A 55,969-nucleotide genomic window follows, 5' to 3' on the forward strand; every position below is an offset into this window, starting at 1 on the left:
ATGGAAACACTGCGCACGGCCAAGACGGTAACCGGCATCGACCTTGGCGTACCAAGCCAGACGTTCCAGGCCTGGTACGACGCAACACACGGGGAAGGCCGGTTCAACACCCTGTCCAAAATCCCCAAGGAAGACTGGGCCGCCTATCTGGTCTGGCTGCAGCAGGTCCACAAGCTGCCAGTGCGCAATGGCTGGGACCTGCGCGACGTGACGGAAAAAAAAGGCTACCTGTCGCTGTCATTCGACACCCCCGATGGCCCGCGCGGCGTCCTTGCGCGCAAGATGGTGCTGGCCAACGGGATCGAGGGCAGCGGCCAGTGGATGATGCCCGATGTCATAAGGGCTCTTCCCGCGCCGCTGCGCGCCCATACGGCGGACCCCATCGATTTTGCCGCCCTGCGCGGCAGGCGCGTGGTGGTGATCGGGGCTGGCGCCTCGGCCTTTGACAACGCGGCAACCGCGCTGGAAGCCGGAGCGGGCACGGTCACGCTGCTGTGCCGCCGCCCCGAGATCCAGCGCGTCCAGCCCTACAAGATCATTGCATTCCCCGGCTTCCTCGACCATTTCGGCACGTTGCCCGACAGCCAGCGCTGGGGCATGATGCGCTACCTGCTCAACGTGCGTGAAGCCCTGACGCTGGAGACATGGAACCGCGCCACCATCCATGACAATTTCACCCTGCTCACCGGCGCACCGGTCACGCAGGCGCGCGCCTGTGGCGATGAAGCCGTGCTGACCACGCCACGCGGCGACATCATGGCGGATTTCGTCATTACCGGCACGGGGCTGGACATCAACCTGCATGCACGGCCCGAACTGCACCACGTCGCCCCGCATGTGGCGCTGTGGCGCGACCGTTACCCCGCACCGCCGGGTGAGCACGATGCCAGGCTGGAACGCTACCCCTACCTGGGTAACGGCATGGAATTCCTGGAGCGCACACCCGGCGCCACGCCCTGGATCAACCGGATCCACTGCTTCAATTTCGGCACCACGGTCAGCATGGGTCCATGCGGGTCATCGATCAGCGCCATGAAATATTCCGTGCCCCGCCTGGCACGCGCCATTGGCCGCGACCTGTTCGCCGAGGATTTCCTTGAACACGAGGCCCGGATCCGATCCTATCAGACACCCGAATTCCCCCTGACCTTTGCCCGTGACCTGCCTCAGGCCGGCCACCGGCCGGTCGCCACAGTGGAGAACCCGTAATGGACCTGGGACTGACAGGACGCAGGGCGCTGGTGACGGGCGCCAGCCGTGGGCTGGGGCGCGCCGTGGCGCGGGCACTGCTGGCGGAAGGGGCCACCGTCGTGGCGACGGCGCGCGATGTCGCGGCCATCGCGGCATGGATCGGTGAACTGCCCGAAGACATGCGCGGCCGTGCCTCCGCAGCACGGCTGGACCTGTCGCAGCGTTCGGACATCGATGCCGTGGTGGAAAAAATGGAAGCCACCGGTGGCGTTGACATCATCGTAAACAACAGCGGCGGGCCACCGCCCTGCGCCGCCGCCGCCGTGCAGCCCGAGACATGGGCCGCGCAGTTTGAGATGATGGCGAACAATATCTTCTACCTCGACACGCGGCTGCTGCCGGGCATGGTGGAACGCGGCTGGGGGCGGATCATCACGATTGCCTCCAGCGGCGTCACGCAGCCCATCCCTGGCCTTGCCCTGTCAAACGGCATCCGCGCCGCCGTGATCGGCTGGTCCAAGACACTGAGTGCCGAAGTCGCCGCCAGCGGGGTGACGGTGAACGTGGTCATTCCCGGCCGCATCCATACCGACCGGGTCGACACGCTGGACAACGTGGCGGCACAGCGGCGCGGTGTCAGCGTGGCGGACGTGGTGCGGGCCTCGCACAGCACCATTCCCGCCGGGCGGTATGGCCGCCCGGAGGAATTTGCCGATACGGTCGCCTTTATCGCCAGTGACAGGGCCTCCTACATCACGGGCACGCAGATCCGTGTCGATGGCGGCCTGATCCGGAGTATCTGACACCATGATCACCACCACCAGACGGCGCCTGTTCATGCTGGCGGCAGGCAGTGCGTTCTACCGGGCCGCCCCCGCATGGGCGGGTGAAACGGAACTCGCCGCCCTGCGCAGCCGTGGGGTCATCCGGATCGGGACCTCCGGCACGTCGCCCCCCCTATACCGGCATCGACTTCGCCAACAACCTGACCGGCTACGACATCGACTGGGGCAACCTGATCGGCAAGGGGCTGGGCCTGCGGGTCGAATGGGCCAAGATCGATTTCCGTGGCCTGATGATCGCCTTGCAGAGCGGTCAGGTCGATGCCCTGATGTCGGGCATCCGCATCACGCCCGAACGCACGCAGTCCTTCACCTTTTCACGCCCCTACGCCTATGACGAGACCGTGGCCGTCGTGGGCAGCGCGGACACCTCCATCCATGATTTCGCCGGGATCGCGGGGCACCAGATCGCCGTGGTCGCCGGTTCCTACCAGGAACAGGTCGCCCGCGCCATTCCCGGTGCCACATCGGTCATGGCGCTGCCTTCGGCGGGCGATGTGTTCATGTCCCTGCGCACGGGCCATGCCGATGTGGCCGTGCTGGGGATGAGTGCCATTTCCTATTACCGCAAGTCCGGACACGATGATTTCAAGGTGGTCGCGACCGGGGCGCAGGCCACGCCGCAGGGGGTCGTCTTCCGCAAGGGGGCGGACGACCTGAAGGCGGCGGTGGATGCGATTATCGATGAAAAAATCAGGGACGGCACCTATGCACGGCTTTACACGCAGTATTTCGGCATCGCCCCGCCGCCCGTCGACGGGATGCAACACTAGGTACCAGCCGCGACACCGAACGGCACCCGGAAAACCACACGACATGAACGGATGACCGCCAGGCGGCTGGATCAGGCGGGGCGATCCGCCCGGCCTGCCACGCAATAGGCGCCATCAGGACCACCGTGCCGCATGCCATGAAACGAAAGCCTTGATATGAACTGGGCCCTTGTCTGGAATTACCTTCCCTACCTGCTGCATGCCGCGGGAATGACATTGCTGATTTCGGCAATGGCCATCGCGGGGGGCACCGTGCTGGGCCTTGTGCTGGCCCTGGCGCGCAGCGAACTTGGCAGGTGGGCCGGTTTCACGGTGGCGGCCTATACCTGGCTGGTACGGGGCACGCCACTGCTGCTGCAGATTTTCGTCGTCTATTACTGGCTGCCCGGCCTGGGCATCAGGCTGGCGGCGTTTCCCGCGGGCGTGATGGTGCTGGCGCTCAACGCCACCGCCTATTACGCCGACATCTTCCGTTCCGCGCTGCAAACGGTGCCCCCCGGCCAGATCGAGGCGGCCCTTGCCGTGGGGCTGCCGTGGCTGCCCACCATGCGCCGGATCGTCATCCCGCAGGCTTTCGTGCCCGCGCTGCCACCCTATATCGGGCAGTCGATCACGGTGGTGAAGAACACGTCACTCGTATCCGTCATTTCCGTGCAGGAACTGATGTTCACCAGTGAGTCCATCTACAGTTCGACCTATCGCGTGGTCGAGACGATCGGCGTCGCCGGTGTGCTGTACCTGGGCATCACCTCCATCCTCCAGGTCTTCCAGATCTGGATGGAACATCGCATCCATGCCAGCAAGACGAGGGTTCGATGACCGGCTCACTCATCCACCTCCACAACGTCCAGAAGAAATTCGGCCACACCACCGTACTCGACGGCATCTCCCTCGATGTCCGGGCCGGTGATGTCATGGCGGTGATCGGGCCATCCGGCTCGGGCAAGAGCACCCTGCTGCGGATCGTGAACCAGCTTGAACAGCATGATGCGGGCCTTGTGGCCATCAATGGCGAAAAAATCGACGCCGCGACACCACGCCGCCAGCTTGCCCGCATCCGCACGCAGGTCGGCATGGTTTTCCAGGGGTTTCACCTGTGGCCCAACATGAGCGTGCTCGACAACATCACGCTGGCCCCGCGCACGATACGTGGGCTGTCGCGCGAACAGGCCGACGCACAGGCCGAACAGCTTCTGGCGCGTGTCGGCCTGTCGGCGCAGAGGGACCGGCGGCCCGAAAACCTGTCCGGCGGCCAGAAGCAGCGCGTGGCGATCGCGCGCGCCCTGGCCATGGAGCCGCTGGCCATCCTGTTTGATGAACCGACCTCGGCGCTGGACCCGCACCTGTCCAACGAAGTGCTGGAAGTCATGGCCGACCTTGCGACGACGGCAGGGGTGACCATGATGGTGGTCACCCATGAAATCGGCTTTGCCCGCCGGATCGCCAACCGGACCGTGTACATGCAGGGCGGGCGGATCGTGCAGGATGCCCCGACCGACACCTTTTTCGAACACCAGCAGGACCCCGATATCCTGAAATTCCTCAGCCATACCTGATACATACCGGCCCGCATGACCTGATACCGGTCCCCTCGGCCAAGGAGAAAATGCATCATGACATACCAGCAGGTCATCCGTGGCCAGATCGTCACCCCCGAGCGGGTCATCCGCGATGGCTGGCTTGCCATCCGTGACGGGCGCATCGCCGCGCTGGGCGATGGCCCCCACCCCGATGCGCATGACGTGCATGACGCCGGACAGGCCTACATCATGCCCGGCGTGGTGGACGGGCAGACCCATGCCGGCAGTTACGGTGGCCTGCCGGGGCTGGAGGCCACGACACGGTCGGCCGTTGCCGGCGGTGTCACAACCATTGTCGACATGCCCTATGACAGCCCTGCCCCGCTATGCGACCTCGAGACCCTGGATGCCAAGGTCGCGGCGGTGGGGCGTTTCGCCCATTGCGACTGCGCGCTGTATGCGACCCTCCTGCCCGGGCAGTCGGTGGAAATGATCCCGCTGCTGATCGCGGGCGGGGTGGCGGCGTTCAAGATCTCGGCCTTCGAGGCGAACCCCACCCGTTTCCCCCGTATTCCCGCCGACATGGTGCTGGACATGTTCAATGCCCTGAGTGGCACGGCGGTGCCGCTGGGGCTGCATAACGAGGACCAGGAAATCGTGCGCACCACCATCGCGCGCATGAAGGCCGAGGGGCGGGACGGGATTGCCAGCCATTCCCCCAGCCGCCCGGTCGCGGCGGAGATGGCATCCTCCGCGCATTTCCTGGAACTTGGCTTCAATGCCGAGGCCCATGCGCACCTGGTCCATATCTCGCACGCCAGGGGCTTTGACATGGTGGCCCATTACAAGGCGGATGGCGGGCGCGCCACGGGTGAAACCTGTGTCCATTACCTGTGGTTCGACCCCGATGAGGACGGCCCCGCACTGGGCGCGCGCATGAAGGTCAACCCGCCCATCCGCCCGGGCGAGCGGGAACGGCTGTGGGCGCAGCTGCTTGCGGACCGGATCGATTTTGTCAGTTCGGACCATGCAAGCTGGCCACTTTCATCAAAGGAAACCGGCTCGATCTTTACCGCGGGCGCGGGTGTGCCGGGGCTGGAAACCCTGCTGCCCGCCTTCTTTACCGCCGCCGCCGCACGTGGGCTGGATGCGCCGCTGCTGGCCGCGAAATACCTGTGCGAGCGTCCTGCCCGCTTCTTCGGGTTATGGCCGCGCAAGGGCAGCATCCGGATCGGCGCCGATGCCGACGTGGTGGTGCTGGAACGCAAGGACCATAAATGGGACAGCGCCGCCGCCCATGATGGCCTGTGCTGGAGCCCCTATGACGGGGCGGTTTTCACGGGCAAGGTCACGAAGGTCTGGCTGCGCGGCCAGCTTGCATGGGATGGCGCCGAGATCATGAACGCCCCGGGCGACGGGCAGTATGTGCGCCGCGAAGCAGCCCCCATGCCTGCCTGAGCATCTGTATCCGCAGTGCCCTCCGGCCATGCCGGGGGGAAACTGCTGGGGGGAACTGCTACGGAATTCCAGATCGTCAGCCCAAAACAAAGCTTCAGGAAACGCCGCCTTTGTGGAACAGGGCGGCCTCCCGGAAAGTTTTACCTATACGACGACATGGCGCGGCGTCTCCCCCGCCTGCCATTGCAGGATCTGCCGGGCGCAACAGGAGGCGGTCGCCCGCAGGGCTTCATCGGATGTGCCGGCAAGGTGCGGTGACAGGACCAGCCGTGGCGCATCAAGGAGCGGGCTGTCCGCCGGAAGCGGTTCGACCGCGAAGACATCCAGCGCCGCCGCCCCCAGTTTCCCCGCCTTCAGCGCCGCCGCCAGGGCCGCATCATCAACCAGGCCGCCCCTGCCGGTATTGAGCATGATTGCATCGGGCTTCATCAGCGCCAGTGTTGCCGCATTGATCATGCGTTCCGTATCGGGGCGCAGCGGCCGGTGCAGCGAAACGATATCCGCGCGGCGCAGCAGCCTGTCCAGCGTGGACACGCGTTGCACACCGGCCGTGGCAAAGACATCATCAGGGGTGTTGGGTGACCATGCGATCACCTCCATCCCCAGCCCCTTGTGGCACATATCCGCCACCATGCGCCCGATGGCGCCAAACCCCGCAAGGCCCAGCACACACCCCGAAAGCTGGCGCATCCCGCCGGCGTAGCGAAAATCCCACGCGCCCTGCCGCACGGCCCCGTCCGCCTCGACCAGGCGGCGGGCGGCCGCGATCATGAGACCCAGCGTATATTCCGCGACAGCGCGTGTATTGGTGCCCGGCGTATTGACCACACGGATGCCGTGATGGCGGGCATGTTCCAGATCAATACGGTTGGTGCCCACGCCATGGCTGGCCACGATCCGCAAGCCGGGGGCTGCCCGCATCGCTGCCGCATCAAGCCCCAGGTCGCGTGTGATGACAGCCGTGGCATCACCGATTTCGCGCACGACCGTCGCCATTGTCGGGCTGGAGGCCACCCTGACGCGCCAGCCCGCGGCACACAGGACCTGCCGCGCGGCGTCATCGACGGGCTGGGTGATGAAACACAGCGGGGCCACGCCGCCCACGGCAGGGGCGTTCATGTCCTTCCCCCATTGCGGGCGATGCGCCCTGCGCCCTGCCGCCGCCCCATCAGGCCGCGTTCCAGAACAGCCGTCCATCCCTGCGGGTGAAAGCCATCCTGTAAGGCGTGCACAGCGTCTCGAATTTATCAAGGATGCTTTCGGCCTCCGCCCCGGTGGCCAGAACCGGGCAGCCACGTGCATGGGCCGATTCACCATGCCCGAGCGACACCGGCAGGATCTCGATGCCCCTGAGGGCGCCATCCGCGAAATCGCAGATCGGCACGATGGTTTCCCAGAAGCGGACATCGGCGGGAAAGCCCTTGCGATCGTTGTTGCTGCGTTTCTTGTACACCTGGTGGGGGGTCAGGTTCAGCGGTACGCGGTTGGCGGCATGGGATTCCGCGGGCAGGCGTTCGACCAGTTCATTCTGGCCGATGAAATTGCCAAGGCTGTAGAAAATCGGCCGCCCGGCATAAATCTCCATGCCGCGCAGCAGGTGCGGGCCATGACACACGATGATGTCGGCACCCGCGTCAATCGCGCGCACGGCGAACTGGCGCATGAAATCCGCCGGGACCTCGACATCCAGCACACCTTCGGCGTTATAGCCGCTTTCGTGCCCGTGCAGGCTGACCACCACGATATCCGAAACCAGGCGGGCCTCCTGCACCCAGCGTTCGATATCCGCGATGTCGCGCTCGTTCGCGGTCGTGGCGATGCGGGTCCTGTCGGAACGGACAAACTGCATGTTCCCCATGGCCAGCGTGTTTTCAGGCGGCGGGAAGGCAAACCCAAGCTGGATTTTCTGTTCCCGGTCACGTGCCAGGCCCAGCCGGTCATAAACCGCATGCAGTTGCTGCATTTCCTCGGGTGTGACGTGATAGCTCGTCTGGACATGCAGGGGGCTGACGCCCGGTCGCCCCTGCATCAGGCTGGTCTGCTCCGCCGCTTCCTGCCCGCGTGCGAAGGTGGAAACGCATGACAGCATGCCCACCGTGCCCCGTTCATGCGTGAAATAGACGGGGCGGCGGGCTTCCTCCAGGTTCGTGCCCACACCCGCGTAGAGCAACTGCCGCGCCTTCATTTCCGCAATGGCCTTGCGCAGGCCGGAAATACTGTAATCCAGGCTATGGTTCGTTGCCGCGGCAAACAGGTCGAAGCCCGCATCCTTCAGTTCATCCAGCACCCAGGCCTGCGCGCCGAAATGCGTGCCGCCGTGATCCAGCGCCGGGTCACCCTCAAAATCATTGGGCACCAGTTCAAGGTTGGTAAAAGACGCGTCACAGCCACGGATGATGTCAAACAGCGGCCTGAGCTTTGCATTCGTCTTGCTGTTCAGGCGACGGAACAGGATGCTGTCACCGGTCAGGGAAATTTTCATGAAAACCGTTTCCAGTTAATGGGATGGGACACAACGGGGGCGGCCATCCAGGCCCGCCTGCCGGTGCAGCAGGCGCCCCAGCAGGGCGGTGGCCGCCGCGAAATCATCAAATTCCATGGCTTCATCCGGGTTATGGCTGCCATTGGCATTGCGGACAAAGATCATGGCGGTGGGGATGCCCTGATTGGCGAAAAGGGCGGTATCATGGCCCGCGCCACTGGGCATGGCCGTGGCCGAAAGGCCCATGGCGGGCGCAAGCGTATCCAGCAATGCGGTGCACATGCCTTCATCCATCCGGGCCGGGGTGCTGCCTGTCCGCGGGCCAAGGTCGATGCTCACGCCTTCCTGCGCCTCGACCGCGCGCGCGACCTGTTCGATTTCATCACCCATCTGGCGCAGCAGTTGCGGATCACGCGAGCGGACATCGATCGACAGTTCGACATCGCCTGCAATCGTGCTGAAATCAGCCTGGTCGGGATCGGTGCGGAAAACACCGAATGTCAGCGTCATTTCATCGCCCTGGCTTTCATGCTCCAGCCAGCGTTCATGCAGCCGCCGCGTCAACGCCACCGCCCCCATGACCGCATCGCGGCGGAAGGCGCGCGGCGTTGCACCGGAATGGGCATAGGTACCGCGCACATGGACATTGCGGTAGCGCAGGCTGCCGCAGATCCCGCTTACGATGCCCACGACCGTCCCGGTCTGTATCAGCACCGGCCCCTGTTCGATATGGAGTTCAATGAAACAGGCGATCCGGCCCGCATCCAGGCCGCCCGCGGCATGGGCGGAGGGGTCGCCGCCCGCCTGGGCCATATGGTCGGCCAGTGAGCGGCCCGTATCACGCCGCACCACGGCCAGGTCGGCCGGGGTCAGCAGGCAGAACGCTGCCTTGCTACCGATATAGGAGACAGGGAACCAGGCACTTTCCTCCGCCCGGATGGCCATGACCGTGACATCGCAGGCAGGCCGGTATCCGGCACGGCACCAGCCGGCCAGTACGCTCAGGCCCGCGACAACGCCCGCCGCGCCGTCAAAATTACCGCCGACCGGTACGGAATCGAGGTGTGAGCCGGTCATGACCACCGGTGCCGTCCGGTCCTGGCCCGGCATCGTCATGTACAGGTTGGCCGCCCAGTCCCGGCGGACCTCAAGCCCCAGTTGCCGCGCGGTTTCGGCAAAAAGGAGATGGGCACGGTTCTCCCCATCCCCATAGGAGGCGCGGGTGATACCCCTGCCGTCAAAGCCGATCTGATGCAACGCCACGAACAGCGTGCGGGCCAGATCCAGGTCCGGTCCCGGGCTTTCCTGATCAGGTAAAACCGAAGGAGAAGGCATGATGGTCCTCGCAAAACAGGATGTCGCGCCAGCAGGGCGGCAGGATGGCAGGTAGCCGAGGCGCGGCCCGGTTTTCCCGCCATCGCGTTCAGCAGCCGGCATCCGCAACGGAACCGGCACGACAGCCCCGATACATTACGATATCAATATGACATATTGACATGCTGGTTGTATACCATAAGAATTCCAATCAGGGAGACGGAGGAAACCCCAAGGCATAACCAGGCCCACAAGGCACATGGACAGGCCCCATGGGCCAAAACCCCTGCCCGCGCCGTTGCGTGGCCGCCACCAGGCTTCAGCGCATCACGCTGTCACAATGCGGCGTCTTGCCCCGAAGGACGGCCCCACACCGCGCGGCAACATTGACGGCTGCATGCGCCGGGCCGATTGTTCAGGAACGGTTCACCATCGCTGCACATGCCGGCATGTCAGGAGTGAAATGGACACGCGATTTCTGGAAACATTTCTTGTGGTTATCGAACGCGGTTCGCTGGCCGAGGCCGCGCGCCACCTTAATGTGACACCTGCCGCCATTGCCCAGCGTATCCATGCGATCGAGGAAGAAATCGGCCTTGAACTCCTGCAGCGCAATGGCCGCACCGTACAGCCAACCGATCACGCCGCCGCCATTATCGAACAGGCGCGCAACATCCTGCAGCAGGTCCGGGAGCTGCGCACGATCGCCGCGCTGGACAAGCCAAGCGGCAAACTGAGGGTCGGCGCGATCTCGACCGCGCTGACCGGCATCCTGCCACAGGCGCTTGGCCGTTTTTTCCACCTGTTTCCCGACATCGAACTACACGTCATTCCCGGTTCCTCCTCCTCGCTGTACGAGCAGTTGCGTAACGGTGCCATCGATGCCGCGTTTATCGTGTGCCCTCCCTTCGAACTTCCCAAGATGTATGAATGGCACAACATCCGTTCCGAACCGCTGATCGTGATTGCCCCGCCCGACGAGAAGCGCAAGGACCCGTTCCGGATCCTGAAAACCCATCGCTTCATCCGCTACGACCGCAATCACTGGGGCGGGCGGCAGGCCGACACCTACATGATCCAGCACAACATATGCCCCCGTGAACAACTGGAACTGGATTCACTCGAGGCCATCGCGCTGATGGTGAATGAGGGAATTGGCGCCTCGCTGGTGCCGGACTGGGCGCCGCCATGGCCTGAAGGGATCAGGGTGCGCAAGATCAGCCTGCCCGCATCCGCCCCCGCCCCCCAGCGCCATGTCGGGCTGATATGGCCTTCCACTTCATCGCGCACGCGCCTGATCAACCGGCTCCTGCAGATGTTCAAATAAGGCGGGCTATGGAAAATTGCCTATCATAATAATTGCTTTCGTTTGAAATTATTATAATCACGCTTTGAAAAACGCGGGTCTGGCCCTAGATTCAAGTCCCGCTGTTTTTTCATTAAGTAACAGGGCAGGTTCCGCAATATGTCAAAACCCTTCCATCTGGCGTTCCCGGTCAATGACCTTGATGCGGCCAGGAATTTTTACGGCAGTATTCTGCAGTGCCCGGAAGGACGCAGTAGCGATACATGGATCGACTTCGACCTGTATGGCAACCAGATTGTCGCGCACCAGGTGCTGTCCGCCGCCCACCCCACGAACGGCGCGGGCGCGGTTGATGGACATAACGTGCCGATCCCCCATTTCGGCATCGTGCTGGATATGGCAAGCTGGAAGGCACTGGCCGCAAGGCTTCAGGCAGCCAATGTCCGCTTTGGCATGGAACCGCAGGTGCGTTTTGCCGGCCTGCCCGGCGAACAGGCGACCATGTTTGTTTATGATCCGGCGGGCAATGCACTGGAATTCAAGGCATTCAATGACATGAGCCTTCTGTTTGCGCCCAATCCCTAGCACTACAGTTGCATTTTATGGTGCGTTCTGACTCTATGGATCACCCTGATTCAGGATTTCATGAATGGCGGGTCGTCAGTTGAAGAAACGCTGGAACTGTGGGCGTCTGGGCTTCGGGCAGCAAAGAAGCGGATTGTCCCGCTGTTTACGCAAAAGCGTGTAGCGGCTTCTGCGTGTGCCTTCCTTGATGTCCTGATTGGCAACGAACCACGCAAGACGGGATGGATGCATGCATAAGCAGCAGGCGATCCTGGTCCGTGGCGGCAACAGGCGCTTCTGGGTCGCGGGCAATGGGATGCCGATGCCCTTCGTGACGTCGTCAGGGACCATGTGATCGGGCAGTTGGGCACTGAAGATGGCGTACTGGTTATTGACGAGACCGGTTTGCTGAAGAAAGGCCAGGCCTCCTGTGGTATGGGGCGACAGTATACGGGTTCTGCCGGCAAGATCACGAACGGCCAGATCGGTGTGTTTGGCGCTTATGTTTCGGAACGGAGGCATGCCTTTATCGACCGCGCCCTGTATCCTCCAAAAGACTGGACATCAAAGCCTGAGCGCATGAAGCGGGTTCATGTTCCTGATGACGTGGTGTTTGCGACCAAACCGGCACTGGCATCGAAGATGATCGAGCGGTGTCTGGATGCTGGTGTGCCTTTTCGTTGGGTTGCTGCGGACAGCGTTTATGGTGTGGGCGACGTGGAACGCACGCTTCGCCGGGCAGGAATTGGATATGTCCTTGGGGTCATGGGCAATCACTGGTTCGGATCATGGGCAACGGAACCGCTGATTGCCGGAGAGGCGAAAGATATTGCAGCAGGACTGCCAGACCAGGCCTGGCGTCGTCTGTCAGCGGGGCACGGCACAAAAGGTGAGCGGCTGTATGACCAGGCGCTTCTTCCGCTTGCCGATCTGGATGCTGAAGAATTTGACTGCCCTATAGCCGGACCATGGACACGTGGCCTGTTGATCCGGCGGAACATCGCTGACGGGGACCTTGCCTGTTTTACGACCTGGTGCCCGAAAGGGACAACCACGCAGGAACTGGTGAACGTCGAAGGGACACGCTGGAGAATTGAAGAAGGGTTCGAGACCGCAAAAAACGAATTCGGTCTCGATCATAACGAAACCCGTTCTTGGCACGGGTGGCATCGGCCTGTCTCCTGGTCATGCTGGCCTATGCCGTCATGGCCAGTGTCCGTTACCAGGCAAACTCACTGAAACCGAAAAAAACACCGCACAGGACACGACAGTCCTCGTCCGCTGGTCCATTCAGGAAATCAGGCGCCTCGTCGTAAAACTCTCACAACGCAGGTTACCCGTCGCCCACATTCTCAGATGGTCTGTCTTTCGACGAACACATCAGGCCAGCGCTATCCGTGCTCATTCACGCCATAAAATGCAACTGTAGTGCTAAGTGACAGCCCTCACCCGGACGAAGTCATCGTAGTTCGATCGGGGAATTTCCATTGATATGCGCCGTCCTGACTGTTGCCTTGATGAAAGCGCGGCACTGCCCGACCAACGGCTGTATTTCTGGGCAAGGGCACATTGGGTACCCTGTTTCTGGCCTCCCGCGCGACTGCATCACGCTTAAGGTGGCTGTTCTACGGCATACAGGCGCTCGAATTTCTACCCGTCCCCATCAATCTTATTCTTCTCGTCCTGAATTTCCGGGATGGTTTGCAGCATGCTCGACGACAACAGGTGCAGAACGCTTAACAGGCCCTCCCGCGCACCAACGACAATGACTGAAACGGATTGACGAGGCGATCAGGACCGCAAAACGGGTGTGTGTATCTCCACTGAGGCCGTTACAGATTCAGCCTCGCGGTGGACACCATGTGGACACCACACCTCAAAACGACGAAAGCCGCCTTGCGGCGGCTTTCTCGTATCCGACTGACTTCCTGATGAAATCTGGAGCGGGCGATGGGATTCGAACCCACGACCCCAACCTTGGCAAGGTTGTGCTCTACCCCTGAGCTACGCCCGCGCTCCGTGTCGGTGAAGCGGGTTTTACGGTAAAGCCGTGAGGGCCGCAAGGGGGAAAAATGCGTTTTCCGAAGTTTTTTTTCATCCCGCCACAAGGCGGTTGCGACGCTCGCGGGGAATGCCAATCTATTGCACAAGAATGAACCGGCAGGACGGGCCGCGCGCAAGCACGCCGCCCCTGCCTGCCGCCAGACCGACAGGATAGACGACCATATGGACTACATCATCGGCCAGACCCCCCGCCCTGCCAGTACCGGCCCCGCAGGCGCAGCGCCCGGCGGCCCCGATCCGGTCATGGACGGCACGCAGAATACCTTCATGCACGACGTGGTGGACGCAAGCCGCGACATGCCGGTGCTGGTCGATTTCTGGGCCACGTGGTGCAACCCGTGCAAGCAGCTCACCCCGGTGCTCGAAAAAGTGGTGCGCGCGGCGCGCGGGCGCGTGCGGCTGGTCAAGATTGATGTCGATGCCAACCGCGCGCTGGTGCAGCAGCTTGGCCAGATTGGCCTGCCGGTGCAGTCGATCCCGCTCGTGGCCGTATTCTGGCAGGGCCAGATCCTGGACATGATGCAGGGCGCCAAGCCCGAAAGCGAGGTGCGGCGCCTTGTCGAGAACGCCCTCAAGGCCGCAGGCGGCGGCGCCCTGCCCGCAGCCGAGCTGATCGAGGCGGCGCGCAAGGACATGGCCGAGGGCCGTACGGAAGCAGCGGCGGGGCTGTTCTCGCAGGTGCTGGAAATCGAGCCCGAAAACCCTGCTGCATGGGGTGGCCTGGCCCGCGCGCTGATCGAGATGGGCGATGATGAAGGCGCCGAGACCGCGCTCAATGACGCACCGCCCGCCATTGCCAGCCATGCCGAGATAACGGGCGCGCGGGCAGCACTCGAACTCAAGCGCGAAGGCCGCAAGGCAGCGGAGGAAGCCGAAGCCATCCGCGCCCGCATTGCCGCCAACCCCAGGGACTATGCCGCCCGCTTCGAGCTGTCGGCCGCGCTGAACGCCGCGGGCAAGCGCGCGGAGGCCGCCGATGAACTGCTGACCATCATGAAGGAGGACCGGCAGTGGAATGATGATGCCGCCCGCCTGCAGCTCATCCGCCTGTTCGAGGCCTGGGGCCAGACCGACCCCGACACCGTGGCCGCGCGGCGGCGCATGTCCTCGCTGCTGTTTTCGTGACGCGGCATGATGAAGGCGGGGTAGTCGTCATTCATGATGACATCCCGCGCCGCATCCCGCTGGTGAGCGAAATGACGCTGGCGGATTTCCCCGCCGAGCTGGGCCTGTTCCCGCTTGATGAAGCCCTGCTGCTGCCCCAGGGGCGGCTGCCGCTCAACGTGTTCGAGCCGCGCTACATCGCGCTGGTGGAGGACGCGCTGGCCAGCAACCGGCTGATCGGCATGATCCAGCCCCGCCTGCTCAACGGCATGGATGACACCCCGCTGGATGATGAGGCCGATGACCCCGGCATGGATGATGGCTACAGCCACACCCCGCCGCTGTACAACATTGGCTGCGTGGGCCGCATCACCGCCATGACCGAGCGGGCGGATGGCACCTACGCCATTACGCTGACCGGCATCGCGCGCTTCCGCCTGCTGCGCGAGACGGGGCTGCGGCGTGGCTACCGTGTGGCGCGGGTGGATACCTCGTCCTTCGTGTCCGACCTGACCGACGTGGAGGATGAGATCCCCTTCGACCGCGAGGGACTGCTCAACGCGCTGCATGATTTCTGCGAGGCGCAGGGTGTCAGCACCCAGTGGGACGCGCTGCACCAGATGGATGACGCAGCGCTCCTGGTCACCCTGCCCATGATCTGCCCCTTTGGCACCGGCCCGCGCCAGAAAATGCTCGAGGCCCCGACGCCTGCCGACCGCGCGCGCATCCTGCGCGACCTGCTGGAAGGGACTGGACATGAACCCGATGAGGGTGCATCCCCCGCATGACCCTTACCCACCGCAACCTGCATGGAACCCGCCACCATGACCGAAAAGCCCCTCGCGCCGCCCCTCGACCCCCGGCTGCTGTCCATCCTCGTCTGCCCCGTGACCAAGGGGCCGCTGGTCTATGACCGCGAGGCGGGTGAACTGATCAGCAAGCGCGCCGGGCTGGCCTTTCCCGTGCGTGATGGCATTCCCATCATGCTGCCCGATGAAGCCCGCAGGCTTGATGCCTGACCATAATGAACGTTTCTGGTGAAACTTTTTTCAAAAAGCTTCGGAAAACGCCGCCTTTTTGAAAAAAGGCGGCAGCCGGAAACTTTTGTCTTTATTCAGCCTGCTGGCGTGGGCACGGCCATGCCATCGATCAGCCGCACATCGCCCAGCCAGGCCGCCGCGAGCACGCGCGCGGGCGTGCCGGGCGGGCAGGTGGCCAGCGGCTGCAGGCTGTCTGCGTGGCGCAGTTCCACATAATCCACCGGGCCAAAGCCTGCCGCGCGCACCTGCTGCACGACGCGTTCCAGCGCCGTGGCCACATCCGCGCCGGCGGCGATCTCGTCCGCGCAGGCCGCAAGCGCACGGGGCAGCGCCACCGCCACCTGCCGCTGCGCCTCAGTCAGCCGCCGGTTGCGTGAGGAAAGCGCCAGCCCGTCCGCCTCGCGCAGGGTGGGGCAGGAGATGACCTCGATGGGCAGGTCGAGGTCGGTCACCATGCGGCGCACCACCTGCACCTGCTGGAAGTCCTTCTCGCCAAAAAAGGCGCAGTCTGCCAGCGTCTGCATGAACAGCTTGCACACGACCGTGGCCACGCCATCAAAATGACCGGGGCGCGCGCCCCCGCACAACCCCTCCGACACGCCGGACACGCTGATGCGCGTGGCAAAGCCGGGCGGGTACATCTGTGCCACCGTGGGCGCGTAGAGCAGGTCCACCCCGGCTTCGGCCAGCAGTTGCCCATCCTGTGCCAGCGTGCGGGGGTAGGTTGCCAGGTCATCGGCGTTGTCGAACTGGATGGGGTTGACGAAAACCGTGGCGATCACCCGGTCCGCCCGCGCGCGTGCGGCGCGCACCAGCGACAGGTGCCCTTCATGCAGCGCCCCCATGGTCGGCACCACGCCCACGCGCGCGCCTGCCTGTTTCCATGCACGGACCTGCCCGCGCAGTTCGGCCACGGTGCTTAGGGTTTCCATCAGCGGCAATCCTCCTGTTCACGCCCCGGCATGCCATGTGCCGGGCCTGCGTGGCTTACCATCTTTTGCCACGGGCGTGTGAGGGCGCGCGAACACATGTGCATCCATGCACACGGGGCGTGGTGGTGGCGCGGCTTTTCTGCTAGGCTGGCGGCTGCGTCGTGCAGGAGGTTTTTTTGGCCCGTTTTCTTCCCGTTCTTGGCATCTGTGCCATCGTGCTGTCACTGGCCGCCTGCGCCACCAACACGCCGGGATCGGTCAAGGACCGCTCGACATGGGCACGCTGGGGCTATGCCGAAGGGGTGAAGAACGTCGCCTCCCACTAAGCCCGTCCCACGCCGCGACCCGGCGCGGAGCAGATCAGCCCTCCCCAGTTGACAGGATGCCGGCACGCCCGGCGATTTCAAGCGCATGACCAATATTTCCGAACCCGCATGGTTTCCCATCGCGCTGCGGCTGGACGGTGTCCGGGTGCTGGTGGTGGGGGGCGGCATGATCGCCGCCAACAAGGTGCGCCTGCTGCTTGCCCACCGCGCGAAGGTGGAGGTAATCGCAGGCCGCCTCGATGCCGAGATGCAGCGCTGGGAGGATGAAGGCAGCATCACCCGCATCGCGCCCACGGCGGACGAGGCCACGCTGCGCGCCGCCATGCCCGGCTGCCGCCTTGTCTATGCCGCGACCGATGACCGGGATGTCAACCGCGCGGCGGCCGCGATTGCGCGCGGCATGAACATTCCCGTCTGCGCGGTGGATGACCCGCAGCCTTCCACCTTCATCACGCCCGCGCAGATCCATCGCGGGCTGGTGCGCATCGCCATCTCCACCGGGGGGGCGGCCCCCGTGCTGGCGCGCCGCCTGCGCGAGCAGGTGGAAAGCACCATACCCGAGGGCACGGGCGCGCTGGCCGTGTTCATGCAGCAGCAACGCGAGCATGTGGGCACCGCCTGCCCCGACATCTCGCGGCGCAGGCAGGTATGGGAGAGCTTTCTTGATGGCGCGGGCGCGCAGGCCGCCCGCAATGGCGATGCCACCCGCGCGCGGGCGATACTCGATGACATCATCGCCACCACCGCCACCCGGGGCGAGGTCTGGCTGGTGGGTGCTGGCCCCGGCGACCCGGACCTGCTCACGCTGCGCGCGCTGCACCTGATGCAGAATGCCGACTGCGTGCTGTATGACCAGCTACTCTCCCCCGCCCTGCTCGACCGCGTGCGCCGCGATGCGGAGCTGGTGTTTGTGGGCAAGCGGCGCAACAACCACACCATGCCGCAGGAAGAGATCAACGCCGAACTGATCCGCCGCGCGCAGGCGGGCCAGCGCGTGCTGCGGCTCAAGGGCGGCGATCCGTTCGTGTTTGGCCGTGGCGGCGAGGAAATCGAGGCGTTGCTTGAATCCGCCATTCCCTTTCAGGTCGTGCCGGGCATTACGGCGGCCAATGGCTGTGCGGCCTATGCGGGCATTCCGCTTACCCACCGCGACTGCGCGCAGGCCTGCCTGTTCGTGACCGGCCATGCCCGCGCCGATGGCACGCTGCACCTGCCGTGGGACAGCATGGCCCGCCCCGGCCAGACGGTGGTGATCTACATGGGTGTTTCCGCCCTGCCCGCGCTATGCGCGAAACTGGTCGAACACGGCCTGCCTGCTGAATGGCCCGCCGCCATTGTCGAGCGCGGCACGCGGGCCGACCAGCGCGTGCTGACCGGCACGCTGGGCAGCCTGCCCATGCAGGCCACCGAAGCAGGGGTGGCCAGCCCGGCGCTGATCATCGTGGGCGAAGTGGTGCGCCACCGGGTGCTCTCGCCTGCATGAAACCTGCCGCAAGGCAGGCGGCCCGTACATCATTTGTTATGAATTTGCTGCAACTTCCGTTGTATGGAAGGCCAAGACCACCGAACGGTCAGGGAGGCCATGTCCGACACATCGGCAGCAAACGCAGGGCAGCGCCTGCGCGACATGGCACGTCTCTATTTTCCCTGGGCGGACAGGCTGCCTGCGGGGTGGCTGGGCTTTGGCCTGCGCACATGGTTTTCGCTCGTCATCGGGCTGGCCACGGCGTTCTGGGTCCAGATCGACAACCCGCTGCTTGTCGGCGTGACCGTGATGATCCTGGCGCAGCCGCTGCGCGGGCAGGCGCTGTCGAAGGCGTTTTACCGCATCCTGGGCACGGTGGTGGGCATGGGCGTGTCGATCGTGCTCGTGGCGGTATGGAACCAGCAGCGCGGGCCGTTTCTGGGCGGTGTTGCGCTGTGGCTGGCAGCGTGCGCGTTCGTGGGGTCGCTCGAGCGTGACTTCCGCTCCTATGGGGCGCTGCTGTCGGGCTATACGGTGGCACTCGTGGCGGTCAACTGCATCGATACGCCGCAGAATGTCTTCAACATTGCCGTCTCGCGGGCTTCGGCCATTACCATCGGGGTCTTTGCGGTGGCGGTGGTCAATATCCTCTCCGGTTCGCCCGAGGCTACGCGCGGGCTGGCCAACGGGCTGAAGCAGCTCACCCGCCCCATCAGCGAGACCGCGCGCGCGGCCCTCCAGCACCTGTATGACCGGGGTGCCCAGGCCGACATCAGGCTGGCCGGGGGCATTCTGGCACTGACCACGCGCCTGTCCTATGCCCGCACGGAATTCGAGCGTGGCGGCATGCGGGCCAACGGGGCGCGGCTGGCCATGGTGTCCATGCTGACGGTGCTCGATTGCGCGCGCGGCCTTGGCCGCCACACGGGCCACGGCAACATCGACCCCGCCGTTGAGGAGGCCATTGCCCGCATCGCGCGCCAGACCGACCTGCGGCTGGACCAGGCGGGGTTTACGCTGCGCATTCTCGCAGCCATCCGCGAAGCGCTTCGCGCCCATGTGCCCAATACCGATGAAGCCTTTGCCATCGAGCGCGCGGCCCGCATGCTGACCGCGCGCGTGCGGCTGCATGCGGGCCAGCAGATGCTGGTGGATGGCACCGGCAGCGCGGCTGACAGCAAGACCATCGCCATCGCAACGCAGCCCAACATCCTGCTTGCCTTCATCGGGGCGCTGCGGGTGCTGGTGGGCTTCTCGTTCGCGGCGGCAATATGCGTGATTACCGGCCTGCCGGGTGCGACCGTAGCCCTGGCCCAGACCGCGCTGACCCTGACGCTGGCCGCCACCAATGTCGATACGGCCCGCTTTGGCATGGGGGCGGTCATCGGCATTCCGTGCAGCGTGCTGGCGGCAGCCGCGCTGAACTTCTTCGTGCTGCTGCATGGGGCGGACATGCCCTTCCTTGCGCTGGCGCTCCTGCCGCAGACCTTCCTGGCGTGCCTTTTGCTCATGCGGCCGGGCACGGCGGCGATCGGGTTCAATTACGGGGTGTTCTTCTTCGCCATGCTGGGGCTGGACAACCACCAGAGCTACAACCCAACCGAATTCCTCAACCGCAACATCTTCTACCTGCTGGCCGCGCTGCTGGCCTTCATCATCCTCGTGCTGCTGTTTCCGCCCTCGGCCCGCAGGCAGCGCTTCTGGATGGCATCGACCATCGTGCGCGCGCTCGAGCGCCAGATGGCGGGCCGGGGCGAGGCCGATGGCCCGACCCGCCTCACCCGCGCCTATGACCGGCTGGCCCAGATGCAGTTCTGGAACGACCGCCTGCCGCCCAGCCCCAGCGGCGCCCGGCAGCTTGAAAGCTTTACCGCCTTTACCGAGCTTGATGGCGCTCTGGCACGCGCACGCGCCTATGCCCGCCAGGCCCAAGACCATGCCCTGCTGCGGCCTGCCGCCGAACTGGCGGCACGCGAACTGCGGCTGCACGCGCCATGGGGCGACATTGACGCGCGCCTGCAACAGGCCTGCGCCGCAGTCCCTGCCCCTTCCCCCTACCTGCCGCCGCCCGAGCAGGTCGCGGCACTCAACCTGCTGGCGGGGCTGGACGGGGTGCTGCATGCATGGCGCGCGGCACAGCCCCGGCTGCGCCATTACGGCATCATCAACAAAGATAAGGCAGGCTGATGCGGCAGGTCGTGGATGTGGAAGGCGTGCTGGTCTCGGCCTTTGTCATGAATCTCGGGCTGGCGCTGTGCACGCTGCTCGTGCTGCGGGCCGTACTCTCGTGGCTCAACCTGTGGCGCTTTGTGTGGAACCCGCCGCTGGCCCAGTTCGGCCTGCTGATCTGCCTTGTTGGCCTGTACACCCTGATGTTGTGAAAGACTGCTGACGTGTTCGCATATGCAAACCGCTTCGTGCGCCTGGCCATTACCGCGACCATTCTTTTTGTCGCGGCCATCGTGGTGATCGTATTGTGGGATTACTACACCGCCTCACCGTGGACACGGAACGGGCAGGTCCGCGCGCAGGTGGCCAATATCGCGCCGCGCATTTCGGGCCAGATCAATGAAGTGCGCGTGCATGACAACCAGTTCGTGCACAAGGGCGACGTGCTGTACGTGATCGACCCGTTCGACTTCCGCGTGAAGGTGGATATCGCCGAGGCGGCGGTCAATGAGCGCCGCGCGGACCTTGAGTTCAAGACATCGCAATACGAACGCCGCCAGAAGATTTCCGGCGTTGCGGTATCGGGCGAGGAAAAGCAGCAGTTCGAGGCCATAGCCCAGCAGGCGGAAGCGCAGTATGCCGCAGCCCTGGCCGACCTGCGGCAGGCACGCATCGACCTTGAACGCACCGAGGTGCGCAGTTCGCTCAACGGCTATGTCACCAACCTGACCATGCGCGCGGGCGACTATGCCAGTGCGGGGCATGTGAACATCCAGATCATCGATGCGGAGTCCTATTGGGTGGACGGATATTTCGAGGAGACGAAAATCCATTCCATCCGCGAAGGCGAGCCCGTGCGGCTGGACCTGATGGGATTTCATGAGCCCCTGTTCGGCCATGTGGAAAGCATTACGCGCGGCATTGCCAGCAACAACGCCGCCACCTCCATACAGGGGCTGCCAGCGGTGGACCCGGTCTATACCTGGGTGCGGCTGGCGCAGCGCATTCCCGTGCGCGTGCATATCGACAGCGTGCCGCCCGGCCTCGTGCTGGCCGCAGGCATGACCGCCACCGTCACGGTCGTGTCAGAGGCGGGGAACCGCCGCCACATGTCGGTGCGTGACGCGCTGCGCCATGTGGGTGATGACATGCAGCACCTTGCGGGACACCGTTGAGGGCAGGTGAAAAGACATCGCCTTTTTGAAAAAAGGCGACACCCAAAAACTTTTCTTCTTTTTTCTCCCGCGCAGCGGGCGCGTGTTTATCCCCAGATTCGGGGGAAGGATGTCCGGGCAACCCTGTGGAAAGACCTGTCAGAAACAGGGGAAAACGGGCACGTTTGTCACGAATCCTTCACAGAGCAGGCATAATGGCTACCCCTGTCCGGCTTCAGCCTTCGCCTGCGCGTGAAGGCGTGGCGTAGGGGTCCGCCACCGGGGCGGCAGGCGCTGCCCCCATCCGGTGGGCCCGGTAGAGCAGGCCATGGCCGAGCTTTTCAATCAGCAGGCCACGGCGCTGCAGGCGTTCATGGCTGATGGCGTAACCGGTTTCGCGCACGATCTGGCCCCACAGCACCTGCAACCAGCCCCGCAGGGCAAGCTTCATCCGTGTCATATCGCGCGCACTCCCGTTCACCGCCATGTCAGTCATTATATTCATGGCAGATAGGCTTTATGCGCATGACATTCAAGGCAACATATATGGCCTGGAAGGTTATTTTTATTTAATTCCTGTCATGACATGAGGAGTGCCCGCCACCGCGCACGCCGTCATGCCCGCCCATCCGTGACAAGGATGAACCTGAGCCAGTCCGCCATGGGGGATATCTTGCGCCATCTGTTCGTGTTTCTTGCCCTGCTGGGGTGGGGGTGTGCCACCGCTGCCGCCCAGACACCGGCCTCACAGGTCATCAGCACCCTGTTTTCCGACAAGCTGACCATGATGGACCTTGGCCTGATCCGCGCCGAGCGCGCCATGCAGCACGAAATTGACAGCCTGCCCGACACCTATGACAGCGACATGGTGCCCGTGGCCGATTTCGACCCCAGGCGCAACAGCATCCTGGTGGGCATATGGTACCAGAACCATGACAGCTTCAGCCGCGCGCAATGCGACAAGTTGCTTGATACGATCCGCAAATCGTTTGGCAACCAGCCCACGACCATCATCGCCGCGTGGTTCCGCCACCACGGCTATACCTCGCTACGCGATGCGGGGCAGTTCTATACCGGGCTGCGCAACATCATCTGGCTGGTGGTCACTGATGGGGACCGCGCCTGCTCGTATTCCATGGCGACAGGGCAGACGACGGTGAACGGGTTCTGACCGGCAGGCGGCAGCCATACGGGTTGCCGCCTGCCGGGCTGCTTCAGGCCCTGTCTTCTTCAGGGGTATCAGGCGCCTTGTCGGGCCAGAAACGCACGCCCGGCCTGGCCACGCCGCCGCCAAGCGCCATGGCAGTACCATCCGCGCGCCAGCAGGCGGCACCTGTCATCATGCCATCCGCTCCGAAGGCGATGCCATTCATACCACCGCCAATATGCGGCTTGCGCCTGACCTCATAGCCCGCCGCCTCAAGGTCGGCCTGCCGGGGGGCATAGGCGGGCTCAAGTTCGACTTCCTGCCCCTGCGTCCACAGACGTGGGGCTTCCACGGCCTGCTGGAGGGTCATCCCGTGATCGATCAGGTTGACAATCGCCTGGAAAATGGACGGGAAGATCCGCAATCCCCCCGGCATGCCCAGCGCAAAGGCCGGCTTTTCGCCTTCATAGACGATCATGGGCGCCATTGACGTCGGCACCCGCTTGCCCGGCTCGATCGACAGCGCCCGACCTGGATGGGGGTCGAAATTGCTCATGTAGTTGTTGGGAATGATGCCGGTTTCGGGGTCCATGTACCGCGCGCCGAACAGGCCGTTGATCGTATGGGTCGCGGCAACCACGTTGCCATCGCGATCGGCCACTGTCAGATGGGTGGTATCATGGCTTTCGTGCAGCATGCCGCCCATATCGGCCAGCGCGCCACCCTTTGTCAGGCGATCGAGGCATTCGCGGGCATAGGCCTTGGAGGTCAGGCGCGCGACCGGCACATCGACAAAAGCCGGATCACCACTGAAACGGCGCCGGTCGGCAAAGGCGATGCGGATGACTTCTGCCAGCAGGCGCAGGCTTTCCGTGCTGCCAAAGCCCATTGCCCTGATATCGAACGGCTCGAGCATGTTCAGCATCTGGGTAATATGCACGCCCGATGAAGCTGGCGGCGGCGGCCCCATGATCCGGTAGCCCCGATAATGACCCACCACGGGCGCGCGGTCGACGGTACGGTAAGCGCGCAGGTCATCCATGGATAACCAGCCCGGATCAGGGCTGCTGGCAATGGTCCGCACGAGGGATTCGCCCAGCGCGCCATCGTACAGCGCGGCCGCACCCTCGCGCGCGATCAGTTCCAGGCTGCTGGCATATTGCGGCTGGTACAGGCGCGTGCCCGCCTTGACCGGCGTGCCACCCGGCATGAACAGGGCCTGCATGGCCGGATCCATCGCCAGATCGGCCGCATGTTCGCGCACCGCGCCCGCCAGGTAGTGCGTGGCCTCGAAGCCAGACCGGGCCAGCCGGATGGCAGGGGCCACCACATCAGCAAAAGGCAGCCTGCCAAACCGGGTCTGCATGCCATGCCAGCCCAGCAGGTTGCCCGGCACGGCAACGGAGGTCGCGCCCACAAGGCTGCGACGCCCTTTGGTATCCATGTATAGCGGCCCTTCATCGGCCACGGGTTCATAGATCGTGGGCGTCATGGCCCGCGCCGCGCAGGACAGGGCATCAATAACGACATGTTTCCCATCAGCCAGCCGCAGGTGCGACAGACCGCCCCCCGCCACACCAACCATCATGGGTTCAACCACTGTCAGGGCCAGCAGGGCAGCCGCGGCCGCATCAAATGCATTGCCTCCTGCCGCCAGCATTTCCATGCCCGCCATCGTGCCGAGCGGGTGGTTGGTTACAATCGTGCCATTGCGCCCGGTCACCGGGCTCTTGTCACAGATAAAAGGCAGGGACGGTGATGAAAGACCGGATGCGTTCATGATGCCCTTGTTCTGGCTGCGTGAAAGAAAAAAAGAATCAAGCCGGGACCGCCTTACCTGCCCTGTGCCGTACCGGCCATGACCAGCGCGGTGATGGCGGTGCTCGCGTCATTACCCCTGTCGATATCGGGGATGGCGTGGTCCGGGTCGAGAATGGCGGAGCGCACCGGCTTGCCATCCGGCAGGAGCACGATGGTCTCGTTGCCCTTCGCCCACACCTCGGTCGGCAGGACGCGCCGGGTGGTCGTGCCATCGGCCCAGGTTACCTGCAACGTGACCGGCAGCGGCAGGGCGCCCTTGTTCTGCACCTTCACCCGCACGCCTTTTGCCGGGTCATTATCAACATATTCCATGCCCGCCAGCGCATAATCGGGTGCGGCATTGGTGAAGTACCAGCCACGCCAGAACCATGACAGGTCCTCCCCCGCGTCACTTTCCATCAGGCGGAAGAAGTCGGACGGCGTGGGGTGGCGATAGGCCCAGGCGGCAATGTAGTGACGGAACGCCGGATCGAAGCGCGCAGGACCAAGGATCTGGCTGCGCAGCAGTTCCAGCCCGTAAGCCGCCTTGAAATACGGCATGGCATGCCGGTCGCCCCGGCCGGGAATATAGGAGGGCGCCATGAGGGGCTGGTAGACCGGGTCCTTGAGCACCTTGACGATGTCATCGGCCGGCCGGCCGGTATCGGGCGCGTATTCGCCATCATGCTTGGGCGCGAACTCGCCCTTGTTGAAATGCAGCGAGGCCAGTGAATCGATAAAGGTGTTGAAGCCTTCATCCATGAAGCCGTTGCGGCGCTCGTTGGAGCCGACAATCATGGGGAACCATGTATGGCCGAGTTCATGGGTCGTGATCCAGAACAGCTTGGCGTCGCGGTCCTTCATGCCATCGAACACGATGCCCGGATATTCCATGCCCGCGCCATGTCCGCCCACGTTGATGGCGGTAGGCCAGGGGTAAGGGTACCAGTCATGCGAGAAATACTCGATCGTATGCTTGACGTATTCGGTCGAGCGGTCCCATGCCTGCGGCCCCATGGCCTCCACGGGATAGACCGACATGCCAAGCGGGGCCTCGGGCTTCAGGCCCGGTGCGGGGGCTATCGGCGGCAGGTCAAGCTTCGCCGCATCCCACAACAGGGCAGGCGAGGCGACGAAGGCCACGTCGCGCGTGTTGTCCATGTGGAAGCGCCATGTGCGGCTGCCTGAAGGTGGCGCGTGGGCTGCCGCCTCCACATCCGCGAGGTCGCGGATCATGACGCGCGTCTCGCTGCGCCGGGCCTGGGCCAGGCGCTGCTGCTGAGTGGTCGAGAGCACCTGTGCCGGGTTGACCAGCGCGCCGGAGCCCACGACCATGAAACTGGCGGGGACCGTTACCGCGTAATCGAAATTGCCGTAATCGAGATAGAACTCATCGCCCACATAGGGCAGCGCGTCCCACCCGCGCACGTCATCAAACACCGCCATGCGGGGGTAGAACTGGGCAATTTCATAAATATCGCCGTTTTTGGATGGGCTGACCGCCGTGCGCCCGCCCCATGCGCCAGGCATGGTGTAGTGCCACCGCACCCGGAACACCTGCGTGCTGCCCGGTGCCAGCGGGTGGGGCAGGGTGATCTGCATGCGGGTATCGGAGATCAGCGGCGTCACCTCATGCGTGGCGCGACCGTCCACGAGGGTCACTGCCCCGATCTGCACCCCATCCGTATGCGGCGTAGCCGGGGGGCCGGACATATAGGCGCGCCTGCTGTCGGCACGGTACATGTTCTGGTCAAGCTGCACCCACAGCACCGGCAGGCTGCTCGGGCTGTTATTGTGGTAGGTGACCGTTTCCTCGCCCGTGAGTTCATGGGTGGCGGGGTCGAGGGTGACGGCAATGCGGTAATCTGCCTGGTTTTTCCATGCCATCGGCCCCGGCGTGCCATCGCCCGAGCGATAGGCGCTGACCGGGGTGGGCAGCGTGACGGGGCTGAAGACCTGGTTGGGATCAGGCACCGCACCCTGCGCATAAGCGGAAAGGGGGAAGAAACCAACGGGAGCGCTACCCACCGCCAGACAGCAAACCAGTCGGCAAAGCGGCTTACCCCAAGGTACTGACATTATATGGCATCTCCCTACCTTCCCGGAATAAAGCAGGTCATATCCGGTTTTTAATATACGTTTCTTGTATGTTACGAGGGTTCGGCCGGGATGCAAAATGTACCTGCGCCCGGCCATCCCCTCAAGGATGGGAAAAGAACTCGGTATAGGCCTTGGATTTCCCTTCCGGCGAACGACCGATACCCCAGCGCATGAGCGTCTTGCCGTCATCCTGCAACTGCCAGATGGCGCCAACCACAACATCCTCGCCCTGCATCTCGAGAATTTCAAGCTGGTTGCCTTCAAGCGCACGCACCCGGACCGATGAGTAGCGGGTGGTGCCCTGAACGGGATAGGACTTGCCATCCATCACCGCGTCAAACGCGATCTGCATGGGCGGCTTGCCCTTGGCCGTGTCGTTTATGGAATGGTAGACGAGATGGTTATCATGAATTTCGACATCGATTTTCAGGCGCATCTTGCCTTTGGGGAACTGCCCGTTGCTCCAGGTCGAGCGCATGTTGTCATTGACCCAGGTGCCCGCAAACCCGTCAACCGGCGCGGCTGAGGCATAAGAAGCCGAACCAAGCAGTCCGGCCAATACTGCCAGCATGAATTTTTTCATTTTACTTTCCATTTACCAGTCATGACAGGACAAAACGGCGATTATGGTAGCTTGTCGACGGATTCCACGTGTTTTTCCACATCATCGCGGCTGAGCCATAGGTCACGCAGGGTCTTGCTGCTCAGGTAGGACAACTGATCGGAATGATGAGGCGAGCCAGGCTGGCTGGAATTGCCGTAACTCAGCAGCCCCTTTGCCTGCATCGGAGCGGAAAAACTGACAAGCGAAACCCATGTCTCCCCATGCAATGGCGTACGCTCGCCATTTTTCATGGGCCCCCAGGTAATGGTGCGGAAAATGCCGGTATTGCCAAAGCCGCCATTGCCCGGCAAGTCAACATCATTGAGGTGAAAGCGCGAGACTTCGCCAAACGGGCGATCCATTGCGCCATACAGTTTCCTGGTCTCGGTCGCCGCCTGGGCCAGCAGGTCGACCGCATGGGCACGATCGCCCAGGCCCGATGGCGTGCTGATCGGGTCATCAAGCGACCACTGGCGACCAAAGCCATTGAAATCAGCAAATTTGGGGCCCATGAACAGCCGCGCCCATGTCTCGAACAGCAGCGCGCCACGACTGGTGGCGTCATCGGCCATATCCCAGTTTTTCAGTATCTTTACTGCTGCCTTCACTTCAGCGCGGCGGTCTTTTCCGGCAGCGGCCAGCAGTTCTGGCAGGATACGCTCGGCAAGCAGCGAATGGGTATTCAGTTTGCGGGCCACGATATCGTCAAACGACATCTTTTCATCGCCTGCCAGCATCCGGGTCGACATCTGGGCCCGGAATGACATCGGGCCGGTCTGCGCCACATAGGCCGGATAGGCCTTGGGGTCGAGCACGCGCGGATAGGTCGAGACCCATGGCGGATCATTGGCGTTCTGGACAAAGCCGGCAGGGGGATCAATGACTTTCGGCATACTGTCATAGGGGACTATGCCATCGGGTATGTTATCTGACCGATCACCCGGAACGAGGTTGTTCCAGTAATTGAAATCTCCGTTCTTGTGTTTGGGCAGGATACCATTGTCGAGATACATCACATGCCCGTCATGGTCAGCATAGACAATGTTGAACATGGGAACCTGCAGCTTCCTGATCGCTGCCTGGAACTCACCAAAATCATGGGCGCGCGCCATATCCCAGTACTGCTTGAGCATGCCGGGGCGATCAAGCCCCGCCACATAAAGCGCAACGGGCGTGCCGTCCGCCTCATCAAACACGGGGCCCTGTTTGGCATAACGCTGCACGAAACTGCGGGTCGCCAGCGTGCCATCCGCCAGCTTTACCTTGTAGGACAGGGTTTTGGTGGCATAGGCCTTTTTCCTGCCGTCGAGCCTGTAGCCATCCCCATCAGGCGTAAGCCTGAAGCGCACGGCGCCAAGAATGGTGTTGACCGTATTGGTAAAGGCGACATCCTTGGTGAAGGCGAAACGCAATATGGGCAGGCCAACCTGTGTCGCGCCATAAATGCTGAAGCCGGGCCCGTTCATCTGCGCTTCGTAATAGGTAAAGAACGGGGTGCTCCAGGGCAGGTGCGGATTGGCCAGCAGCACGGCATGGCCATCGGTGGTGCGCGATGAGCCGATGGCCCAGGCATTCGACCCGCCAGCCTTGCGCGCGGGTGGATCACCGAGCATCTTCCGCTCCTCGGCAATATAGACATAATTCATCAGCCGCAGGCCATGGGCCACCACGTCAATACCGCTGACCGGGAGCACGGCCTTTACATCATCGGCAATATCAGCGGGATGGCTGGCGGCGTAGTCGTTTATGCCCTGCGCGAAGGCATCAAGATCCTTACGGAAGCTGGCGGGCTGGTGGTGATAGAACTCACTGGCGCGCTTGTACACGCCATTGCCCAGCACCCAGCGATCCGACTCTTCTTCCTTCTCGCCCCAATATTCAGCGGCGCGCCCACGCGCGGTACCATAAAGCCTGAGCAGGATATTGCCGTGGCTATGAGTCTGCGCCCAGCCAAAGCCGTAGAACGACCCGGCTTCGGTCGAGGCATAGATATGGGGCACGCCAAACGTGTCCCACAAAATTTCATTCTGCTGCCCGGTACTGGCGACAGGGGAAGCACCATGCGCTCCCCCCGCCCCCATAACAGCCAGACAGGCACCCAGATAAAGCGTCAACTTCCACTTGTGTGAAAATTTCATATATCTTTCCTCCCCTGCATACACATCACGCATCGTAATCCGGCATGCTGCTACGGGCCACAGCCAGACCTGTGACAACACTCATGGTTCTTTTTATTTATGCTTACATGTTGAAGCTGAAGCGTCCCCCAACAAAACGTGGCTCACCGGGCACATGCTGGTAGGTCGTGGTATCGGAAGAGCTGGTCAGGCTGTACTGGCGGTTGAGCAGGTTGGTGGCATACACCGTGACGCTCCACATCTTGCTCGTCGGCCCGAAGCTCGCATAGCTTCCCAGCAGGAAGTATGGCGGCAGACGATAGACGCCGTTACCGCCAGGCGTCATGGCCTGCGAGTCACGGTAGCTCCAGTTCAGGCCCAGCTCCGCTTCATATTTGGGAATTGGCTGGATGCGGTAGGCGGCCGAGCCACTGAGGGTCAGCTTGGGGCTGCCCATGTCCTCGCCGCTATAGTCCTTGTAAAAGGCCTTATAGATACCCGTAGCACTGTGATAATTGTTGACCCTTGTCGTATCGAGCGCATTGAACACCGAATAGGTACCACGCTGGTAGCCCAGGTTCTGGTTGATGTACAGATGGCGGAACGGGTGGATTTCAGCGTTGAATTCGACACCCCAGATGTTGGAATGCGGGATGTTCACATAAGCGCCCAGCATGCCGTAATTGGGCAGGAGGAAGGATTCAACCTGCTGCTGATTATGGTAGTCATAATAGAACGCCGCACCATTGAGGCGTAGCTTCCCGGGGATCGGATCGCTCTTGAAGCCCAGCTCATAGGACAGTACCGATTCAGGCTTGAAGGGCTTGAGCTGCTCCTGGCGGACCGTGTTGTTGGCCGCGAAGCCACCCGGCTTGAAGCCCTTGCTGATCTTGAAGTACATCATGAGATTACTTCTGATCTGCTTCTGGATACCGAGCATGCCGCCAAGCTGGTTTGTCAGCGTGCCTTCGGGCAGGAAGCTGTAGCTGGCATGGCCGTACTGGATGGTGTGGTAATTGAAGATCTGCCGGTCGTCGGATTCATGGTTCAGGCCACCGAACAGCTTGATGCCAAACGGAAGCTTGTACGAAACATTCACATACTGCGAGAATGTCTGCTGGTTCTGGTCATAATACGTATTGGACATGTAACCACGCCCAATATACTGCGTGAAGTCGGAAAAGAACTGCTGGTGCATCTGCGAACGCAGGTAGTACATGCCCACGCCCCACTGCAGCTTCCTGTCCTCACGCGAGAGCAGCTTGACCTCCTGCGAGAATGCCGTGGCATCAACGTTACGATAGGTATCGCCGGTGGCGGCGTCATAGCCGTCTTCATCGGAATATTCGCTCTGCCGCTCGGTCTCGAAAGCGGAGACGCTCTGGAATTTCGCAAAATTCAGGTCACGCACGAAGCGCACGTCCGCGCCCCAGAAGATATTGTCTTCCGACGGCTTCAGATTGTCCGGACGCCCGATCAGCTTGGCGAACTGCGGGCGTATGTCCCACTCGGTCTGCCGGTAGCTGGTATAGGTGGGCAGCTTCTGCCATGACGGATCAAGGTTCAGGACCGGGTTGCCATTGATCAGCTCGGACTTGTCGGTTGTCCAGTGGCCGCCGATCATGACGGTGGTCTTGTCATCCGGCGTCCATTTGAGCTTGGCGCGGATGGAGGTCTGGTCCTGGTCACCAAGATGCTCGCCATTGGTGGGGTTGTACTGCCAGCCGCCGCCATGGGAGGTGGATGCCGCGATACGGAAGGAGACGGTATCTGAAAGCGGTCCCGACACGTAACCCGTGGTGCGCGAACGGGCATAGGAGGCGATATCTTCCGTAATGCCACCATGCCATTGCGGCGTGGGATCGGCCGTGTGCAGGCTCACCTCACCGCCGGTATCAGCCATGCCATGCGTGAAACCGGTCGGACCGGGTGCGATATCGACACCGGCGATATCGAACATCATGCCATCCGTCATGGAACTAAACGGATAGGCCACGTCATCAAGATACACCATGACGGATGACATGTTGTTTTCGTAATAGTCATCAAACCCGACACCACGCAGGTGGTAGTTGACGCTCTGGGTGCCTTTCATGGGCTGGATGGTCAGATTGGGCGCGAGCGCCTGCAGGTCAGTTACAGCCACCACGCGCCGCTGGACCAGTGTATCGGCCGAAATGCGGGTGTTGGAGTCAGCGACCTGCTGCTGGCGCGTAAACGCAAACTGGCGCGCCATCTGGACACGGATGTTTTCCTGCTGCGCAACAGGCGCACCAGTCTGGCGGTGCTGCGCGGCAGAGAGTGGGGCACGGCGCTGGTTCTTGGCCAGCGGATCTGGATGTACCGAAGTCTTTTTCACCGACTGGGCCACGGCCTCGGCCAGCGGAAGTGGGGAAAACGCACTTATGACCAATGCATTTAATATTATTTGTCGATACCGCTTCATTTCCTACACACCTTGACCTGTGAATTCATGAATCCTGAGGAACAGATGCTGTACGCGCCGGACTGCCATAAACGTCACCACCAAAAACCACCATCAATGTCTCATAATAAGTTTCTGCTACGAAACAAATTAGAATTGATTTACATCAACCAGAAAGTTGAAACGGGATTGGCATCAGAATGGAAAGGCTTGATGGATATCCATTCAAGCCATTGTTTTTATTTGATTCACATCCTTCATTTATGGCTGCGTGACCTATCATATGGCCTGTGCAGAACATGACACCTGCTAACGCGCACCCTGAGCGCCACCAGTAAAAAAGTCTGGAAACTGCAGTAAATTACTGAATTTTAATGATTTTTGATCTGTCTGGCAGATCTCGAGATTCAACAATGTTACAACACTATCTGAATATAGATGTGACAATTTTGTCTCATCAGTATAACATTCTCCCTGTCACCGGGGTACGATACCGTGCCCCAGCCCTCTTCTCCTCGCCAAGCCCGGCCGACAGCCCCGAAGGCACCGACCGAAATGAACCAGGAACTCCGTAGCGACATCAAACGCCTCCTTAAAATGAGGCATTTCCATTGCATTGAAATAATGGAAACCACCCGCAACATGCGCCTTGCGGCGGAACGGATGAATGTCACGGTTGCCGCCGTTTCCAAGGCCTGCATCGAGATAGAAACGATCCTGGGTGGAAAGCTTTTTGAACGTAAGCTCGGAATGCTCATTCCCACCCAACTTTGCACCCGCATGCTCACGGCAGGCCGCAAGATCGATGCGGAACTCAATCGGCTGACAGCCGACCTGTCCGGCGTGGATGGCGGCCTGCACGGCACGATACGGATCGGCTTCCAGGCCCCCCCGCTGCAGAACCGGCTTTCACGCTGGATTGCCTCCATCAAGAACGAATCGCCCTTCCTCAACGTCATATGTGAGTACGGCATGCGCAGGCCGCTGATGATGGGCGTGGAAGCCGGGCTGTTTGACCTGATTTTTGTCGACCTGCTGCAGGTCGAATCCTGGCCCCGCCTGCAAAGCATGCAGTTGTGCGCGCAGATATGCGTGGTGCGCGACAATGACACCTATATCCCTTTTTCCGAGGTGCTGCGCCGCTGGCCGGAATTCGTCAACCGCCTGTGGATGCTGCCCATGCGGGGCCTGGCCCTGCGTGAACGCTTTGACGCGATGCTGGCCACCCATGGGCTGCCCCCGCCTTCCATCACCATTGAGGTGAACTCGCCCTTCGGCCTCCAGTGCATTCATGAAGCCACGAACGCCCTGCTGATCTGCGCAGACCCGAAGCAGGCTCCCATGCGCCTCAACACTGGCCACCGGCAGTTACACAATGAATTATATATGCATTTCGGCATGATCTGGGCCCGTGACCGCTCCATGAAAGAAGCAACGCGGCATGTCCTTGAAATAATTATGGGAGATATGAACGGATAGGACAGGCACACAAAAACGTTGATTTCCCTCTCTATATTATGGCGTTGACAGGTCGTTATTTTTTATTAATGATCGAACTGTTGAGGTGGGAGAGTCTGGTTCACTCCAGCGCCGAAGGAGCAACCGCCCCGGAAACTCTCAGGCAAAAGAACCTCTCAACAATAACTTCTGGAAAGTGGCGTCAACCGATATCGGTATGCGTCCGCCGACGGGATAATGATCTCAGGCCAACCGACAGAAGGGGCACCTGACAACCCTGCTCGTTAAAGCAGAGGGAGGAGTGCTGCCTTGACTGCTCAACCCGAAACAACGGCCATCACCAAAAACCACTCTACCATTACAGATACACTCAGCATTACCGATCTCTATACAATCGGTATTGGTCCCTCCAGTTCACATACCGTAGGCCCCATGCGGGCGGCCTATGATTTCGCCACCTGGGCGGCCAGCCATGGCCAGCCATGCCGTCTTTCCTGCCAGCTGTTCGGTTCACTTGCCCTTACGGGAGAGGGGCATGGCACGGATACGGCTGTCATCCTCGGCCTGCTCGGCTGGCAGCCCGAGACAGTGGACCCTGATCGGGTGCCATTGCATCTGGAAGACGTCCGGCGGAACGGAACGCTCCTGCTGGATGGAAAAATGCCTGTTCCCTTCGACATGCACGCAGATATTCACTTCCTGCGGGAGCGCTTTCATCCCGGCCACCCCAACACGCTGCAGTTCAGTGCCACTTTTGCCGATGGCACGGTAATCGGGCAGGTCTATCATTCAATTGGCGGGGGCACGATCATCAAGCCCGGCACGCCGCCACCGCGTGCCATGCACGTGCTGCCTTATCCCTTTCACTCCGGCACGGACATGCTCGAAACATGCAAACGCACCGGGCTTGCCCTGTGGGAAGTGATGATGGCCAATGAAGCGGCCTTTCGCCCGGAAGCAGAGACAGTGCGCTTTGTGGACTCCGTCAGCACCGCCATGTCCAACTGCATTGAAAAAGGATGCCAGACCAACGGCACGCTACCCGGCAAATTGAAGGTCCGGCGACGGGCGCACCAGATTTTTTCCGCCCTGCGCCACAAGAACCGCGTGGACATGCAATCCATGTTCGAGTGGGTCAGCCTGTGGGCGCTTGCGGTAAGCGAGGAAAACGCGGCAGGAGGCCGCATTGTCACGGCGCCGACCAACGGCGCCTCGGGGGTTATCCCGGCGGTGCTGCGTTATTATGAGCGTTTCACGCCATCCCCCACTCCTCTGGGTGTACGGAAAATCCTGCTGACGGCGGGGGCAATCTGTATCCTGTATAAGAAAAAGGCTTCGATCTCTGCAGCGGAGATGGGCTGTCAGGGTGAAGTCGGGGTTGCGTGCTCGATGGCTGCAGCCGGGCTATGCGCAGCCCTGGGCGGTACGATCGAACAGATCGAGAATGCCGCAGAAATTGGCATGGAACACAATCTGGGCCTGACATGCGACCCCATAGGGGGCCTGGTGCAGATCCCCTGCATCGAGCGCAACACGATGGGGGCGATCAAGGCGATCAACGCCGCCTATCTCGCCCTGTGCGGGGATGGTACGCATTTTGTCTCACTTGATGCGGTAATCGAAACGATGCGACAGACCGGCTGCGACATGGCAGCACAATACAAGGAGACAAGCCTTGGCGGCCTGGCTGTTAATGTCGTCGAATGCTGACGCGCATGCACGCGCCGATGCTGGCATCCCCCCACGATGGAATTGCGTTAAATTTTAATATTACACTATTGTATCGAAACGAATTTCACAGATAAAATACAATCAGGACATCACATCCATCCGCTTGACGCAGGCATGGATCACTCTTTCTGATTTTATGACGCGGCACCGGCGTGCCATTCCTCCACCTTTAGCAGATCATGGATGGACGAATGTTTCAATAATGCACAAACGCAATAAAGCACGATCATATTTGTGTTTTATTTCATCAGATAACTGCACAATTTACGGAAAAATTCATGCCCTCTTCATACTACCTTGCGGAATTATCCGCGACGGAAATGCGCGAAGCCGCCGCCCGCAAACCTGTCATCCTGCTGCCCATGGGCAGTTTTGAAGATCAGGGCCCCCATGCTCCCATGGGAGATTACATGTCGGCCGACCGCGTGGCGCGGCTGATTGCCGAACAGGCAAGCGCGGAAGGAACGGAAACCTACGTGGCGCCCGTCGTTCCATTTGGCGGGGCGGATTATTTCGGTTACATGCCCGGCGGCATTGCGCTGTCGCAATCCACGCTGCGCGCTGTTGTAGATGACATGCTGGAGTGCCTGCTGCGCCACAACCTGACGCGTGTGGTCTTTATAAACGGCCATGCCGGCAATTGCGGCGTCATCAATGACGCCACGCAGAAAGTATGGCTCGACAAGGGCATCATCATCCCCGCGCTCTATCTATGGCGCGTGAGTTACGCACTCCTTCCCGAAATTATCGGCAAGGAAATGGCCGCCAAGACTAGCGGGCATGGATGCAACCCGCTGACCAGCATTGTCATGCACCTCTTCCCCGATCTCGTGCGCCCGGAATACATGCCTTCCGGCACGCCTGCGCCACGGGAAGTATGGGGCCTGCCCGTAACCGGCTTTACATCGCTGGCTATTGGCGAAGGCAGCATCACTGTTCCGCTTGATGGAGGCGATACCATACGCAACGGGGTCTCGAAGGGGGATCCGCACCTGTGCACGGCGCAGACCGGCGCGGCACTGGTGGAAAAACTGATCAGGATCGGGGCTGATGTCGCGGCGCATGTTGTCAGCCATTCCGACCCGGAAACGGGAAAAGCCATCCTGTAATATACCCACCCCGCCACGAACGAAAAAACGGGAAAATCCCCTGTCTTTGTGCCCAAAATGGCACATTCCGGGACATGAAACCGAGGTACGAATGAATATTATTAAAAACAGATGGCTTTTATTATTCATCCTCCTCGTCCCTGTAAATTTTGTTCTTGGCATTGACCGGACGGCACTGACAATCAGCTCGGCGCAGGTGCAGCAGGCCATCCATATCGACCCGGTCGTAATGGCCGAACTCATTACGATCTCAACGGGAATATATGCCCTGCTGCAGGTACCGGCAGGATGGTTCACCCATAAGGTAGGCGTGCGCTGGGCGCTTTCGGGGGCCTGCCTGCTCTGGTCGCTTGCCACCATACTGACAGCACTGCAAACAAGCACGCAGGGGTTCTTCGCGGTCAGGATCCTGCTGGGCATTGGCCAGGCCCCGGACTGGGTGGCCTGCGTCTTTGCCCTCAAGCTGCTCTTCTCCGACAAGGAACGCGAAGCTGCCAGTTCAACCCTGCTGGGCGGGCTGTATATTGGCTATGCCGTTAGTGGTGTTCTGACCGCCTACGTCCTTCATACCGTTGGGTGGCGGTACTGCTTCATGATTTATGGTGCCATTGGCCTAGTGTTCAGTGTCATCATCTTCCTGTGCTATGGTGGCCCCACGATCGAGCCACCTGTAAAGAAAAAATCAAAAGTTGTTTCACAAGAAAAAGAAAAAATAGCGCTTTTCCCCGTTGTCCAGATCGCCCTTTTCTATGGATGCGTCAGCGGCGTGCAGGGATTCTGTCATGTCAACTTCCTGCATTTTCTTATGTCCCGGTTCAATATTTCAAGTTTTGAGGCCGGGCGCCTTTTCTCCGTTCCCAGCATCGCGCTTTACATTGGCGTCCTGATATCCGGGGCCACAATCAAATACATGAAACGGCGTGAAACGGCAGCACGCCCCTTTCCCTCTCGTCTGGTGCGCATCATTGGCCTGACAGGGGCGACAGGCTGCATGGCGGGGGCCATCCTGTCTCCTTCGCTGTGGCTGTGCATGGTCTTTGCGGTCGGTGCAATGGGCAGCGTAGGGCTGTGCCAGGTCCTGACATGGTCGCATGTGCAGAGCTTCCCCCGACATACGGCTCTGGTGGCGGGTTGCACGGCGCTGATGGGCAACGGTGTTTCTTCTGTCGCACCGGTGTGGTCTGAAATGCTTTTCAAGCACCAGCACGACTGGGCGGTCGTTGCGTTCATTCCGGCCATCTATGCCGCCGTCGGCATCTCCATATGGTTCATGGGCACACGGGCCAATGTAAAGAACGATAATTTTTTGCCAAATTCATGAAATCATAATCGTGAAAGGAAACGTATCCTTGACAGTACGACTTGTTTTACTTGACCCGATGACGCCTTCGGCAATGGAAAAATTCAGTGCCTTCCTCCCGGCCGGATGGGAACTCGCAACCAGCGCGACACGCGGTGAAGAAGATCAGATCAAAGCCATTTCCCATGCGACATACGCCATTACGGGTGATGTGCCGGTTACGGCGGCCATGCTACGCGCGGGCGCGGCAAACGGCCTGAAGGCGGTGCATAAATGGGGTGTCGGTTACGACAATATCGACCTCGCCACTGCCAGGGAACTGAAGGTAAGAATCCTGCGCACGACAGGAAGCAATGCGGTTGCAGTCGCTGAAACAGCCCTGGCGCTCATCATGGCCCTGCAACGTAACATCGTGACCGGTCATGTCGGCATTGAACATGGGGAGTGGCTGAAAGGCCGCCTGCCCGCGCCTTCCATGACGCTGTCTGGCAAAACCATCGGCCTTGTGGGGCTGGGATATATTGGCAAGCAGGTTGCAAGGCTGGTCAGGGGTTTCGGCTGCACCATCCTTTACAACAAGCCGACACGACTGGACCCGGCGGAAGAGCGCGAACTCGGTGTGACATATGTCGACCGGAAAGATCTTTTCACCCGCTCGGATGTCATCTCGTTCCATTGCGCGCTCTCGGCCGACACCGCTGGCATGGTCAACAGGCAGTCCCTGCAGTTGATGAGAAAGAACGCGATCCTCATCAACACTGCGCGCGGCGGCCTGATCGTGGAGGATGACCTGATCGAGGCACTGGAAAATGGCGCCCTGCGCGGCGCGGGCCTTGATGTCTTTGCCACGGAACCCCTGCCGCAGGATCATCCCTTCCGCCACACCAGAAACCTGGTCATGACCCCTCATATCGGGGCCTCGTCCGCTGATGCCTATGCGCCAAGCGTGAAGAGAATGATTGGCAATCTGGAATGCGTCGAGGCCGGCATGGAACCCCCTGCCCTTGATGTGCTGGTGTAATGACAAAATCCATGCCGCTCAGGGATCAGTACAGATTGCATCCACTTCGGCTTATGCATGTAAAACATACTAGGCATGCGCACTACATTACCAGACAGGGGGCCTGTTTCGTGCGCGGTCCGGCAATCGCTTTCGCGGCCTGATCCCAATAATTCCAAGGATATGAAGATGCTTCCCAAATATATCGTAAACCCCATGCCTGCCCAGGGCAGCAAGGAGGTCATGGACCTGCTTGATGGTGTAGAAACCGCCACGATCGGGCACTGGCGGTTGATGGGGTTCTGCAATCGTCGCATCCAGCCCATGCTGCGCGGCCGTCATGTTGTCGGCACCGCTGTCACCCTGGCCATTCCCGGCCCGGATTCAACGCTTCTTCATCATGCGGCGGGGCTGCTCCGGCCGGGTGACATTCTTCTCATTGATCGCCTAGGCGATGACCGTTACGCCTGCTGGGGCGGCGGCGTCACTGCGGCGGTCAAGGCATCGGGCGCCACGGCAGGCGTGGTGGACGGCCCCATAACGGATATTGCCGAAATCGAGGAATCCGACCTGCCGATCTGGTCTGCGGGCATAGCGCCCATTACCACGCGAATCTATGATCTGGGCGGGCGGATGAATGTGCCGGTATCAATTGGCGGGGCCGTGGTGCAACCGGGGGACTACGTTCTGGCCGATGACAGCGGCGTGGTGGTCCTGCCCCCGGCGGAAGCAGAGGCCGAAGCCCGCCGCGCCCTGGCGGTTCAGGCCCGCGGCAAGGAAAGCGAGCGCATGTTCCGTGCCAGGGAAATCCTGCTTGGCGAACGCAGCGGTGCTTCAACCAAAGTCAGGGAAGGCTGCTGACAGCCTCTTTCATACCGGGAACAGGGCATGAAGCCCACGCATTGTGAAGCCTGTTCACGCACCATGCGCCGGGCATGACATGAGGCCTGGGCCGGTCTGACCTTCACAATCAGCCTCATGTTCCCGGAGCCAGCTTATTCAGCGGACTTATGGTCCAGTTGCGCGTTCCCGGCGTGGCCCTGTTTCCAGAATGCCTGCTGCAGGGCGGCGGCCTCGGCTTCAAGCAGCGGGCCGATAACCTCCACGCGGCGCTGCCCTGCGGCAAACACCGTGCGGCAGGGCAGGTCGAGGGTCGGGTTCTCAGGGTGGTTGCCCGTCATGTCCTTGAGGCTGCGTTCGCTCTGGCCAAAAACCACGCGGCCAATACCGCTCCAGTACATCGCACCCGCACACATCGCACACGGCTCGGCTGATGTGTACAGGGTGTGCGACGCCAGCACGGCAGGCGGGAAGCGCTTCGAGGCCTGCGTGGCCAGCAGGCGCTCGGCATGGGCGGTCATGTCCCCGCCCTCGGCGGTGTAGCCATTGCCCTGCTCCAGCACCACGTGCCCCTGCGCATCGACCAGAATGCAGCCAAAAGGATGGTCACCCCCCTGCCGCGCCCGCTCGGCCACGGCAAAGGCACGCCGCAGGAAATACGCGTGATCGAGTTCGGGCAGCAGGTCGGTCATGGGCTTTCCTTGTCAGGCACAATGATGCGGCCCGTCCGGGCATGCCCGGACGGCCTATTCCGGCAGGGGGTGCGCCATGTGCTGGCGCAGCGCCTGCATTTCGTCATCAAGGTAGCCCACGATGTCGGTGCTGTCATATGCGCCATCAAACCGGACCGCCGCAAGTTCGGCCCGTATGGCGGCAATCCGCTCAAGCTGGCGGGCAAGCTGGGTGATGTAGCGGGCGACCCAGGCGGGTTCATCGGGGGCGAATCGGGCATCGATATCAGCCTGCGTGCACCCCGCAGGCAGATAGGAACTGTACATCTGTTCTGGCTCCATGTGTATGAACAAAATACACAACAGGCAGGAAGGCAGCGATGGACGCGCGGATGTTCTCATAAAGTTCTTGCTGTATGTGTGGTTTTTCAGCACATAATTGGTGTATGAAAAACATGCACACCATCACCTCCGCCACGCCATCCGCAGCCCCGCCACGCCGCATGCGCCCGCCGCGTGTTGACTGGCCTGCCCTTGCCCCACGCGTCGCGGCCCTGCGCGCACAGGGCTGCTCCACGCGTGAGACCGCCCGCAGGCTGAACATGAACATCAAGACACTCGAGGCCCATCTGCGCCGCCACCGCATCCGCCATGCCATACCGATGGACCGCCCCGACCAGGTGCGCCGCACCTGCCTGAACTGCGACACGGCCTTTGTAGCCGATGGCCGCTTTTTACGGCTGTGCCCGGAATGCCGGGCCATGTTCAGCTAACGGCGCTCACATTCCCGTGATGCAGCAACCGGATCGGGGACTGGCCACTTAAAGGGTGCAATGACATCGCAACAGGATACCGGGCATGGATAGCGCCACACGCCACCACACGCACACGCACACGCCCTCCGGCACGGAGCCTGCCCGCCTCCAGTTCCGCATCGCCCTGCATCACGGCGCGCCTGCGACAGCAGCACCTGCCGCGCGGCATCGCCTGCGCTCCGTCGCCGTTCTTGGCCTGGCCCTGATGGTGGCCGGCACGGGGCTAAGCGGATGCAAGCGCCACCATGAGACAACGGGCGAAAAGATCGATCATTTCGGTGACAAGATGCAGGATACGTTCGACCCGCCCAAGGGGCCGGGTGAAAAGGCAGGCCGCACGATCGACCGCACCCTGCATGATGACTGACGATTATAAATAAGGTGGTATTTTCATTTGCATACAGATAAAATTTTTTGGTGAAGCTTTTTTCAAAAAGCTTCAAAAAAGAACACCGTCATTTGAAAAAAGGCGGCACCCGAAAGCTTTTACTTCTTTCCCGCCTGCGCCACTGCCTCAAACGACAGATCAAGCACCGGGTATTGCGCCCAGTCCGCGAAGTCGAAATGCCACCATTCCTCGGCCAGGGGTATAAAGCCACTATCGCGCATGATGCGCGCGAGCAGGTCGCGCCGCTGCCGTGCCAAAGCATCACCACCAGCATAGTCAACATAAGCGCGGGGCGTCATTTCATCAAAGCCCGATGGCATGGGCACGACCTGCCGCGTGGCCAGGTCCCACAGGGTCAGGTCGACCGCGCAGCCCCGGTTGTGGCGCGATCCGGTGGCCGGGTCCCCCACGAATTCATGCAATGCCTCCGGCACGGCGGCGCGGAACAGCGCCGTGACATGCCACGGCCGGTACGCATCATAAACCAGCAGTCCGTAGCCATGCTGTGCCGCAAGCCCGCGCGCGCGTGACAGGGCCAGCGCCGCCGGGCGCTGCAGGAACGCCCGCGCCACCGGATAGACCGGAAAGCCCAGAAAATTGCGGTTGCAGGCATAACGGATATCCAGCGCAATCGCCGGATCAACCTGCGTTATGTCCACAAGGTCCGCAGCCCTCGGGGCGGGGGCAAAGGCAGGCATCACCGCCCGTGCGGCCAGTGCTTGCAAGGCATCAGGCGCGAGACGCGACTTTACGCGAAACAGGTCATCAGCTTCGCGCACGGGGCCGCAGGCAGGTGCGGGCATTACCGCACCCGGGGCTGGGGCCACGCGGGCCGGTCAGTTCGTGGGGGGTGTGTAGGACTGTACATCTTCCACCGTATGGCTGAGCAGGATCTTGCCGTTATCGGCAGACTGCACCCATGCGGCGGGAATGGTAAAGGCGCTTTCGGCCGGGCCATCAACGGTAACCTGAATCGTGCCATCCGTATTGACTGCCGTAAGCGTGCCCATGCGGCCCGAACCCGCCGCGATCACGTCCTGACCCAGCATGGCCTGCGTTACATCCGTCATGAATTCCCTTTCCTTGCCGGGCATGCGGGCTGGCACCTGCGTGCCGCCCCATGCCCTTCCTCACATGGCAGCCTTTGTCGGCCGCCTTCCGTGCGCCGGAGCTGCACACTCACAGCCCCGGCCACCCGTGCCGCACATGTCCGGCACAGGCATCTGCGGGCGTATCTGCGGATTCAAAACGCCCGGCATGGGCTTAAGTTGTCCCCGCCTAGTTCACACCAAACTGGCTGCGCTGCGACATGACCTGGTTAAGCTGTTCATTATAACGATGATAGGTGCCCTTTGGCACGCAGCCCATTTCCTCAAGGTCTTCGAGCTTGATGCTGTCATTGAGCCAGGAATTGACCTCATTGAACTGGATCTTCGCCGGAACCGGGCGCCCGCTGAAAATGACCGGGTCATCCTGCCCCTGCACATAGCCGAATTTCTTGTACACCCCATCGGCAGGCGGGTTGTGCTCCGCCATCTCGCCGCACACGACCGATGCGCCATCCATGGCATGCACCGTGGCGTTGCGGAAGGTGGCAGCATGCGGGTCGGGCAGGGTGGCGGCCACATGGCGCTCGGCCTCGGTGATGACGGCCGAACCGCCCCGCCCGTTGCCCGCCGCATGGGCCAGCCCGGAAAACAGGCAGAGGGACACACCTGCCATAATGACTCGTTTCATGCTTCCACCGCCTGCTTACTCATTTTTAGCCATAGCTTGTATTTATTGTGATGCGCTGCCTGACCTGATCGGTCAAGCCGGAGCCCCCCATGCCCCAACGCCAGCAATTCTGTCATGAGTGATAATATAAAGGCCGCAAGAGGGGGCGTGAACCACGCGCCAGCCGGGTTATAACAGTCTCCTCCTGCCGGCCCCGTGGCCGCCCATTGCATCAAAGGCCCGTTTTGCCATGTCACAGCGCCCCGTTCCCACTCCCGCGGCTGATCCGTCCACCCGGCCCGACTTCGTGCATGTGCGGGGCGCGCGCGAGCACAACCTCAAGGATGTCAGCGTGGACATTCCGCGTGACCGGCTGGTCGTGTTCACCGGGGTTTCGGGCTCGGGCAAATCCTCGCTGGCCTTCGGCACACTGTATGCGGAGGCGCAGCGACGTTACCTTGAATCGGTCTCGCCCTATGCCCGCAGGCTGTTCCGGCAGATGCCGGTGCCCGATGTCACATCCATCGAGGGGCTGCCGCCCGCCATTGCGCTCCAGCAGCAGCGCGGCACCGGCACCGGGCGCTCCACCGTGGGCAGCATCACCACGCTGTCGAACCTGCTGCGCATGCTCTATTCCCGCGCAGGGCATTATCCTGAAGGCATGAAGCGGCTGGAGGCGGAATCGTTCTCCACCAACACGCCTGAAGGGGCCTGCCCGCAATGCCACGGCCAGGGCCGCATCATGGACACGACCACCGAACTGCTGGTGCCTGATGACAGCCTTTCCATCCGTGAGCGCGCGGTGGCGGCGTGGCCCACCGCGTGGCAGGGGCAGAACCTGCGTGATATCCTGATCACCAAGGGCGTGGATGTGGACTGCCCCTGGCGCGACCTGCCCGCCAAGACACGTGAGTGGATTCTCTACACCGAGGAAACGCCCACCTACCCGGTCTATCCCGGCCTCGACCACGCGGCCGTGCAGCGCGCGATACGCGATCACGTGCCCCCGGCCTATAACGGCACCTTTACCGGCGCGCGGCGCTACGTGCTGCATACATTCGCCACATCGCAGAGTGCCAACATGCGCAGGCGGGCCGAGCGGTTCCTCACCGCAACGCCATGCCCCACCTGCCATGGCGCGCGGCTCAACCCCGATGCGCTGCGGGTCACCATCGCGGGGCTGAACATTGCCGAACTCACGCGCCAGCCGCTGGCCACCATCGCGCGCACGCTGGCCCCGCTGGCTGACGGCACGCAGGTGCCCGCGCACGCCCCGCAGGCGGGCGATGCCACCGCCATTGCCGCGCGCCGCATGGCCACCGACCTGCTGGGCCGCATTGCGGTGCTGGCGCATCTGGGTCTTGGCTATTTGCAGGCCGACCGCTCGGTCACCACGCTCTCCCCCGGCGAGTACCAGCGCCTGCGGCTGGGCACGCAGATCCGCTCCAGCCTGTTTGGCGTGGTGTATGTGCTTGATGAACCCTCAAGCGGGCTGCACCCCGCCGATGCCCATAACCTGCTCGATGCGCTGGAAGGGCTGAAACAGGCAGGCAACTCGCTGTTCATTGTCGAGCATAACCTCTACCTCATCCGCCGGGCGGACTGGATTGTCGATGTCGGCCCCGATGCGGGCACGCGCGGGGGCGAGATCCTGTATAGCGGCCTGCCCGATGGGCTGCGGGGGGTCAGAAACTCCCGCACCGCGCCCTACCTGTTTGGCAGCACGGCCCCGATAGCGGGCACGCCCCGCCCGGCCAGGGGGTGGCTGAAGCTTGCGGGCGTGACATGGAACAACCTGCATGCTCTGGGCGTGGAGATTCCGCTGGGCACGTTCGTGACCGTGACCGGCCTGTCGGGCTCGGGCAAGTCGAGCCTTGTCAGCCAGGCGCTGCCCGCCATCATGGCGCATGCGCTGGGGCAGAAACTGCCCGATGCAACAGATGCCGACACCATGGAAGACATGCCCGACGGCACGCCGCAGGGGCATGTGCTGGACGGCGTGAAGAAAATCAGCCGGCTGGTCATGATCGACCAGAAGCCCATCGGCCGCACCCCGCGCTCCAACCTGGCCACCTATACCGGCCTGTTCGACACGATCCGCCAGATCTATGCCGCAACCGACCTGGCCAGATCGCGCGGCTATGACGCGGGCCGCTTTTCGTTCAACCTGCCAAAGGGCCGCTGCCCCACCTGCGAGGGCGCGGGCTCAGTGATGGTGGAACTGCTGTTCCTGCCCAGCGTGTATTCCCCCTGCCCCACCTGCCACGGCACGCGCTACCGGCCCGAGGTGCTGGAAGTGACCATAGGCGGCAAGTCCATTGCCGATGTGCTGGCCATGACGGTGGATGAAGCGGCTGCCTTCTTTGCGCACAACCCGGCCCTGTCCACCACGCTCGCCACGTTGCAGCAGGGCGGCCTTGGCTACCTGCGGCTGGGGCAGCCCGCCACCGAACTTTCGGGCGGCGAGGCGCAGCGCATCAAGCTGGCCACCGAACTGCGCAAGCAGCGCCGGGGCCATACGCTCTATATCCTCGATGAACCCACCACCGGCCTGCACCCCGCCGATGTGGACCGGCTGCAGGCCCACCTGCAATCGCTGGTGGATGGCGGGCACACCGTGGTGGTGGCCGAGCACGACATGCGGGTGGCGGCCAGAAGCGACTGGATCATCGACATGGGGCCGGGTGCGGGCGAGGCGGGCGGCACGATCGTGGCCGCAGGCACGCCGCATGACGTGGCGCGCGCGAAAGGCAGCGCGACCGCGCCCTTCCTGCTTCCCCTTACGGGCTGAAGTGCAGAACAGAAGTTCTTGGGTGCCGCCTTTTTTCAAAAAGGCGGTGTTCTTTTCGAAGCTTTTTGCAAAAAGCTTCACCAAAAACTTTTATCTGTTATCCGCGCGATGCGGGCAGCACGCCCCACAGCGCCGCAACACCTGCAAAGACCAGCAGCGATGCCACCAGAGTCATGAGGCTCCAGCTCCGCAGCCCCTCGCGCACGCTCACGCCGCACAGCCGTGTTACGATCCAGAACCCCGCGTCATTGACATGCGACAGCGCCATGCCCCCCGCCCCCATGGCCAGCGCCATCAGCGCCAGATGGGTCTGGTCAAGGTGCAGGCGGCCAATCATGGGGCCGAGAATGCCTGCCGTGGTCATCAGCGCCACGGTGGTCGGCCCCTGGGCTACGCGCAGGATCATGGTCAGCACGAAGGCCAGCACCAGCAGCGGCAGGCCGGTAGAAGCCAGCAGGCCGCCCAGCGCATCGCCCACGCCACTGCCCACCAGCACCTGCGCAAACGCGCCCCCCGCCCCGGTAATGAGGATGATGATGGCCGTGCCCGGCAGGGCGGCGGCCACGACATCAGACACGGTGGCCAGCGCCATGCCGCGCCGCAGCCCCAGCAGCCACGCGCAGAGCAGCACGTCCAGCCCCAGCGCCACGAAGGGAATGCCGGTAAAGACCAGCACCGTGCGCAACCGCCCTGAGCCCATCAGTTCGCCCGCCAGCGTGCCCGCCACCATCAGCACCACTGGCACGGCAATGACGCCCAGGATCTCGCCCACGCCCACCGGGCGGCGCGCGGTGGCTAGCATGAAGGCAGAAGCCGCGTCATGCCCCGCCCCCTGCCCCGGTGCCGGCATGCGGGCTTCGTCCACCACGGCACGGATATCGGGCGCGCAGCCCAGCGGTTGCGCCATGATGGGCCGGGTCAGCCCATAGGTCAGCACCGTGGCCACCGCTGCCAGCGGCAGGCCAAGCAGCAGCATGTGCCCCGCCCCCACGCCCAGGGCTGCCGCAACCGCCACCGCACCGGGGTGGGGCGGCAGCAGGGCATGGACGGTGAGCATGGTCACCGCCATGGGAATGCCGAACACGGCGGGCACGCGACCCGTCTGCCGCGCCATGCCATAGACCAGCGGCATGAGCATGATCACGCCCACCTCGAAAAACACCGGAATGCCCACGCCAAAGGCGGCAATGACCAGGGCGAGCGGCACATGGGCGGGGCCTGCGCGGCGGATCAGCGCATTGGCCACGGTTGCCGCCCCGCCCGAGAGGTCAACCATGCGCCCGATCATGGCCCCGAAGGCCACGATAATGGCGATATGGCCCATGATGCGGCCCATGCTGCCCTGAATGGCATCGGCCAGCCTTGCAACGGGCATGCCGGTAAGCAGGGCCACGGCCACGGCCACCACCAGCAGGGCGATGAAGGGATGCAGCCGGAATTTGAGGATAAGCAGGAGCAGGACGGCAATGGAGCCAATGCCGGTCAGGATCAGCGCGAGCGGAGTCATGGGGCGGTCCCGTGCGTGAGAGCGGCCAGTCTCGTCCAGCCAGACGCGCCTTTTAAGGGGCTGGCCTGCACAAAAGCAACAGCCTTGCGCCCCTGCCCCGAAAAGACAGCCACAAGCCCCCCACGGCATGCCTCATGTCAGGGCGGTCATCACCGTTTCCGCAGGCCAGACTGGCCACCGCGCGCGACTCACCCACAGGGCTGAAACTGCCGGGCCATGCTGGCCTGCCTCTCCCCCCCCCTCGGGCGCGGCAGGACCGCCGTGCATGCACAATATGCTGGCGTGAAAAATGGCCTGAAACCCGGGGTTTGCCCGGCTCGCTGCCCCTACGCCCGGCACGCAGCCGCTTTTCGGGCTTGACAGCGTGCCGCCCTGTCCTCATTACGCGCCACCGGTTACGCACCGCAGTCGCTTTTTTGGGCCTTCACGCCCCGGGACGTCACGCCATGACAACCATGCTCAATCCATTCCTGTCGCCCGCACGCAGCCCGGCCACGCGCCGCGCCGTGACGCATGTGGCGCGCTTCATCCGCGAGGCCTGGATCGTGCCGATGGTGGTCATGGGCAGCATGCTGTGCGGGGGCGTGTTCACCCTGCTCTCGCACCTGCTGGGCCACTCGGGATAAAAAAAACGCCGCCCTTGTGCAGCCGGGCGGCGTCTTTCAAAAATAGGATCGATTTAAAATAGGATCGATTTCTGGCCCCCGACAGGGTGCTCAGCGGGCGGCCTGCCGCGTGGCGTGGTGGCTGTCAGCCTTCCTGGGTGGTTCCGCCAGCCAGTGAATGCGGACCTGACGCAGCTCGAAATTGCGCTGGCCCTGCACGCCCATATCCCCAAACGGGTCATAGACCACGCCGGTCACATCGGCACGGCACTGCTCGTGCTGGCCCGTATCGCCACAGATCTGCTGTGCCTTGCGAAAGGAGGCTTCCTCCATCGTGGGGCCATCGAGCGGTATGGCGCCGTTCCAGTCCACCTTGCCCGGCAGGTCGGCAATGCGGAAGGTCGCGCAATCCGCCCCGCCCGCATTGGCGGAGGTGATGGTGCATCCCTCGATGCGCACGGGCTTGCCCACGTACTGCGCCGCCTGCGCCTGAAAGGCGGCGACATCAAGCGTGGGTGGCGGCGGCGCGGGCGGAGCGCCATGCCCCCTGGGCTCGCGCGCCTGGGCGGGTGCGCAGGCCACGCCCGTGGCCATGAGAGCCAGCCCGGCCAGCACACCAAGATGAAAACGTCGCCTCACGTCGTGTCGTCCTTCCGTCAAGAAATCAGCCTGCGGCCTGCATTCAACAGCCAGTTTTTGCCATACACACGCCGGTTGTCACCACAACGCAACGTGCGGGCAGCCATGCATGCGCGGCTGGACGGCGGCTCAGAACGGCGAGGATTTCTGCCCGGCCCCCTGCCCGAGATCGGCAAAATGCTGGGTTTCCGCGCAGCCACGGAAGCGGTCGAGCACGGGAACGCTACCCGCGAGATTGACGCTGAGCGGCGGCTGGTTGCCAAAGCGCACCACCGCGAGGTGCTGGCGGGCCATGGCATCGAGCAGGCCGGTCATATCGGCTGCAGAAAGGCTGGCCATAAGCGTCGTGGCATCATTGGCCTGCATGTGAAAGACATGCGTATAGGCGCCGACCGTGACCGTCATGTCGCCTTTTTCGCCATTGGCCAGGGTCCAGTGATCATCCGCGCTGCGCACCTGCAGCGAGTCGGCATCGGCGCGGAACATCAGGATCTCGCTTTCCGACCCGGCGATGCACAGGTCGGTATGCACCCCGGCATCGGGCGTGTGATGGATGGCGACCCAGCCGCCGCCATGTTCATCAACCAGCATCTGCGACGGGCTGGGACCGCTGGTTTCATCCTGCGGCTGCATGGCCACCGGCATGGCACGCGCCGTGTCATCATAAGACTGCGCCCATGCACCGCCCGGCAGGCCAAGACAGGCGAGGCAACCCAGAAGAACCTTAAATTTCGTGCTCACTTTGCGACAATCCCATTGCAACAAGGACCGACGAATCGGAATGGTGGACGGTTTCAGCATCACCCAGGCGTGATGTTGACATATATTGTCATAATTGTGGATAAGGAAAGGGCCCTGCCCTCTCTGCGACAAAGCATGTCTCTCCACCCAGCCGATGCCTGCCACGCAGCGAGCCATAATAATAGTAAAGAAGATTTTCATTTTCGCGCCCTGACAGCCCCCGGACACAGCCGCCGTGCGTGCGCGGCATTGGCCTGCGGGCGCAGGGCCGTTATCATGCGGCTCCCTCGCACTGTTTTTTCATGGATCTGGAAGGAAAAAGCCGGGATGCGCCTGTTACCTGCTGCCATCCTGGCAATCGGAACCCTCTGCGCCGCCACACAGGCGCGCGCCGCCGATCCGGACTGGATCTTTGCCAATAGCGGCCCCGGCGGGCAGCCCATGATCATATCGCACCAGGGCACGCTTGACGTGATGTTCTACCGCGCGGCCAGCGGCACGCTGGGCATTGCCTTTCACCAGCGCCACGGCAAGTACCGCAACCCCAAGGGGGTGGAAACCGCCATGGCGATGATCGGCAAGTTCACCATAGCCCTCCAGACCTTCCTGACCGGCCAGAAATGGGACACCGCCGGCGGCGACCTCAAGCCCGACACCGTGCCCGACATGATCAACGCGCTGAAAAACGCGGGTACCGGCGCGCTCATCCCCTTCGAGCATGATCCGGTTTCGTTTTCGCTCAAGGGCGCGATGCCAGCACTCGAGGATCTGGCCCATTACGCCATGGCCCATGGCGAGAGCCTGCCACCACCGCTTGAACCCGCCGTTGCCACAGCCCCCGCCCAGCCGGGGCCGGACATAGAAAAACTGGCCCACCACCCCTATGACACCCAGCACGGGCGCAGGGTGGCGCTGCCGCAATACGACATTGCCGCCAACTGCGACCGCGCCCATGTGGAAATGCTCGATACGGATGGCGAATGCGTCAGCGCCGAGCAGAAAAGCCAGGCCACGCTGGGCGCGCACTGGACCGGCTATGACAGCGACCTGCGCGGGGCGTGCCTGTCCCTGGTCAATGATCCGGGGCGGCTGGAGAAATACCAGGCGCTGCTCATGTGCCTCTCGCGCTATCAGGATGACCGGCGGCAGTGGCAGCTCGTATCGGGTTCAAGCGGCAGCGACGACATCCTGCCCGCCAGGAACGCGGCGCCCGCCGCGGCAGGACAGGCCCCTGGCCAGAAACCGTAAAAGTGCCTGGTGAAGCGTTTTTTGAAAAAAGGCGACACCCGAAAACTGTCATGCCCTGCCGGCCCGCGGGAATGTGCAACCTGCGGGCGGGGCGGCCGTTTATCCGTCAGTCCGCCGCATTGTTGCGCCGCAGCGCCTGTATGAAAAAGATCACGCCGCTGAGCAGCAGGCCGAACAGAACGACCAGGGGCTGCACGTAAAGCACCACCAGCACCACGAACAGCACCAGGAGGGCGCCGTATTTGAGCTTGCGGTCTTCGCTCGAGAACAGGTCGATGAACCCGTCTGAAATCAGGCGCAGGGCGGAATCGCTCCCTGCCGGGGTCACGCTCAGCCCCTGCTGCTCCAGCCGCTGCACAAAGGCACGGGCCTGCTCGCGCGCGGCGGGCGTGAGCGCGGGGGCTGGCGCCTCTCCCTTCAGGGCTGTTGCCACGGCATCGATCACCTGACTGTCCACAGTCGCCTCATCGCTCATTTTTATCTGTTCCCCAAGCCATGTGGTGCGTAAACCCCGGACCCATCCACCCGGTTATCCACATTATTTACCGTTTTATCCACAGGCGGCGCGGACTCACTCCCCCTCGGCATGCGTGGCCTTGCCGCAGGCAATCCGACGCCCGTCGCGCAGGGAGGGGTCGACCGTCATTTCGCCCCGCGGCACCGGGCCATCGGCAATGCGGTGGCCGGTGCCCATATGGCCCGACCAGGTGGAATAGGCCATTGTGCGATAGGTATCGCCCGCGCAGTTATAGACGACGGAAAACCGCACCGAGGCAAAAGGCAGCCCGTGGCGGATCATGTCCTCGTCAAAATCCTGGATGAACGTGGCCGACGAATGGGTGCCACGCGCCTGCACCGAAGCAAGGTCGATATATTCATTCACCTTGTTCTGGTACGGTGGCAGTTTCTGCAGGTTTGCCGCCATGTGCGGGGCGGGGGTGGCAGGTTCCTGCGCCAGTGCCGCCCGCGCGCCGCCCGTCAGGCCAGTACAGGCGAGTCCTCCGGCCATCACTGCCAACACTACCCTGTATCCCATTGTCTCCCTTTCATATGCATGGGCAATGCCCATGCATGCCAGACCCTGTATCACGAGACTGTTTTGCAGGATCATGCCGGGAGCGGCAAGATAAACCACCCGCAAACACGTCGCATATCGCGCCGCGCTGACAGGAAGATGCCATGCAGGCCCTTTTTCCACGCACGAACGCCGCCCTGCTGGCCGCCGCCATGCTCATGGCGGGCACAGCCATGGCCCGGCCCACGCCCACCCTGACCCGCGCGCCATTTGGCACCACGCCCGACGGGCAGCCGGTCGAGCGGTTCACCCTGGACAACGCGCATGGCATGCGCGTGCAGGTACTGACCTATGGCGGCACCCTTTCCGCCATCGAGGCGCCGGACCGCACCGGCCATGTCGATGACGTGGTGCTGGGCTTCCCCACGCTGGCGGGCTACACGGTAGACAGTGCGCAGGGGGGCCTGTTCTTTGGCGCGACGGTGGGGCGCGTGGCCAACCGCATTACGCGCGGCACCTTCGTGCTTGATGGCCAGCGCTACCATATTCCCCCCACCGAGGGCACGACCGCGCTGCATGGCGGCCGCAGGGGGTTTGACAAACAGGTCTGGACCGTGGAGGGCACAGAGCTTGCGGCGGACAGCGCCAGCGTGACCCTGAAACTCGTCAGCCCCGATGGGCAGGAAGGCTTTCCCGGCACGCTGACCACGCATGTCACCTTCGCGCTCAACACGCGCAACGAGCTTTCACTGCACTACCGCGCCACGACGGACCGGCCCACGGTGGTCAACCTGACCAACCACAGCTATTTCAACCTGGGCGGCGAAGGCAGCGGCACGGTGGAAAACCACGTGCTCCAGATCAATGCCGCCGCCTATACGCCCACCGATGCCAAGGCCCTGCCGCTGGGCACCATCGCCCCCGTGGCGGGCACGGCGCTCGACTTCCGCACGCCACAGCGCATTGGCGCGCGCCTGCGCGACAGCATGCCCCAGATGCTTCATGCCCACGGTTATGACCAGAACTGGGTTCTTAACCCCGCGCGCCCTGATGCGCCGGTCTCAGGCACACCGGCCTCAGGCGCGCCGGTGACTGGCGCGCCAGTGCTGGCCGCCCGCCTGAGCGACCCGGCATCGGGCCGGGTGATGGACGTGCTGACCACCCAGCCCGGCCTGCAGGCCTATACGGCCAATTCGCTTGATGGCGCCTATGCCGGGCCTTCAGGCCGCACGTACCGGCAGGGCGATGCCATAGCGCTTGAAACCCAGCATTACCCCGACAGCCCCAACCACCCGGACTTCCCCTCGATCACGCTGCGCCCGGGCCAGACATATGATGAAACAACCATCTATCGCCTTGGCGTGGAACCGGTTTCAGCCTCCGCGCCTTGAATATGCGCAGAAAGGCTTTGATTCAGGCAGCAATATCCTTACATACCTCGCCATATCGTGATCGAAGGACGCAAACCCTCAATGAAAAAAATTACCGTTCTGCTGCTTCTTGCAGGGCTGGCGGCCTGCCAGTCCGCCCGCCCGCCCAGCGATCCCGACCAGAGCGGCGGCGTGGGCGGCATGACCGGATCACCCGGCCAGGACTCGCTCAGTGACGGGCCGGGTGGCTCAGGCGGCCCCGGCATGGGCGGCTAGGCCGCACGCCCCCGGTGGGTACTGCGCCGGAGTGCTGCGTCGGGGTGCTGCGCCGGGCGCTCAGTCGCGCCCGCCACTTATGTTGATAATGCCCAGCCCCAGCAGGCCAAGCCCCGCAAGTCCTTCGGCCACCATCCATGAGATGGGGCCAATGCCATCAGCCGTCATGCCGCGCACCAGCACGCCCACGCTGCCCATCATCAGCAGCAGGGACACGATGGTCCCCCATTTCACGATCTTGCTGCGGTTCATCAAATCTCTTCGCTGTCTGTCTGGCCGCTTCCCGGAGGGGCGGGTCTTCGTACTTCTATCACCATGTGACGCCAACCGTCCAAACCCGGCATGCGCGGCGGCAATGCGCCTGCCGCGCAGCAGCGCCGCACTCATGCAGTTGTGATACCCGCCCCGGCCACTTTCATGCTTGCATTTCGTTACAGGAACAGGCTGGCCCCGTGGCCTGCCCCCTGTGCCAAAGCACTCAAGGAGCACGGCCATGCAGATACTGACAGCCCCCGCGCCCGGCGCCGAATGGTCCAGCCGCATGATGCACCTGATGCGGGCCTGCATGGCGTATCCATACGCCTTCCTGCGCCTGTGGGATGGCGACTGACCACACGCTCCGTTTATTCGTGGCGCAGGACACTGGCCGGGAACCAGGCATCATTGCCGGTGCTGTCATTGCGCACGCGAACCTGGCCGTTTTCAATCATTTCCACGATGGCGCCCTTGAAGCCACGCTGTTCGGGTTTGACCGCCGCATCATCCTTCACCACCACGATATCGCCGTCCTTGAAATCCATCAGCCCTTCTCCTTTCCCTTCTCCGCGTTGAAATGCCTACGCACATCATGCCAGCGCCCGGGCGCGCTGCAAGCCACTGATCTGCCCCGGCATACCACATCCGCGCAAAAAACAGGTTGCGCACGCCCCGACGCATTCCGACATGAACGGGAACGACATCTTTTTATGGAGCCCGTTCATGTCCGCAGACCATCACATGCCCTCCACCACCGATCTTGAGCGTGAACTCGAGCAGGTGCGCCGCGATCATGCCATCGCCCTCAAGGACCGCCCCGAGCACGCCCATGCGCTGGCCGCACGCATGAAAAAGCTTGAAGACGACCTCGCCCGCGCAAAATAAGACCTAAAAAAAGATAAAGGTTTTTGGTGAAGCTTCTTTCAAAAAGCTTTGAAAGAACGTCGTTTTTTGAAAAAGGCGGTAGCCGGAAACTTTTATCCCTTTACTCGTCAGGTGTAGTGGGTACCGACGCACCGGGCGTGGGCGCGCGCACCAGCCAATAGACAATACCCAGCGACAGCACGGCCGCCGAGAGCGCCAGCAGTTCCATCACATCGACTTCCTTGAGGTCGATGACGATGAACTTGCGCACCGTGGCCAGCATGCCGATCAGCAGCACCGAGCGCATGCGGATCATGCTGTGCGGCTGCGCATCGGGCAGCACCAGAATGGAATGCTTGAACTCAAGGGCGATCAGAACGGTAAAGAACATGCCGAAAATGCCCTGCAGCACTTCGGGGCTGGTCGGGTTCAGCCCCGAGGTCAGCACCATGCGCCCCACCGCCACCACCACGTGCACAAGCGACGTGCCCGCGATCACCACGATCAGCAGGGTCAGGATGAGCATCACCCCCTCCTCGAACAGGTCGAACAGGCGGGCCATCTGAAAGAAACCGGGCAGGCGCTTCATCATATGCGGGGCAGTCTCCTGGCTGGGGGCGTGCGGCCGTCATGCCGCGCCATGAAAGGCAGCCCTTGTAACAAGCTTGCGCCGAACTGTGCAAAACCGTCAGCACGCACCCTGTATCAACCCCCGCCATGTCAAGATTGCGCCGTGGCATCCTGCCATGCAGGGGCGGGGCTGGATGATGACCCCGCGCCACCCCAAATATGGTTGAACGGACACCGCGCGTGTCCCTGATCTACAACATGACGAACAGGATGCCATCATGAGCAAAGCCGTAGCGACCGGACCCGACGCACAGGGCAAATTCTCGCTTGAAATCAGCATCGGCGGCCTGCCCGGCACCATTGCCGGGTTCAGCTCCAAGATGGAAGCGGAGGACTACGCGACCTCGCTGCTGCGCCGGGTGAAGGAACTCGCCAAGGCCGACGGCCTGAAGTAAGCAGGCAGGCTGGCCGGGGACGAAGGGTCAGGCCATTCCCCCGGCCCACGCCTGACCCCTTGGCAGGAAAGGCATTGGGAAAATCGCGCTTTTTCCAGGCTTGCCGGAAAAAGCTTCAGCCAGGACCGCCTTGCACGAAAAAACAGGACCACGGTTTCCCCACGCCCTTGCATGCGCGTGAAAAGACCGGAACAGTCACCTTAGTGCACTCATATGCGCTCCGCAGGTCCAAAGCCCTGCCCCGCAATGACAACAAGGATGACCGCCCCATGAGAAAACTGACCCGATCCCTGTGCGTACTGGCCGTGGCCAGTGGCCTGAGCGCCTGCGTGGATGGCCCGCGCGGCGGCTATTATGGCGGCTATGGTGGGTATGGCGGCTACGGTTACGGTGGCTATTATAATGGCTATGGCGATTATTATGGCGGCGCGCCGGAATATATAGGCCGCGGCGGCGGTGGCCCGCGTGGGGGCGGCTTTGGCGGCCCGCGCCGGGGTGGTGGCGGCCCGCCGATGGGTGGCGGACCACGCGGCGATCATGGTGGCGGACCGGGCCGTGGACCTGGCGGTGGCGGCCCCGGCGGTGGCGGGCATGGACCCGGTGGCCCGGGCGGCGGCCATGGCTTTGGGGGCGGTGGTGACCATCACCGCTGAGCGTGACATGGGCTGGCTCCGCGCGGAGCCGGCCTTTTTTAATGGACGGCCTTCA

56 protein-coding genes, 1 tRNA gene, 1 pseudogene and 1 riboswitch (1 of these 59 running past the window's edge) are annotated in these 55,969 nt (G+C 62.5%); of the genes and pseudogenes, 34 read left to right on the forward strand and 24 right to left on the reverse strand.

Annotation, left to right across the window (positions count from 1 at the left end; genetic code table 11):
- The 6 genes from HNW77_RS03895 to HNW77_RS03920 form a co-directional block, all read left to right on the forward strand.
- Positions 1-1,209, forward strand: the 3' portion of a protein-coding gene (locus HNW77_RS03895; RefSeq protein ID WP_172155572.1) for an NAD(P)-binding domain-containing protein. It extends 252 nt beyond the left edge of the window; only the last 1,209 of its 1,461 coding nucleotides appear in the window; its start codon lies off the left edge, out of view; the stop codon is at positions 1,207-1,209.
- Entirely contained in the window at positions 1,209-1,994 is a 786-nt protein-coding gene (locus tag HNW77_RS03900; protein WP_172155573.1) for an SDR family oxidoreductase, read from the forward strand. Before HNW77_RS03895 ends, HNW77_RS03900 begins: the two co-directional genes overlap by 1 nt.
- Positions 1,995-2,044: 50 nt before the next feature.
- Positions 2,045-2,806 carry a transporter substrate-binding domain-containing protein gene (locus HNW77_RS03905; RefSeq protein ID WP_172155574.1) on the forward strand — a complete coding sequence of 254 codons (762 nt, stop codon included), beginning with the start codon at positions 2,045-2,047 and terminating at the stop codon, positions 2,804-2,806.
- A gap of 156 nt (positions 2,807-2,962) precedes the next feature.
- Complete coding sequence (locus tag HNW77_RS03910; protein WP_172155575.1) at positions 2,963-3,625, forward strand: amino acid ABC transporter permease; 663 nt, start codon at positions 2,963-2,965, stop codon at positions 3,623-3,625.
- Entirely contained in the window at positions 3,622-4,362 is a 741-nt protein-coding gene (locus tag HNW77_RS03915; protein WP_172155576.1) for an amino acid ABC transporter ATP-binding protein, read from the forward strand. Before HNW77_RS03910 ends, HNW77_RS03915 begins: the two co-directional genes overlap by 4 nt.
- Positions 4,363-4,419: 57 nt before the next feature.
- Complete coding sequence (locus HNW77_RS03920) at positions 4,420-5,784, forward strand: dihydroorotase (protein WP_172155584.1); 1,365 nt, start codon at positions 4,420-4,422, stop codon at positions 5,782-5,784.
- Positions 5,785-5,928: 144 nt separating this feature from the next.
- Here the strand turns inward: HNW77_RS03920 and HNW77_RS03925 are convergent, their stop codons facing one another.
- The 3 genes from HNW77_RS03925 to HNW77_RS03935 are packed head-to-tail and all read right to left on the reverse strand — an operon-like array spanning position 5,929 to position 9,601.
- A complete protein-coding gene (locus tag HNW77_RS03925; protein WP_172155586.1) occupies positions 5,929-6,903 on the reverse strand; it encodes an NAD(P)-dependent oxidoreductase in 975 nt (324 codons plus the stop codon).
- Between the two features lie 49 nt (positions 6,904-6,952).
- Positions 6,953-8,266 carry a CapA family protein gene (locus HNW77_RS03930; protein ID WP_172155588.1) on the reverse strand — a complete coding sequence of 438 codons (1,314 nt, stop codon included), beginning with the start codon at positions 8,264-8,266 and terminating at the stop codon, positions 6,953-6,955.
- A gap of 15 nt (positions 8,267-8,281) precedes the next feature.
- The gene (locus tag HNW77_RS03935) at positions 8,282-9,601 is read right to left on the reverse strand and encodes a Zn-dependent hydrolase (protein ID WP_172155590.1); all 1,320 of its coding nucleotides are present in this window, start codon (positions 9,599-9,601) and stop codon (positions 8,282-8,284) included.
- Positions 9,602-10,043: 442 nt separating this feature from the next.
- Between HNW77_RS03935 and HNW77_RS03940 the strand changes: the two genes are divergently transcribed.
- The 3 genes and pseudogenes from HNW77_RS03940 to HNW77_RS03950 all read left to right on the forward strand — a co-directional run bounded on the left by HNW77_RS03940 (position 10,044) and on the right by HNW77_RS03950 (position 12,766).
- Positions 10,044-10,907, forward strand: coding sequence for a LysR family transcriptional regulator (locus HNW77_RS03940; protein ID WP_172155592.1), 864 nt, complete (start codon positions 10,044-10,046; stop codon positions 10,905-10,907).
- Positions 10,908-11,045: 138 nt separating this feature from the next.
- On the forward strand, positions 11,046-11,471 hold the full coding sequence (locus HNW77_RS03945; protein ID WP_172155594.1) for a VOC family protein: 426 nt from the start codon (positions 11,046-11,048) through the stop codon (positions 11,469-11,471).
- Positions 11,472-11,531: 60 nt separating this feature from the next.
- Positions 11,532-12,766: pseudogene (locus HNW77_RS03950) on the forward strand (IS701 family transposase).
- 623 nt (positions 12,767-13,389) lie between these two features.
- Here HNW77_RS03950 and HNW77_RS03955 read toward each other — a convergent pair.
- Positions 13,390-13,464, reverse strand: a tRNA-Gly gene (locus HNW77_RS03955).
- Positions 13,465-13,676: 212 nt separating this feature from the next.
- On the opposite strand from HNW77_RS03955, the gene HNW77_RS03960 reads away from it, so the two are divergent.
- The 3 genes from HNW77_RS03960 to HNW77_RS03970 are packed head-to-tail and all read left to right on the forward strand — an operon-like array spanning position 13,677 to position 15,637.
- Positions 13,677-14,639, forward strand: a complete 963-nt coding sequence (locus HNW77_RS03960; RefSeq protein WP_172155681.1) for a tetratricopeptide repeat protein — start codon at positions 13,677-13,679, stop codon at positions 14,637-14,639.
- A complete protein-coding gene (locus HNW77_RS03965; protein ID WP_172155596.1) occupies positions 14,636-15,406 on the forward strand; it encodes an LON peptidase substrate-binding domain-containing protein in 771 nt (256 codons plus the stop codon). The genes HNW77_RS03960 and HNW77_RS03965 overlap by 4 nt, the downstream gene beginning before the upstream one ends.
- Positions 15,407-15,442: 36 nt before the next feature.
- Positions 15,443-15,637: a Trm112 family protein gene (locus HNW77_RS03970; protein WP_061273711.1), complete on the forward strand. Its 195-nt coding sequence runs from the start codon at positions 15,443-15,445 to the stop codon at positions 15,635-15,637.
- Positions 15,638-15,732: 95 nt separating this feature from the next.
- Here HNW77_RS03970 and panC read toward each other — a convergent pair whose 3' ends face one another.
- Positions 15,733-16,590, reverse strand: a complete 858-nt coding sequence (gene panC / locus HNW77_RS03975; protein WP_172155598.1) for a pantoate--beta-alanine ligase — start codon at positions 16,588-16,590, stop codon at positions 15,733-15,735.
- A 176-nt stretch (positions 16,591-16,766) separates the two neighbouring features.
- On the opposite strand from panC, the gene HNW77_RS03980 reads away from it, so the two are divergent.
- The 5 genes from HNW77_RS03980 (at position 16,767) to HNW77_RS04000 (ending at position 21,725) form a co-directional block, all read left to right on the forward strand.
- Positions 16,767-16,916 (forward strand): hypothetical protein, encoded by a 150-nt coding sequence (locus HNW77_RS03980; RefSeq protein WP_019087433.1) that lies wholly within the window; start codon positions 16,767-16,769, stop codon positions 16,914-16,916.
- Positions 16,917-17,001: 85 nt separating this feature from the next.
- On the forward strand, positions 17,002-18,399 hold the full coding sequence (gene cysG / locus HNW77_RS03985; RefSeq protein WP_172155600.1) for a siroheme synthase CysG: 1,398 nt from the start codon (positions 17,002-17,004) through the stop codon (positions 18,397-18,399).
- 99 nt (positions 18,400-18,498) lie between these two features.
- On the forward strand, positions 18,499-20,568 hold the full coding sequence (locus HNW77_RS03990; protein WP_172155602.1) for an FUSC family protein: 2,070 nt from the start codon (positions 18,499-18,501) through the stop codon (positions 20,566-20,568).
- The gene (locus tag HNW77_RS03995) at positions 20,568-20,762 is read left to right on the forward strand and encodes a DUF1656 domain-containing protein (protein WP_172155604.1); all 195 of its coding nucleotides are present in this window, start codon (positions 20,568-20,570) and stop codon (positions 20,760-20,762) included. Before HNW77_RS03990 ends, HNW77_RS03995 begins: the two co-directional genes overlap by 1 nt.
- 12 nt (positions 20,763-20,774) lie before the next feature.
- Positions 20,775-21,725, forward strand: a complete 951-nt coding sequence (locus HNW77_RS04000) for an efflux RND transporter periplasmic adaptor subunit (RefSeq protein WP_172155606.1) — start codon at positions 20,775-20,777, stop codon at positions 21,723-21,725.
- 214 nt (positions 21,726-21,939) lie between these two features.
- Here HNW77_RS04000 and HNW77_RS04005 read toward each other — a convergent pair whose 3' ends face one another.
- Positions 21,940-22,164: a hypothetical protein gene (locus HNW77_RS04005; protein ID WP_172155608.1), complete on the reverse strand. Its 225-nt coding sequence runs from the start codon at positions 22,162-22,164 to the stop codon at positions 21,940-21,942.
- A 180-nt stretch (positions 22,165-22,344) separates the two neighbouring features.
- On the opposite strand from HNW77_RS04005, the gene HNW77_RS04010 reads away from it, so the two are divergent.
- Entirely contained in the window at positions 22,345-22,875 is a 531-nt protein-coding gene (locus HNW77_RS04010) for a hypothetical protein (protein ID WP_241694285.1), read from the forward strand.
- Between the two features lie 43 nt (positions 22,876-22,918).
- Here HNW77_RS04010 and ggt read toward each other — a convergent pair whose 3' ends face one another.
- The 5 genes from ggt to HNW77_RS04035 all read right to left on the reverse strand — a co-directional run bounded on the left by ggt (position 22,919) and on the right by HNW77_RS04035 (position 31,831).
- A complete protein-coding gene (gene ggt / locus HNW77_RS04015; RefSeq protein ID WP_172155610.1) occupies positions 22,919-24,631 on the reverse strand; it encodes a gamma-glutamyltransferase in 1,713 nt (570 codons plus the stop codon).
- Between the two features lie 53 nt (positions 24,632-24,684).
- Positions 24,685-26,625, reverse strand: a complete 1,941-nt coding sequence (locus HNW77_RS04020; RefSeq protein WP_276592066.1) for a M1 family metallopeptidase — start codon at positions 26,623-26,625, stop codon at positions 24,685-24,687.
- A 226-nt stretch (positions 26,626-26,851) separates the two neighbouring features.
- Positions 26,852-27,334 (reverse strand): hypothetical protein, encoded by a 483-nt coding sequence (locus tag HNW77_RS04025; RefSeq protein WP_172155614.1) that lies wholly within the window; start codon positions 27,332-27,334, stop codon positions 26,852-26,854.
- A gap of 41 nt (positions 27,335-27,375) precedes the next feature.
- Positions 27,376-29,493 (reverse strand): penicillin acylase family protein, encoded by a 2,118-nt coding sequence (locus tag HNW77_RS04030; protein ID WP_172155617.1) that lies wholly within the window; start codon positions 29,491-29,493, stop codon positions 27,376-27,378.
- A gap of 103 nt (positions 29,494-29,596) precedes the next feature.
- Positions 29,597-31,831 (reverse strand): TonB-dependent receptor, encoded by a 2,235-nt coding sequence (locus HNW77_RS04035; RefSeq protein ID WP_172155619.1) that lies wholly within the window; start codon positions 31,829-31,831, stop codon positions 29,597-29,599.
- Positions 31,832-32,494: 663 nt separating this feature from the next.
- On the opposite strand from HNW77_RS04035, the gene HNW77_RS04040 reads away from it, so the two are divergent.
- From HNW77_RS04040 to HNW77_RS04065, 6 genes are all read left to right on the forward strand, one after another.
- Positions 32,495-33,376 carry a LysR family transcriptional regulator gene (locus HNW77_RS04040; protein WP_275942137.1) on the forward strand — a complete coding sequence of 294 codons (882 nt, stop codon included), beginning with the start codon at positions 32,495-32,497 and terminating at the stop codon, positions 33,374-33,376.
- A 75-nt stretch (positions 33,377-33,451) separates the two neighbouring features.
- Positions 33,452-33,540, forward strand: a riboswitch (glycine riboswitch).
- A gap of 124 nt (positions 33,541-33,664) precedes the next feature.
- Positions 33,665-35,065 carry an L-serine ammonia-lyase gene (locus HNW77_RS04045; protein ID WP_187353162.1) on the forward strand — a complete coding sequence of 467 codons (1,401 nt, stop codon included), beginning with the start codon at positions 33,665-33,667 and terminating at the stop codon, positions 35,063-35,065.
- Between the two features lie 299 nt (positions 35,066-35,364).
- Complete coding sequence (locus HNW77_RS04050; RefSeq protein WP_172155623.1) at positions 35,365-36,195, forward strand: creatininase family protein; 831 nt, start codon at positions 35,365-35,367, stop codon at positions 36,193-36,195.
- The gene (locus HNW77_RS04055) at positions 36,137-37,516 is read left to right on the forward strand and encodes an MFS transporter (RefSeq protein WP_172155625.1); all 1,380 of its coding nucleotides are present in this window, start codon (positions 36,137-36,139) and stop codon (positions 37,514-37,516) included. The genes HNW77_RS04050 and HNW77_RS04055 overlap by 59 nt, the downstream gene beginning before the upstream one ends.
- A 28-nt stretch (positions 37,517-37,544) precedes the next feature.
- Complete coding sequence (locus tag HNW77_RS04060; protein WP_196781815.1) at positions 37,545-38,516, forward strand: NAD(P)-dependent oxidoreductase; 972 nt, start codon at positions 37,545-37,547, stop codon at positions 38,514-38,516.
- Between the two features lie 168 nt (positions 38,517-38,684).
- Positions 38,685-39,356 carry an RraA family protein gene (locus HNW77_RS04065; RefSeq protein WP_172155627.1) on the forward strand — a complete coding sequence of 224 codons (672 nt, stop codon included), beginning with the start codon at positions 38,685-38,687 and terminating at the stop codon, positions 39,354-39,356.
- Positions 39,357-39,490: 134 nt separating this feature from the next.
- Here the strand turns inward: HNW77_RS04065 and HNW77_RS04070 are convergent, their stop codons facing one another.
- Together HNW77_RS04070 and HNW77_RS04075 are read right to left on the reverse strand one after the other, a co-directional pair.
- A complete protein-coding gene (locus HNW77_RS04070; protein ID WP_172155629.1) occupies positions 39,491-40,027 on the reverse strand; it encodes a nucleoside deaminase in 537 nt (178 codons plus the stop codon).
- 54 nt (positions 40,028-40,081) lie between these two features.
- Entirely contained in the window at positions 40,082-40,333 is a 252-nt protein-coding gene (locus tag HNW77_RS04075; protein WP_172155631.1) for a hypothetical protein, read from the reverse strand.
- Positions 40,334-40,452: 119 nt separating this feature from the next.
- Here HNW77_RS04075 and HNW77_RS04080 point away from each other — a divergent pair, with 119 nt between their 5' ends.
- A complete protein-coding gene (locus HNW77_RS04080; RefSeq protein ID WP_172155633.1) occupies positions 40,453-40,779 on the forward strand; it encodes a helix-turn-helix transcriptional regulator in 327 nt (108 codons plus the stop codon).
- 85 nt (positions 40,780-40,864) lie between these two features.
- Positions 40,865-41,188 (forward strand): hypothetical protein, encoded by a 324-nt coding sequence (locus tag HNW77_RS04085; protein ID WP_172155635.1) that lies wholly within the window; start codon positions 40,865-40,867, stop codon positions 41,186-41,188.
- Between the two features lie 119 nt (positions 41,189-41,307).
- Here the strand turns inward: HNW77_RS04085 and HNW77_RS04090 are convergent, their stop codons facing one another.
- From HNW77_RS04090 to HNW77_RS04100, 3 genes are all read right to left on the reverse strand, one after another.
- Positions 41,308-42,012 carry a M15 family metallopeptidase gene (locus tag HNW77_RS04090; protein WP_172155637.1) on the reverse strand — a complete coding sequence of 235 codons (705 nt, stop codon included), beginning with the start codon at positions 42,010-42,012 and terminating at the stop codon, positions 41,308-41,310.
- A 33-nt stretch (positions 42,013-42,045) separates the two neighbouring features.
- On the reverse strand, positions 42,046-42,279 hold the full coding sequence (locus tag HNW77_RS04095; protein WP_078527963.1) for a DUF2171 domain-containing protein: 234 nt from the start codon (positions 42,277-42,279) through the stop codon (positions 42,046-42,048).
- A gap of 208 nt (positions 42,280-42,487) precedes the next feature.
- Positions 42,488-42,946, reverse strand: a complete 459-nt coding sequence (locus HNW77_RS04100; RefSeq protein ID WP_172155639.1) for a hypothetical protein — start codon at positions 42,944-42,946, stop codon at positions 42,488-42,490.
- Positions 42,947-43,175: 229 nt separating this feature from the next.
- Here HNW77_RS04100 and HNW77_RS04105 point away from each other — a divergent pair, with 229 nt between their 5' ends.
- Positions 43,176-45,716 carry an excinuclease ABC subunit UvrA gene (locus HNW77_RS04105; protein WP_172155641.1) on the forward strand — a complete coding sequence of 847 codons (2,541 nt, stop codon included), beginning with the start codon at positions 43,176-43,178 and terminating at the stop codon, positions 45,714-45,716.
- Positions 45,717-45,813: 97 nt separating this feature from the next.
- On the opposite strand, the gene HNW77_RS04110 is transcribed toward HNW77_RS04105, so the two are convergent.
- Entirely contained in the window at positions 45,814-47,223 is a 1,410-nt protein-coding gene (locus HNW77_RS04110) for a GntT/GntP/DsdX family permease (RefSeq protein ID WP_172155643.1), read from the reverse strand.
- Between the two features lie 446 nt (positions 47,224-47,669).
- Here HNW77_RS04110 and HNW77_RS04115 point away from each other — a divergent pair, with 446 nt between their 5' ends.
- Complete coding sequence (locus HNW77_RS04115; protein WP_172155645.1) at positions 47,670-47,849, forward strand: hypothetical protein; 180 nt, start codon at positions 47,670-47,672, stop codon at positions 47,847-47,849.
- Between the two features lie 90 nt (positions 47,850-47,939).
- On the opposite strand, the gene HNW77_RS04120 is transcribed toward HNW77_RS04115, so the two are convergent.
- Both HNW77_RS04120 and HNW77_RS04125 read right to left on the reverse strand, forming a co-directional pair.
- Positions 47,940-48,467, reverse strand: a complete 528-nt coding sequence (locus HNW77_RS04120; protein ID WP_172155647.1) for a hypothetical protein — start codon at positions 48,465-48,467, stop codon at positions 47,940-47,942.
- Positions 48,468-48,596: 129 nt separating this feature from the next.
- Complete coding sequence (locus tag HNW77_RS04125; RefSeq protein WP_172155649.1) at positions 48,597-49,208, reverse strand: hypothetical protein; 612 nt, start codon at positions 49,206-49,208, stop codon at positions 48,597-48,599.
- A gap of 327 nt (positions 49,209-49,535) precedes the next feature.
- Between HNW77_RS04125 and HNW77_RS04130 the strand changes: the two genes are divergently transcribed.
- A complete protein-coding gene (locus HNW77_RS04130; RefSeq protein ID WP_172155651.1) occupies positions 49,536-50,456 on the forward strand; it encodes a hypothetical protein in 921 nt (306 codons plus the stop codon).
- A gap of 106 nt (positions 50,457-50,562) precedes the next feature.
- Here the strand turns inward: HNW77_RS04130 and HNW77_RS04135 are convergent, their stop codons facing one another.
- Both HNW77_RS04135 and HNW77_RS04140 read right to left on the reverse strand, forming a co-directional pair.
- Entirely contained in the window at positions 50,563-50,931 is a 369-nt protein-coding gene (locus HNW77_RS04135) for a hypothetical protein (RefSeq protein ID WP_172155653.1), read from the reverse strand.
- A gap of 96 nt (positions 50,932-51,027) precedes the next feature.
- Positions 51,028-51,465 carry a surface-adhesin E family protein gene (locus HNW77_RS04140; RefSeq protein WP_241694280.1) on the reverse strand — a complete coding sequence of 146 codons (438 nt, stop codon included), beginning with the start codon at positions 51,463-51,465 and terminating at the stop codon, positions 51,028-51,030.
- Between the two features lie 170 nt (positions 51,466-51,635).
- Here HNW77_RS04140 and HNW77_RS04145 point away from each other — a divergent pair, with 170 nt between their 5' ends.
- Both HNW77_RS04145 and HNW77_RS04150 read left to right on the forward strand, forming a co-directional pair.
- Entirely contained in the window at positions 51,636-52,862 is a 1,227-nt protein-coding gene (locus tag HNW77_RS04145) for an aldose epimerase family protein (protein WP_172155657.1), read from the forward strand.
- A gap of 81 nt (positions 52,863-52,943) precedes the next feature.
- The gene (locus tag HNW77_RS04150) at positions 52,944-53,117 is read left to right on the forward strand and encodes a hypothetical protein (RefSeq protein WP_172155659.1); all 174 of its coding nucleotides are present in this window, start codon (positions 52,944-52,946) and stop codon (positions 53,115-53,117) included.
- A gap of 60 nt (positions 53,118-53,177) precedes the next feature.
- Here the strand turns inward: HNW77_RS04150 and HNW77_RS04155 are convergent, their stop codons facing one another.
- Both HNW77_RS04155 and HNW77_RS04160 read right to left on the reverse strand, forming a co-directional pair.
- Complete coding sequence (locus tag HNW77_RS04155; RefSeq protein ID WP_078525976.1) at positions 53,178-53,369, reverse strand: hypothetical protein; 192 nt, start codon at positions 53,367-53,369, stop codon at positions 53,178-53,180.
- A 371-nt stretch (positions 53,370-53,740) separates the two neighbouring features.
- Positions 53,741-53,917: a hypothetical protein gene (locus HNW77_RS04160; RefSeq protein ID WP_172155661.1), complete on the reverse strand. Its 177-nt coding sequence runs from the start codon at positions 53,915-53,917 to the stop codon at positions 53,741-53,743.
- 178 nt (positions 53,918-54,095) lie between these two features.
- Here HNW77_RS04160 and HNW77_RS04165 point away from each other — a divergent pair, with 178 nt between their 5' ends.
- Entirely contained in the window at positions 54,096-54,257 is a 162-nt protein-coding gene (locus HNW77_RS04165) for a hypothetical protein (RefSeq protein ID WP_165165657.1), read from the forward strand.
- 100 nt (positions 54,258-54,357) lie between these two features.
- On the opposite strand, the gene HNW77_RS04170 is transcribed toward HNW77_RS04165, so the two are convergent.
- Positions 54,358-54,828, reverse strand: a complete 471-nt coding sequence (locus HNW77_RS04170; RefSeq protein ID WP_172155663.1) for a phosphate-starvation-inducible PsiE family protein — start codon at positions 54,826-54,828, stop codon at positions 54,358-54,360.
- Between the two features lie 256 nt (positions 54,829-55,084).
- Here HNW77_RS04170 and HNW77_RS04175 point away from each other — a divergent pair, with 256 nt between their 5' ends.
- Together HNW77_RS04175 and HNW77_RS17465 are read left to right on the forward strand one after the other, a co-directional pair.
- On the forward strand, positions 55,085-55,261 hold the full coding sequence (locus HNW77_RS04175) for a hypothetical protein (RefSeq protein ID WP_172155665.1): 177 nt from the start codon (positions 55,085-55,087) through the stop codon (positions 55,259-55,261).
- 269 nt (positions 55,262-55,530) lie between these two features.
- Positions 55,531-55,914, forward strand: coding sequence for a hypothetical protein (locus HNW77_RS17465; protein ID WP_187353163.1), 384 nt, complete (start codon positions 55,531-55,533; stop codon positions 55,912-55,914).
- The last annotated feature ends 55 nt before the right edge of the window (positions 55,915-55,969 follow it).

This window comes from Komagataeibacter melomenusus (assembly GCF_013155395.1).
Lineage (GTDB): Bacteria > Pseudomonadota > Alphaproteobacteria > Acetobacterales > Acetobacteraceae > Komagataeibacter > Komagataeibacter melomenusus.

Bases quoted from the DNA above. Each gene is read 5' to 3' on its own strand.
- HNW77_RS03900 (WP_172155573.1), top strand. From the start codon at position 1,209: ATGGACCTGGGACTGACAGGACGCAGGGCGCTGGTGACGGGCGCCAGC.
- HNW77_RS03910 (WP_172155575.1), top strand. From the start codon at position 2,963: ATGAACTGGGCCCTTGTCTGGAATTACCTTCCCTACCTGCTGCATGCC.
- HNW77_RS03915 (WP_172155576.1), top strand. From the start codon at position 3,622: ATGACCGGCTCACTCATCCACCTCCACAACGTCCAGAAGAAATTCGGC.
- HNW77_RS03920 (WP_172155584.1), top strand. From the start codon at position 4,420: ATGACATACCAGCAGGTCATCCGTGGCCAGATCGTCACCCCCGAGCGG.
- HNW77_RS03925 (WP_172155586.1), bottom strand. From the start codon at position 6,903: ATGAACGCCCCTGCCGTGGGCGGCGTGGCCCCGCTGTGTTTCATCACC.
- HNW77_RS03930 (WP_172155588.1), bottom strand. From the start codon at position 8,266: ATGAAAATTTCCCTGACCGGTGACAGCATCCTGTTCCGTCGCCTGAAC.
- HNW77_RS03935 (WP_172155590.1), bottom strand. From the start codon at position 9,601: ATGCCTTCTCCTTCGGTTTTACCTGATCAGGAAAGCCCGGGACCGGAC.
- HNW77_RS03940 (WP_172155592.1), top strand. From the start codon at position 10,044: ATGGACACGCGATTTCTGGAAACATTTCTTGTGGTTATCGAACGCGGT.
- HNW77_RS03945 (WP_172155594.1), top strand. From the start codon at position 11,046: ATGTCAAAACCCTTCCATCTGGCGTTCCCGGTCAATGACCTTGATGCG.
- HNW77_RS03960 (WP_172155681.1), top strand. From the start codon at position 13,677: ATGGACTACATCATCGGCCAGACCCCCCGCCCTGCCAGTACCGGCCCC.
- HNW77_RS03970 (WP_061273711.1), top strand. From the start codon at position 15,443: ATGACCGAAAAGCCCCTCGCGCCGCCCCTCGACCCCCGGCTGCTGTCC.
- panC (WP_172155598.1), bottom strand. From the start codon at position 16,590: ATGGAAACCCTAAGCACCGTGGCCGAACTGCGCGGGCAGGTCCGTGCA.
- cysG (WP_172155600.1), top strand. From the start codon at position 17,002: ATGACCAATATTTCCGAACCCGCATGGTTTCCCATCGCGCTGCGGCTG.
- HNW77_RS03990 (WP_172155602.1), top strand. From the start codon at position 18,499: ATGTCCGACACATCGGCAGCAAACGCAGGGCAGCGCCTGCGCGACATG.
- HNW77_RS03995 (WP_172155604.1), top strand. From the start codon at position 20,568: ATGCGGCAGGTCGTGGATGTGGAAGGCGTGCTGGTCTCGGCCTTTGTC.
- HNW77_RS04005 (WP_172155608.1), bottom strand. From the start codon at position 22,164: ATGACACGGATGAAGCTTGCCCTGCGGGGCTGGTTGCAGGTGCTGTGG.
- HNW77_RS04010 (WP_241694285.1), top strand. From the start codon at position 22,345: ATGAACCTGAGCCAGTCCGCCATGGGGGATATCTTGCGCCATCTGTTC.
- ggt (WP_172155610.1), bottom strand. From the start codon at position 24,631: ATGAACGCATCCGGTCTTTCATCACCGTCCCTGCCTTTTATCTGTGAC.
- HNW77_RS04025 (WP_172155614.1), bottom strand. From the start codon at position 27,334: ATGAAAAAATTCATGCTGGCAGTATTGGCCGGACTGCTTGGTTCGGCT.
- HNW77_RS04030 (WP_172155617.1), bottom strand. From the start codon at position 29,493: ATGAAATTTTCACACAAGTGGAAGTTGACGCTTTATCTGGGTGCCTGT.
- HNW77_RS04040 (WP_275942137.1), top strand. From the start codon at position 32,495: ATGAGGCATTTCCATTGCATTGAAATAATGGAAACCACCCGCAACATG.
- HNW77_RS04050 (WP_172155623.1), top strand. From the start codon at position 35,365: ATGCCCTCTTCATACTACCTTGCGGAATTATCCGCGACGGAAATGCGC.
- HNW77_RS04055 (WP_172155625.1), top strand. From the start codon at position 36,137: ATGTCGCGGCGCATGTTGTCAGCCATTCCGACCCGGAAACGGGAAAAG.
- HNW77_RS04065 (WP_172155627.1), top strand. From the start codon at position 38,685: ATGCTTCCCAAATATATCGTAAACCCCATGCCTGCCCAGGGCAGCAAG.
- HNW77_RS04070 (WP_172155629.1), bottom strand. From the start codon at position 40,027: ATGACCGACCTGCTGCCCGAACTCGATCACGCGTATTTCCTGCGGCGT.
- HNW77_RS04075 (WP_172155631.1), bottom strand. From the start codon at position 40,333: ATGTACAGTTCCTATCTGCCTGCGGGGTGCACGCAGGCTGATATCGAT.
- HNW77_RS04080 (WP_172155633.1), top strand. From the start codon at position 40,453: ATGAAAAACATGCACACCATCACCTCCGCCACGCCATCCGCAGCCCCG.
- HNW77_RS04085 (WP_172155635.1), top strand. From the start codon at position 40,865: ATGGATAGCGCCACACGCCACCACACGCACACGCACACGCCCTCCGGC.
- HNW77_RS04090 (WP_172155637.1), bottom strand. From the start codon at position 42,012: ATGCCCGCACCTGCCTGCGGCCCCGTGCGCGAAGCTGATGACCTGTTT.
- HNW77_RS04095 (WP_078527963.1), bottom strand. From the start codon at position 42,279: ATGACGGATGTAACGCAGGCCATGCTGGGTCAGGACGTGATCGCGGCG.
- HNW77_RS04100 (WP_172155639.1), bottom strand. From the start codon at position 42,946: ATGAAACGAGTCATTATGGCAGGTGTGTCCCTCTGCCTGTTTTCCGGG.
- HNW77_RS04105 (WP_172155641.1), top strand. From the start codon at position 43,176: ATGTCACAGCGCCCCGTTCCCACTCCCGCGGCTGATCCGTCCACCCGG.
- HNW77_RS04110 (WP_172155643.1), bottom strand. From the start codon at position 47,223: ATGACTCCGCTCGCGCTGATCCTGACCGGCATTGGCTCCATTGCCGTC.
- HNW77_RS04115 (WP_172155645.1), top strand. From the start codon at position 47,670: ATGACAACCATGCTCAATCCATTCCTGTCGCCCGCACGCAGCCCGGCC.
- HNW77_RS04130 (WP_172155651.1), top strand. From the start codon at position 49,536: ATGCGCCTGTTACCTGCTGCCATCCTGGCAATCGGAACCCTCTGCGCC.
- HNW77_RS04135 (WP_172155653.1), bottom strand. From the start codon at position 50,931: ATGAGCGATGAGGCGACTGTGGACAGTCAGGTGATCGATGCCGTGGCA.
- HNW77_RS04140 (WP_241694280.1), bottom strand. From the start codon at position 51,465: ATGGCCGGAGGACTCGCCTGTACTGGCCTGACGGGCGGCGCGCGGGCG.
- HNW77_RS04145 (WP_172155657.1), top strand. From the start codon at position 51,636: ATGCAGGCCCTTTTTCCACGCACGAACGCCGCCCTGCTGGCCGCCGCC.
- HNW77_RS04150 (WP_172155659.1), top strand. From the start codon at position 52,944: ATGAAAAAAATTACCGTTCTGCTGCTTCTTGCAGGGCTGGCGGCCTGC.
- HNW77_RS04155 (WP_078525976.1), bottom strand. From the start codon at position 53,369: ATGAACCGCAGCAAGATCGTGAAATGGGGGACCATCGTGTCCCTGCTG.
- HNW77_RS04160 (WP_172155661.1), bottom strand. From the start codon at position 53,917: ATGGATTTCAAGGACGGCGATATCGTGGTGGTGAAGGATGATGCGGCG.
- HNW77_RS04165 (WP_165165657.1), top strand. From the start codon at position 54,096: ATGTCCGCAGACCATCACATGCCCTCCACCACCGATCTTGAGCGTGAA.
- HNW77_RS04170 (WP_172155663.1), bottom strand. From the start codon at position 54,828: ATGATGAAGCGCCTGCCCGGTTTCTTTCAGATGGCCCGCCTGTTCGAC.
- HNW77_RS04175 (WP_172155665.1), top strand. From the start codon at position 55,085: ATGAGCAAAGCCGTAGCGACCGGACCCGACGCACAGGGCAAATTCTCG.
- HNW77_RS17465 (WP_187353163.1), top strand. From the start codon at position 55,531: ATGAGAAAACTGACCCGATCCCTGTGCGTACTGGCCGTGGCCAGTGGC.